The organism is Paenibacillus roseus (assembly GCF_016424485.1).
GTDB classification, from domain to species: domain Bacteria; phylum Bacillota; class Bacilli; order Paenibacillales; family Paenibacillaceae; genus Paenibacillus_D; species Paenibacillus_D roseus.
Genome location: NZ_JAELUP010000089.1, coordinates 86,957 through 144,627 on the forward strand (window position 1 = coordinate 86,957; position 57,671 = coordinate 144,627).

The 57,671-nt window shown below is 49.0% G+C and carries 38 protein-coding genes and 1 pseudogene (1 of these 39 cut by a window edge); 30 read left to right on the top strand and 9 right to left on the bottom strand.

The window, feature by feature from the left end; translation table 11 throughout:
* A partial coding sequence (locus JFN88_RS24625; protein WP_233167930.1) for a BclA C-terminal domain-containing protein occupies positions 1-940 on the top strand: 940 nt, incomplete at its 5' end.
* Between the two features lie 144 nt (positions 941-1,084).
* Here the strand turns inward: JFN88_RS24625 and JFN88_RS15955 are convergent.
* Positions 1,085-2,233 carry a glycosyltransferase gene (locus JFN88_RS15955; protein ID WP_233167932.1) on the bottom strand — a complete coding sequence of 383 codons (1,149 nt, stop codon included), beginning with the start codon at positions 2,231-2,233 and terminating at the stop codon, positions 1,085-1,087.
* Positions 2,234-2,463: 230 nt separating this feature from the next.
* On the opposite strand from JFN88_RS15955, the gene JFN88_RS15960 reads away from it, so the two are divergent.
* The 5 genes from JFN88_RS15960 (at position 2,464) to JFN88_RS15980 (ending at position 6,264) form a co-directional block, all read left to right on the top strand.
* The gene (locus JFN88_RS15960) at positions 2,464-3,732 is read left to right on the top strand and encodes an exosporium glycoprotein BclB-related protein (protein ID WP_199020254.1); all 1,269 of its coding nucleotides are present in this window, start codon (positions 2,464-2,466) and stop codon (positions 3,730-3,732) included.
* Positions 3,733-4,017: 285 nt separating this feature from the next.
* Positions 4,018-4,326, top strand: a complete 309-nt coding sequence (locus JFN88_RS15965) for an alpha-helical endospore appendage domain-containing protein (protein WP_199020255.1) — start codon at positions 4,018-4,020, stop codon at positions 4,324-4,326.
* A 420-nt stretch (positions 4,327-4,746) separates the two neighbouring features.
* Positions 4,747-5,061: an alpha-helical endospore appendage domain-containing protein gene (locus tag JFN88_RS15970; RefSeq protein WP_199020256.1), complete on the top strand. Its 315-nt coding sequence runs from the start codon at positions 4,747-4,749 to the stop codon at positions 5,059-5,061.
* Positions 5,062-5,079: 18 nt separating this feature from the next.
* Positions 5,080-5,493: an alpha-helical endospore appendage domain-containing protein gene (locus JFN88_RS15975; RefSeq protein ID WP_199020257.1), complete on the top strand. Its 414-nt coding sequence runs from the start codon at positions 5,080-5,082 to the stop codon at positions 5,491-5,493.
* 15 nt (positions 5,494-5,508) lie between these two features.
* Entirely contained in the window at positions 5,509-6,264 is a 756-nt protein-coding gene (locus JFN88_RS15980; RefSeq protein WP_199020258.1) for a hypothetical protein, read from the top strand.
* Between the two features lie 111 nt (positions 6,265-6,375).
* Here JFN88_RS15980 and JFN88_RS15985 read toward each other — a convergent pair whose 3' ends face one another.
* Positions 6,376-7,857, bottom strand: coding sequence for a glycosyltransferase (locus tag JFN88_RS15985; RefSeq protein WP_199020259.1), 1,482 nt, complete (start codon positions 7,855-7,857; stop codon positions 6,376-6,378).
* Positions 7,858-7,993: 136 nt separating this feature from the next.
* On the opposite strand from JFN88_RS15985, the gene rfbH reads away from it, so the two are divergent.
* The 7 genes from rfbH to JFN88_RS16020 are packed head-to-tail and all read left to right on the top strand — an operon-like array spanning position 7,994 to position 16,150.
* The gene (rfbH, locus tag JFN88_RS15990; protein ID WP_199020260.1) at positions 7,994-9,316 is read left to right on the top strand and encodes a lipopolysaccharide biosynthesis protein RfbH; all 1,323 of its coding nucleotides are present in this window, start codon (positions 7,994-7,996) and stop codon (positions 9,314-9,316) included.
* The gene (rfbF, locus tag JFN88_RS15995; RefSeq protein WP_199020261.1) at positions 9,313-10,080 is read left to right on the top strand and encodes a glucose-1-phosphate cytidylyltransferase; all 768 of its coding nucleotides are present in this window, start codon (positions 9,313-9,315) and stop codon (positions 10,078-10,080) included. Before rfbH ends, rfbF begins: the two co-directional genes overlap by 4 nt.
* A 20-nt stretch (positions 10,081-10,100) precedes the next feature.
* The gene (gene rfbG, locus JFN88_RS16000; RefSeq protein WP_199020262.1) at positions 10,101-11,180 is read left to right on the top strand and encodes a CDP-glucose 4,6-dehydratase; all 1,080 of its coding nucleotides are present in this window, start codon (positions 10,101-10,103) and stop codon (positions 11,178-11,180) included.
* A gap of 39 nt (positions 11,181-11,219) precedes the next feature.
* Entirely contained in the window at positions 11,220-13,004 is a 1,785-nt protein-coding gene (locus JFN88_RS16005; protein ID WP_199020263.1) for a thiamine pyrophosphate-binding protein, read from the top strand.
* On the top strand, positions 13,001-14,137 hold the full coding sequence (locus JFN88_RS16010; RefSeq protein WP_199020264.1) for a tetratricopeptide repeat-containing glycosyltransferase family 2 protein: 1,137 nt from the start codon (positions 13,001-13,003) through the stop codon (positions 14,135-14,137). The genes JFN88_RS16005 and JFN88_RS16010 overlap by 4 nt, the downstream gene beginning before the upstream one ends.
* Positions 14,121-14,933, top strand: a complete 813-nt coding sequence (locus JFN88_RS16015) for a class I SAM-dependent methyltransferase (RefSeq protein ID WP_199020265.1) — start codon at positions 14,121-14,123, stop codon at positions 14,931-14,933. Before JFN88_RS16010 ends, JFN88_RS16015 begins: the two co-directional genes overlap by 17 nt.
* Before the next feature lie 8 nt (positions 14,934-14,941).
* A complete protein-coding gene (locus JFN88_RS16020) occupies positions 14,942-16,150 on the top strand; it encodes a glycosyltransferase family 2 protein (RefSeq protein ID WP_199020266.1) in 1,209 nt (402 codons plus the stop codon).
* 182 nt (positions 16,151-16,332) lie between these two features.
* On the opposite strand, the gene JFN88_RS16025 is transcribed toward JFN88_RS16020, so the two are convergent.
* Positions 16,333-16,950, bottom strand: a complete 618-nt coding sequence (locus JFN88_RS16025) for a TetR/AcrR family transcriptional regulator (RefSeq protein ID WP_199020267.1) — start codon at positions 16,948-16,950, stop codon at positions 16,333-16,335.
* Between the two features lie 126 nt (positions 16,951-17,076).
* On the opposite strand from JFN88_RS16025, the gene JFN88_RS16030 reads away from it, so the two are divergent.
* The 4 genes from JFN88_RS16030 to JFN88_RS16045 all read left to right on the top strand — a co-directional run bounded on the left by JFN88_RS16030 (position 17,077) and on the right by JFN88_RS16045 (position 23,965).
* Entirely contained in the window at positions 17,077-19,293 is a 2,217-nt protein-coding gene (locus JFN88_RS16030) for an MMPL family transporter (protein ID WP_233167934.1), read from the top strand.
* A 196-nt stretch (positions 19,294-19,489) separates the two neighbouring features.
* Positions 19,490-20,728: a DUF445 domain-containing protein gene (locus JFN88_RS16035; RefSeq protein WP_199020269.1), complete on the top strand. Its 1,239-nt coding sequence runs from the start codon at positions 19,490-19,492 to the stop codon at positions 20,726-20,728.
* A gap of 109 nt (positions 20,729-20,837) precedes the next feature.
* Complete coding sequence (locus JFN88_RS16040) at positions 20,838-23,264, top strand: bifunctional diguanylate cyclase/phosphodiesterase (protein ID WP_199020270.1); 2,427 nt, start codon at positions 20,838-20,840, stop codon at positions 23,262-23,264.
* 65 nt (positions 23,265-23,329) lie between these two features.
* Positions 23,330-23,965 (top strand): TVP38/TMEM64 family protein, encoded by a 636-nt coding sequence (locus JFN88_RS16045; RefSeq protein ID WP_199020271.1) that lies wholly within the window; start codon positions 23,330-23,332, stop codon positions 23,963-23,965.
* Positions 23,966-24,130: 165 nt separating this feature from the next.
* Here the strand turns inward: JFN88_RS16045 and JFN88_RS16050 are convergent, their stop codons facing one another.
* From JFN88_RS16050 to JFN88_RS16065, 4 genes are all read right to left on the bottom strand, one after another.
* Positions 24,131-24,973, bottom strand: a complete 843-nt coding sequence (locus JFN88_RS16050; RefSeq protein ID WP_199020313.1) for a 1,4-dihydroxy-6-naphtoate synthase — start codon at positions 24,971-24,973, stop codon at positions 24,131-24,133.
* Entirely contained in the window at positions 24,973-25,617 is a 645-nt protein-coding gene (locus JFN88_RS16055) for a futalosine hydrolase (protein WP_199020272.1), read from the bottom strand. Before JFN88_RS16055 ends, JFN88_RS16050 begins: the two co-directional genes overlap by 1 nt.
* Positions 25,618-26,014: 397 nt before the next feature.
* Complete coding sequence (locus JFN88_RS16060; protein WP_199020273.1) at positions 26,015-27,652, bottom strand: MDR family MFS transporter; 1,638 nt, start codon at positions 27,650-27,652, stop codon at positions 26,015-26,017.
* A gap of 3 nt (positions 27,653-27,655) precedes the next feature.
* On the bottom strand, positions 27,656-28,102 hold the full coding sequence (locus tag JFN88_RS16065) for a MarR family winged helix-turn-helix transcriptional regulator (protein ID WP_199020274.1): 447 nt from the start codon (positions 28,100-28,102) through the stop codon (positions 27,656-27,658).
* Between the two features lie 989 nt (positions 28,103-29,091).
* On the opposite strand from JFN88_RS16065, the gene JFN88_RS16070 reads away from it, so the two are divergent.
* The 13 genes and pseudogenes from JFN88_RS16070 (at position 29,092) to JFN88_RS16125 (ending at position 56,482) form a co-directional block, all read left to right on the top strand.
* On the top strand, positions 29,092-31,446 hold the full coding sequence (locus JFN88_RS16070) for a S8 family serine peptidase (RefSeq protein ID WP_199020275.1): 2,355 nt from the start codon (positions 29,092-29,094) through the stop codon (positions 31,444-31,446).
* 32 nt (positions 31,447-31,478) lie between these two features.
* Positions 31,479-36,917 (top strand): RHS repeat domain-containing protein, encoded by a 5,439-nt coding sequence (locus tag JFN88_RS16075; protein ID WP_199020276.1) that lies wholly within the window; start codon positions 31,479-31,481, stop codon positions 36,915-36,917.
* 1,124 nt (positions 36,918-38,041) lie between these two features.
* A pseudogene (locus tag JFN88_RS25955) lies at positions 38,042-38,284 on the top strand (IS256 family transposase); the annotation flags it as partial.
* 243 nt (positions 38,285-38,527) lie between these two features.
* Positions 38,528-41,740: an RCC1 domain-containing protein gene (locus JFN88_RS16080; RefSeq protein ID WP_332908492.1), complete on the top strand. Its 3,213-nt coding sequence runs from the start codon at positions 38,528-38,530 to the stop codon at positions 41,738-41,740.
* A 932-nt stretch (positions 41,741-42,672) separates the two neighbouring features.
* A complete protein-coding gene (locus JFN88_RS16085; protein ID WP_199020278.1) occupies positions 42,673-44,427 on the top strand; it encodes an ABC transporter ATP-binding protein in 1,755 nt (584 codons plus the stop codon).
* Between the two features lie 58 nt (positions 44,428-44,485).
* Positions 44,486-46,510 (top strand): ABC transporter ATP-binding protein, encoded by a 2,025-nt coding sequence (locus JFN88_RS16090; protein ID WP_199020314.1) that lies wholly within the window; start codon positions 44,486-44,488, stop codon positions 46,508-46,510.
* A gap of 225 nt (positions 46,511-46,735) precedes the next feature.
* Complete coding sequence (locus JFN88_RS16095) at positions 46,736-47,185, top strand: LysM peptidoglycan-binding domain-containing protein (RefSeq protein ID WP_199020279.1); 450 nt, start codon at positions 46,736-46,738, stop codon at positions 47,183-47,185.
* Positions 47,186-47,371: 186 nt separating this feature from the next.
* Complete coding sequence (locus tag JFN88_RS16100; protein WP_199020280.1) at positions 47,372-47,797, top strand: GntR family transcriptional regulator; 426 nt, start codon at positions 47,372-47,374, stop codon at positions 47,795-47,797.
* Entirely contained in the window at positions 47,790-48,479 is a 690-nt protein-coding gene (locus tag JFN88_RS16105) for an ATP-binding cassette domain-containing protein (RefSeq protein ID WP_199020281.1), read from the top strand. Before JFN88_RS16100 ends, JFN88_RS16105 begins: the two co-directional genes overlap by 8 nt.
* Positions 48,476-49,312 (top strand): hypothetical protein, encoded by an 837-nt coding sequence (locus JFN88_RS16110; RefSeq protein WP_199020282.1) that lies wholly within the window; start codon positions 48,476-48,478, stop codon positions 49,310-49,312. The genes JFN88_RS16105 and JFN88_RS16110 overlap by 4 nt, the downstream gene beginning before the upstream one ends.
* Before the next feature lie 11 nt (positions 49,313-49,323).
* On the top strand, positions 49,324-50,571 hold the full coding sequence (locus JFN88_RS16115; protein WP_199020283.1) for a hypothetical protein: 1,248 nt from the start codon (positions 49,324-49,326) through the stop codon (positions 50,569-50,571).
* A gap of 367 nt (positions 50,572-50,938) precedes the next feature.
* Positions 50,939-52,702, top strand: coding sequence for a methyl-accepting chemotaxis protein (locus tag JFN88_RS16120; protein WP_199020284.1), 1,764 nt, complete (start codon positions 50,939-50,941; stop codon positions 52,700-52,702).
* Between the two features lie 96 nt (positions 52,703-52,798).
* A complete protein-coding gene (locus tag JFN88_RS16125; RefSeq protein WP_199020285.1) occupies positions 52,799-56,482 on the top strand; it encodes a non-ribosomal peptide synthetase family protein in 3,684 nt (1,227 codons plus the stop codon).
* A gap of 121 nt (positions 56,483-56,603) precedes the next feature.
* Here the strand turns inward: JFN88_RS16125 and JFN88_RS16130 are convergent, their stop codons facing one another.
* Positions 56,604-57,050: a hypothetical protein gene (locus tag JFN88_RS16130; RefSeq protein ID WP_199020286.1), complete on the bottom strand. Its 447-nt coding sequence runs from the start codon at positions 57,048-57,050 to the stop codon at positions 56,604-56,606.
* Positions 57,051-57,242: 192 nt separating this feature from the next.
* Positions 57,243-57,671: the 3' end of a LysR family transcriptional regulator gene (locus tag JFN88_RS16135; protein WP_199020287.1), read on the bottom strand. The gene runs 453 nt beyond the window's last position; 429 of the gene's 882 nt are visible here — the last part of the coding sequence; the start codon falls outside the window, past its right edge — the gene reads right to left on this strand; it ends in the stop codon at positions 57,243-57,245.

A 57,671-nucleotide genomic window follows, 5' to 3' on the forward strand; every position in this document is an offset into this window, starting at 1 on the left:
CGGGGTAACCGGAGTGACGGGAGCTACCTGGGTAACCGGAGTGACGGGAGCTACTGGGGTAACCGGAGTGACAGGAGTCACCGGGGTAACCGGGGTAACGGGAGTGACAGGAGTCACCGGGGTAACCGGAGTGACGGGAGTCACCGGGGTAACCGGAGTAACCGGAGTGACGGGGGTAACCGGAGTGACGGGAGCTACCGGGGTAACGGGAGTGACGGGAGCTACCGGGGTAACCGGAGTGACGGGAGTAACCGGAGTGACGGGAGCTACCGGGGTAACGGGAGTGACGGGAGCTACCGGGGTAACGGGAGTGACGGGAGCTACCGGGGTAACCGGAGTGACGGGAGCTACCGGGGTAACGGGAGTGACGGGAGCTACCGGGGTAACCGGAGTGACAGGAGTCACCGGGGTAACCGGGGCCACAGGAGTAACGGGAGTAACGGGAGTCACCGGGGTAACCGGAGTGACGGGAGTAACCGGAGTGACGGGAGCTACTGGGGTAACCGGAGTGACGGGGGTAACGGGCACAAGTCTGACAGCGAACTCTGCCTTCGGCAGTAATACCTCTGGAACATTAATTCTCGTAGCCCTCGGCGGTACGGACGTCACTGTACCGAACAATCAGGTTATTGGGGCAGGCGTTACCATCAATGGAGGCAATACCGTATTTACGCTTGCAAATGCGGGGAACTACTTTATTTCGTACTCGATAAACTTGACGGCAGGGCTTCTTGTAAGTTCAAGGGTTTTATTGAACGGGACAGCTGTTCCACAGTCTGTTATTTCGCCGGTCGTAAGTTTAACAGCGTTCAATGCCAGCTTCATAGTTAACGTTCCTTCGCCAAGCTCTACAATTGAGCTTCAATTGTTCGGCTTGGTGGGTACTGCAACGCTGGCTTCGTCAGCGCCTACAGGAATATCGATCATTAGACTGAGCTAGACCGGTTAAAAAAACTGTCGTTGTCAGGAGACTGTGAGCTGTGACCACAAGATGGCTATTGTCTTCAAAGCGTCCTTCTTGCGGGTCGCAGTTCCACTGGTTTCGACAGTTTATTCAAGCTATGAGGTGAAGTATCCAAGCGGATCATAAAAGCAGGTCTGAGAACAGCCGGTTAGTTGCGCTATCGGAATGACGCTTCTTTAATGCGTTTATGGCAGGCTCATAGCCGCAAGATAGATCTGCAGCTTTCTGATAAGCATCGGCGGCCTTGTCTGGACAACCCAATTGCTCATAACACAGACCCTTATAGTACCATGCCTGAAAGCTTCCGGTCCCTTTCAGCGACAAGTGGGACGTAATTTGATCGCCGATCGCCAGGCAATGTTCGAATTGCTCCAACGCTTCGTCAAATTGGTTCATCAAATACAAAATGAGTGCTTTATAAAAATGCAAATCGATATAGTCCGGGTAGAGGAGAAGCGCTTTTTCAATCCCTTCCTGTGCAGGCTGCAGATTCCCTGAAGCAATTAACACGGAATATTTGAGTCGGTAGAGAAGAGAAGGAGGCATTAGCTGGCTCTCGACAAAACGGGCTATAGAAAGGTTCACAAATTTGAATGATTCTTCATAATATTGTAAGCGGGCATATTCAACTGCCAAATGGTATTCCATCCAAGGTGAGTGGGTCTGATCACTGATTTCGCGTTGGAGCAAGGCGATATTTCGATGCACTTTGTTTTTTGCGTAAATCACATCATCCATATATCCATAATGATGAAATACTGCAGAAATAACAGGTATGTTTTGGTTCAGCAGATAAGGAGCCGCATTCGTCAAGTCAAAGGTTTCATGAATGCGGTTGATGAATTTGAAGCCGCGATGGTTGCGAATCAGCCGAGGCTGTGTAATGTGGAAGGCGTGATCGGGGTTTGTATCTTTCCCGATGTAATTGACCAAGTGGACTGCATATATCAGTTCAGTCTCTTGTTTTAACTGCTCACTAAATGCTTTCAAATCAGAGATTGTGCACTGTTCGTCTGCATCCAGCCACATAATCCAGTCGCCACGGGCATGATTCAGGCCAAAATTGCGTGCTTCAGCAAAGCTGTCGTTCCATGGAAAGCTGAATACCTGTGCATCAAATGTTTTACAGATTTCTAAGGTATTGTCGCTGGAGCCCGTATCTACGATCACAATCTCATTCACAATATTTTTGACACTGTCCAGACAACGGCCAATAGAGGCCGCTTCGTTCTTGACAATCATGCACAGCGATAGTGAAGGCCCCCCCATAGCTCCAACTCCTTATAATCATTTACTACATTATATTCCCATTGTTATACGTATAAGAACAGCAAATTAAAAGGACGGCAGGGCGTCTTTGACCATTCCAGCACGATTTGAACAGTGGACGATGTTACGGATACAGCTAGGGGAAAGAAAAGTTTGGGGAAGGTGTTTCCTTCACGCAGGGGAAGGAATAAATTGTAATGTATTAAATTGAAGAAGGAGTTGGATGAAACATGTCTCAACCGAATATTCCTAATATTAGTCCTAACATTACGATTACCAGGGATGATGCCATAAACTTAATTCTTTCCTCTATCGCTCTTGAGGAAATCGGTCTAAGCCATATTATTAATGCAGAGGGCGAAAAGATTCAATTCGTGTTAGGAACACTTCCAGGCATTAGCGGTCCTGGTGCTACAATCAGCGACGTACTTGCTGTAAACCAAAGTGTTAGAGCTACATTGGACAGCACTATCAAGAAGGAACTGCTTCTTCAATCTAAATTGGATAGTGCTTTAGGAGCTGCAACCTTGCAGGGTCCTACTGGTGTAACTGGACCTACAGGACCTGCGGGAGGACCCACGGGGCCTGCAGGCCCAACCGGAGCTGGAGCGACAGGGGCTGCAGGAGCGACAGGAGCAACAGGAGCGACCGGAGCCACGGGAACGACAGGAGCAACAGGTGACCCGGGAGCCACGGGAACGACAGGAGCAACAGGTGACCCGGGAGTCACTGGAGCAACAGGAGTAACTGGAGCGACCGGAACGACAGGAGCGACAGGAGTCACTGGAGCAACAGGAGTAACCGGAGCAACGGGAACGACAGGAGTCACTGGAGCAACAGGAGTAACCGGAGCAACAGGAACGACCGGAGCCACGGGAGCCACGGGAGTCACTGGAGAAACAGGAGCCACGGGAGCCACGGGAGCGACAGGGGTTACAGGAGCAACAGGAACGACCGGAACGACAGGAGTTACGGGAGTCGCCGGATCGGGTGCTATTATCCCATATGCTTCTGGAGTTCCAGCTATTCTCACGACGTTGGCAGGCGGTCTGGCTGGTACGACAAGTCTGGTAGGTTTCGGCAACTCGGTAGCTGGCGTTACACTTGTTGGAACGACAATCGACCTGACAGGGGCTGCGGGCACACTGCTTAACTTTGCGTTCTCGGCGCCGCGCGCGGGGACAATTACGTCGATTGCAGCATTTTTCAGTGTGACAGCAGGTATTACTCTGGCTGGCGCGGCATCAGTTACAGCCCAACTTTACAGCTCCACCACACCGAATAATACCTTCAGTCCGATTCCGGGCGCCAGTGTTACACTTCCTCCATTAGCCGGGTTGGTTACTATCGGCACAACAATCAACAACATCGCTACGGGACTCGCAATTCCTGTAACTGCACAGACTCGTTTGTTGCTGGTATTCTCGGTTACAACTACAGGTATTGCTCTGGCGACTACTTTGGCTGGATATGCAAGCGCGGGAGTAGCAATCAACTAACAACAATCATAAGCAAGCCATACTGCATCCAGGTATGGTTTGCTTTTTTTAAAATATATACATTTATAAAGTTCCCTTTCTAAATGAGCTGAAACGGCTTCTATCGCCAGAACCGGCATGTTTGCATCTTCTGAATTTTTTTAGTTCAGAAAGATAAGCAGTGTGTCATATACATAAAAAAACAAAGAAAGGAAGGCGAACGGCAGAGCGATTTCAGAGGTTCATTTGTTTACAGTGTGCTCTACGGGTGTTTATCACTCAATATTTCAAAAGAGGTGATTGGCTTTGTCTCAAGCGTCTATACCTAATATTACCCCTACGATTTCGATTACGATTGGCCAGACAATATCATTGCTCTTGGCTTCCATTGCTTTGGAGGAGCTGGCTTTGGCTCACGTAATAAATGCGGAGGCCGAGAAAATTCAATTTGTCGTCGGCACATTAGGCCCGGGGTTAACGCCGCCGGCAACTTTGTCGAACTTGCTGACCATTGATGAAAGTGTGAGGCGGACTTTGCAGGAGGTCGTAAGAAAGGAGATTTTGCTGCAGCAGAAGCTGGATTCGGTTCTAGCCCATGTGTCGGTGACGGTTTGAATTCATTCACAGTTTGTAAGGGCGTGTGCGAGGGCGACGATCATTGCGGATCTGTCCTTGACACGTCTTTTTTTATAATTTCTTTGGGTAACGCTCATGGAATAAACAAACTGTTCATATATATAGTTGCAGAATTATATATAAGTTGAACGAAAGAAAGTCAGGCAAGGCCTGCTCCCGTTTCTTTCGTTCAACTTATATAGATCGGTTGCTTCAAAAAAGAGGTTTGTAAATTATGATCGTCCCATGCAGGACGTCTTGTTACATTTTCGGTCTCGGGTTACATACCTGAGAGCCTCCACTGCCGCTTGTTTTCTTGCCGAATGAGCGCCATGTTGGACTAACGGTTCAAGCAGGCACTTATGATCAATAGCGCGGATGGCACGAGACGCATTACATAATGAAAGGAAGATGAAAGCGATGAGTATGCCGAATGTCCCGGATATTACGCCTGAAATTATTTTGAAAAGGCCCGAGGTTGTCAATCTTCTTCTTACTTCTATCGCTCTGGAAGAAATCGGTCTGTCCCATATTATTAATGCCGAAGCGGAAAAGTTGCAAAAGGTTATTCATGAGCATTGCTTCAGCCTGGGCGACGCCATACGGATCAATGACAGTGTGGACCGGTTGCTTCGAAATGTAATCAAGAATCAGATGCTGCTCCATTTTAAGCTGGAGGACGTCCTGAAACTGGAAGGGCATTGTGAATTTATAGAGGAGTGTATCGAAGAGTAGGAGCAAAGGAGGATCAAGATGGAGATCAAAGGAAAGGTACCCTCCCAGCCCATCCCAACAATGAACGAAGCAGTATCTCATCTGATCGAATCCATTGCATCGGAGGAAAAAGCACTATCTAGACTATTGGATACGGAAGCGGAGCACATCCGTACCTTTTCAGAAGAGAATCTTGGCCGCGGCGTCTCTTCAATTGAAGACATTATTAAATTTAACCATTCTGTCATTCAGTTCATGGATTCTGTCGTCATGGCGGAATGGATGCTGCTCAAAAAGCTTGATACGGTACTTCAACTGGAGTTGCAGGGAGCGGACGGCCATTATATTGCGGAGAGCAGAGATCGGGGCGAGCACAACGGGGGGCGGCGCCAGGTGCCGGATGATCTGGAGGACATGAGGTATGCGGAATGGGAGGAATACGATGAATGGTGATAAGAGGTGGAGACTGTGGAGAGCATAACAGCCCTCGATTATAAGCCTTCTCTCAAGCGGTTGACCGCCTCTGTTATCTGTATTTGCACAGGACTGGCAGAACGGGCCGTTGAAGGGTCGAATAGGGAAAACCGGCTCCTTGAATTTCAAATGATGGATATGCTGCATACGCTCGTCCAACTTCATATTCAAAGTCAGAGAAAGCAAAATTCGATGGCCTATGTGGATGCCGAAATGGGTAGACATGCTGTCGATACCGACCATGGCAGCGGGCATGCATACCTGCATTATGAAATGCTGCCGGAACTGGATCGGTTCAAGACTCTACTATCGCAAAAGCCGCTTCAAAACCGGTATTGCTCAAACCGTATCCTGGACAGCCTGAATGATTTGAGTTCCTGTTACATACAGCCGCAAATGAAGGAAGAAACCTGTATGCTGCCGGAAGACCCGCATGATTTCGCACGACGGGATCAAGAGCGAAGTGAAGACTTTGAAGACTTTGAAGACTTTGAAGATTTTGAAATAATTGCAGACTATGAAGAACAACAGCCGAACAGGGAAGTGGATAATCAGGACTGGCAAGAGTTGAAGGACATAGCAGGAGAACTTGCAGGCAGACCGCGAATCGAAATTACGGAGGAGGTGTTGCGGGAGAATGCGCCTGTCCGGCAAAAGCGCTCCCCCGCAACACAGCCGCCAGTATTTTTCAATAAAGTAAGCGTTACAATCGGTCAAGCCAAGTATACCCGATTTTTGAAATCTCCTTGACTTTGAAAGGATAGAAGAACCCTCTGAGACGCGAGCGTTTCGGAGAGTTCTTCTATGCCATGAGCGTCGGATCGGAAGGTACAGGCCAGTCGCCGATCTATGAATAATAGCTTATGAAGAGGCGTGCCTGGAGGTTATGCGATGAATCTGTTCCAGAGCCTCCAGGTAATAGGGCTCGCTCCCATAATGCTCGTTGAAATAGGACTCGAAACCTTCCAGCTTCCCGGAGCCGCTGGCTGCAAAGCGCTGGAACCATGGCAATATGAAGGAATAGAAGACCCGCTGTTTGTCGGCCCGGATGCCGTCTTCTGATAAACCCCGCCCCGCAAAATGCTGCAATATCCGCTGGTAGCTGTCAATGAACACCTTGCCGAAGTTGTAGCTGGCGGTATCGTTGCCGGCATAGGTGAACATGCTGCGGTGTACGACGCAAAATTTGGGATTTCGCTCCAGCATGGCATACTGCCAATAGATTTGGTTAAAGGAGGAGTCGAGGTACAGGCTTTTATCCTCAATTTGCTCCCAATCTTCGCGGCGCAGAATAGTTGCGGATATGAAGGAGGAATAGATGGAGGATTTGTGCAAAAATGCTTCAAGCCCTTCATCTGCTTCGACGAGACCGGTAGGCTGAAGCAAGTCAATATGAATGACAGAGCAGTTCTTGTACGTATGCAGCACATGAAGCAGAGGGATGAGCGTTCCTTGTACATAGAAATCGTCATCGCCTTGGATTTTAAGAAATTTCCCCTTGCCCTGCCCCACAACGTGCAAAATATTCGGATCGGCGCCGATGTTCTCTGCATTGCGCTCATAATGAAGGCCGGGATATTGCTCGGCATAGCGTTTGAGCACTTCGGGGGTCTCGTCGTCGGATGCATTGTCGCTCACCCGCACCTCAACGAGGTCGGTGTCACCGATCTGCGAATAGATCGATGCCAGACACTGCTCAAGATCGCGCGCCCGGTTATACGTCGGAATACAAATTGAAAGCAGCGGTTGTTCTTTTCTCCGTTCCAGTATACGGCCAGCCTCCCGCTTGGAGCGGGTGCGCAGCCATTGTCCGGAACCAGGGTCGTATACTCTTAATATTTTGGCGGGAGAACCTCCGACAACGCAGTAGTCCGGCACATCTCCCGTTACGACACTGTTGGCTGAAATTACGCTGCCCTTGCCGATCTTTACATGACCCACAATGACCGCATTAGCTCCAATCCAGGCGCCTTCCCCGATTTCGACGCGGTTGGAATACGAGGTAATTCCCTGGGAATGAATCGGGATGCCGACCTCGCGATATTGATGATCGGTGTCGGAAATATAAACATTGGGACCAGTCAAAACATTAGCTTTGAATTCTACTTGATTTACTGCGGATATGACCAGTCCCAGATTGCATTGTGTGCCGTCCCCAATAATGATTTTCGGGCTTGCCCCGAGTCCCGGACTAATGACATTAAACCAGTAATGCGCCCGGATAAATACATTGCTGCCAATGGACACATCTTCGGGATATACGAATTGCCCGCCTTCCTGAACAAAAGTATTCGATCCGAAACGGTGAAACCGCGCGGCCAGTTCCTCGCTGATAAAGGTCATGTGCACCCTCCTTTGGAAATCAGTAAACTATTTTTTACTGATTACATATACATAAAGGAAGCTGTTTATTCCATATTCGCAGAAAAGGGCTGCGAAGCTGCAAGTCATCAATGCCCGCTAGGAGGAACTGCATTTCATGAAGGATTCTGGACAACAACTGCGCGAGCAAATTTTGCGGCTTACTGCGGATTATTATGCCGACCAGTGGCCGCGGCGCGCCTTTCAGCCAGGCAAGGAATATATCCCTGTCAGCGGCAAAGTATTCGATGCAGAGGAACTGTCGGTTCTCGTCGATTCCTCGCTTGATTTTTGGCTGACAGAGGGAAGATACGCCCGCCAGTTCGAACGGGAATTCGCTGCGTACATGAAGCAGCGCTATGCGCTGCTGACCAATTCCGGCTCAAGCGCGAACCTGCTTGCCTTCTCGGCGCTTACCTCTCCGCAGCTTGGCAGCAGGCAACTGCAGCCGGGAGACGAGGTCATTACGGTTGCTGCGGGCTTCCCTACAACTGTAAATCCGATGATTCAGCATGGCATGGTTCCGGTATTTATTGATGTCGATATCCCGACCTACAACATCGACACGAAGCTCCTGGAAGCAGCTATAAGCAGCAAGACGAAGGCCATTATGGTGGCTCATACGCTAGGCAATCCGTTCAATCTGAACGAGGTCAAACGAATTGCCGACAAGTATGGACTATGGCTGATTGAAGACTGCTGCGACGCGGTTGGCTCGCTCTATGAAGGCCAGCAGGTCGGCACATTCGGAGATTTGGCAACGGTCAGCTTCTATCCGGCACACCATATTACGATGGGTGAAGGAGGGGCAGTTCTTACCTCTAATGCGAGGCTGAAGAAGATTACCGAATCTTTCAGGGACTGGGGCAGAGATTGCTGGTGCAAGCCCGGCAAGGACAATACTTGCGGTCGCCGCTTCGGCTGGGAACTGGGGACACTGCCGTGCGGGTATGACCACAAATATACGTACAGCCATATCGGCTACAACCTCAAGGTGACAGATATGCAAGCGGCAGTGGGAACGGCACAGCTCAAGAAACTGCCCCAGTTTGTAGAACAGCGCAAGGTCAATTTCAATTATTTGAAGACGGCATTAGAGCCGCTGGAGCATGTGCTCATTCTGCCGGAGGCGACGAAAGGCAGTGATCCGAGCTGGTTTGGCTTCCCTATTACAGTCAGGGAGGGAGCGCCGCTATCCCGCAATGAACTTGTAGAGGCGCTGGAGAGTCACAAGATTGGAACCCGGCTGCTGTTTGCCGGCAACTTGCTGCGTCAACCGGCCTATAAGGATATTGTGCATCGGGTAGCCGGTCCGCTGACGAATACGGATGTCATTATGAACCGGACCTTCTGGATTGGCGTGTACCCGGGGCTGACCGAGCCAATGCTCCGGTATATGGCGGATGTGCTTCACAAGCTTCTCGAAGGGAGGACCCTATGAAGGTTGTACTGCTGGCAGGAGGGTACGGTACACGCATCAGCGAGGAGACGCATCTGAAGCCCAAGCCGATGATCGAGATCGGAGATAAGCCGATTTTATGGCATATCATGAATATTTTTTCCAAACATGGCTTTCGGGAGTTCGTGATTTGTCTCGGCTACAAGGGCCATGTCATTAAGGAATACTTTGCCCATTATTATTTGCACGGGACCGATGTCACCTTTGACTTCGGCAATCATAATCAGCGGATTGTCCATGATCGTTATCTGGAGCCGTGGAAAGTGACGCTGGTGGAGACCGGACGGGACACGATGACAGGCGGGCGGCTGAAGCGGGTTCAGAAATATGTGGGACAAGAGCCATTCCTGATGACTTACGGAGACGGGCTTGCGGATATTGATATCGGGGCGCTGGTAGAGTTCCATAAGTCTCACGGGAAGCTGGCCACGGTTACGGCGGTGCAGCCACTGGGGCGCTTCGGCGCGTTGCAACTGGAGGATACGTTGTCGGTCAAGGGGTTTATGGAGAAGCCGCGCGGGGACGGGGGTTGGATGAACGGAGGCTTTTTTGTACTGGAGCCTCAGGTGCTGAACTACATTGACGAGGACAGCGAAGTGTGGGAGCAGCGTCCGCTCAGGCAACTGGCCGAGGAAGGACAACTGATGGCATATAAGCATAGCGGCTTCTGGCAGCCGATGGACACGCTGCGGGACAAAAACTACCTGGAGGAGTTATGGGCTTCAGGGCGTGCCAGTTGGAAATAAGCGAAGTGAAAGGTGAGAACATGTCAAATTTCTGGAAGGGACGCAAGGTGCTGGTGACCGGTCATACCGGCTTCAAGGGAAGCTGGCTGTCCGTGTGGCTTCATTCACTGGGCGCAGAGGTAACCGGGTATGCACTGGCGCCTGCTCATGAGGCCAGCCTGTTTGCGCGATGTGAAGGCGAATCGTGGATGAAATCCGTCATCAGTGATATACGCGATTATCCGGCGCTTGCCAGAACGGTGCGGGAGGCACAGCCCGAGGTCGTGATCCATATGGCGGCTCAGCCGTTGGTACGGCATTCATATCGCGCTCCTGTCCATACGTATGAGGTCAATGTCATGGGAACGGTGCATGTGCTGGAAGCGGTTCGGGAAGCGGCCCTGGACGGCGCTTCTATTCGGGCTGTTCTGAATGTGACGACGGACAAATGCTACGAGAATCGAGAATGGCCCTGGGGCTACAGGGAGAATGACGCGCTTGGCGGGTACGATCCTTATTCCAACAGCAAAGCATGTTCGGAACTGGTTACGTCCGCTTACCGCAGCAGTTACTTTAATCCCGCGCACTATGAGCGGCATGGGGTAGGGGTGGCCACGGCGAGGGCGGGCAATGTGATCGGCGGCGGCGACCTGTCGGAGGACCGTCTTCTTCCCGATTGCGTTCGCGCGTTGCAGGGCAATCAGAAGCTCCGTATCCGCAGTCCTTATGCCACGCGCCCTTGGCAGCACGTGCTGGAGCCGCTGCACGGCTACATTCTGCTGGCGCAGAAACTCGTCGAGCGGGGGCCTGCAGGGGCTGGAGCCTGGAACTTCGGTCCGGATGAGGAGAGCGTTCGCAATGTCGAATGGGTGGCCGCCAAGGTTGGGGAACTGTGGGGCAATCCGTCTTTCCATGAGCGGGACGATCAAGCTCATCCGCATGAAGCTGCCGATTTGAAGCTGGACAGTTCCAAAGCGAGACGGGAGCTTGGCTGGCGTCCGCGGTGGAAGGTAGAACGGGCGCTGGAGAAGACGATCGAATGGTTTCAGGAACTGGCGAAGGGTACGCCTGCGAAAGCATTGTGTCTGAGGCAGATTGATGAGTACGGGAGAGACGGGTAACAGTCAGACAGCCAGACACCAGGAGAGGAGGGTACCCACATGAAGCTTTCCGACTATGTGATTGATTTTATAGGCAAGCAGGGGGTGAGCCACATCTTCGAGATGATCGGCGGAGCAATCGCCCATCTGCTTGACGCAACCTATGACCGGGAGGACATGGATTGCATATCGGTTCATCATGAGCAATCGGCGGCATTTGCCGCAGAGGGGTATGCGCGGGTAAACGGAAAGCTTGGCGTTGCCATGGCGACGAGCGGACCGGGCGCGCTCAATTTGCTTACCGGAATCGGAAGCTGCTACTTCGATTCGGTGCCTTCTTTGTTCATAACCGGACAGGTAAATACTTACGAATACAAGGGAGATCGTCCGGTCAGACAGATCGGATTTCAGGAGACGGATATTGTCAGCATTGTACGGCCAATCGTCAAGTATGCGGAGATGGTCACCGATCCCGCACAGATTCGCTATCAGTTGGAGAAGGCTGTTTTTCTGGCAGGACACGGCAGACCCGGACCGGTACTGCTTGATCTGCCGATGAATGTACAGCGGGCGGAGATTGAGCCGGATCAGCTGGAAAGCTTCTACGGCAGCAGCGAGCACCATGCGCTGCGTGTAACGCCCAAGCCGGTCAGCAGCCGTGACATCGCAAGGACACTGGAGCTGCTGGGGCAGGCCAGCCGTCCGGTTATTCTTGCCGGCGGGGGGATCCGGTCCGCTGATGCGACAGCTGAGCTTCGTGAGCTGGTGGAGCGCACCGGCATACCGGTCGTGCATTCCCTGCTTGGACTTGACGCGCTCCCCGGAACTCATCCTGCAAGCGCAGGGCTAATCGGCTCTTACGGGAATCGATACAGCAATCTGACAGTGGCCAACAGTGATTTTCTGCTTATTCTCGGCTCGCGCCTGGATACCAGGCAAACAGGGACGCTGCCGGAATCATTTGCCCGTGAAGCGGTAAAGGTGCATGTAGATATCGATGCCGCAGAGCTGAACGAGAAGGTGCGTGTTGATCTGGCCGTCCATGCGGATGTGAAGAGCTTTCTGACCCGACTGCTTAAAGCGCTGCACGACAGGCAGCCGAAAGATTACAAGCCATGGCACGGCGTCATCAGCAATTATAAGACCAGGTATCCGAGCGGGACGCCGGAGCTGGCATCCGGGGCTATCGAACCGAATCGCTTCATGGAACTGCTGTCGGACCGCAGCGCCGCCGGCGACTTGATCGTACTGGATGTGGGGCAGCACCAGATGTGGGCGAGCCAGTCGTTCCGCTTGCGGGAAGGACAACGGCTGCTCAATGCAGGCGGCATGGGAGCAATGGGCTTTGCGCTTCCGGCAGCGATCGGCGCAGCGAAGGCGGCTCCCGGCAGACGAGTCATTGTCATTGCCGGAGACGGTGGCATTCAGGTAAACATTCAGGAACTGAATACGGTCGCCAGACACGGGCTGCCGATCAAAATTTTCGTTATGAACAACAACAACCTGGGAATGGTGCGGCAATTTCAGGATATGTATTTCTCCGGACGCCGTCAGTCTACTGTAAACAGTTACAGTTGTCCGAATTTGCCAGCGATTGCACATGCCTATGGACTGAAAGCCTTTACGATTGATGATGTCAGTAAGGCCCCAGAGCAAATTGAAGCTGCCCTTCGAGCCGAAGGCAGTGTACTTGTTGAGGTAAAGCTGGCGCTTGATACAACGGTAACACCGAAGCTTGCCGTCCATCATCCGGTCGAGAATATGTCTCCTGAGCTTGCGCCGGGTGAGCTGGAATCGGTCATGATCATTGAGGCATGGAAGAAGCCGGACAGGGGGGGCGTATGATTGCGATCAGCTTGTGCATGATTGTCCGCAATGAGGAGAACAGCCTGGCTAAATGCCTGGCAGGCGTAGCAGGCATTGCCGATGAAATCATTATTGTGGACACGGGCTCAACGGATAAAACAAAGGAAATCGCCAAGAGCTTCGGCGCGAAAATATACGATTTTAAGTGGATTGATGATTTCGCCGCCGCTCGCAATTACTCCTTCAGCAAAGCCACCAAGGAATATATTTTATGGCTGGATGCCGACGACACCATTGAAGAGAAGGACCAGAAGCTGCTGCGCGAACTGAAGACGACGCTCGCCCCGGAGTACAACAGTGTAAGCATGCCGTACAATCTGGCCTTTGACGGGGAAGGCAATGTAGTCTCCTCGCTGCGGCGCAACCGCGTGGTCAGGCGGGACCGTCAGTTTCAATGGATAGGGCCGGTGCATGAATATCTGGCCGTGTTCGGCCCCATTTTCCCCAGCGATGCCTGCATCACGCATAAAAAGGATAAGGAGCATACGGACCGCAATTTGCGCATTTACCGCAAGCGGGCCGAACAGGGAGAAGAATTCTCTCCTCGGGATTTATACTATTATGCCAATGAGCTTAGGGACCATGGCCTCAATGAAGAGGCGGTCGATTATTACGGGCGGTTTCTGAATACAGGCCAGGGCTGGATCGAGGACAATTTTCAAGCCTGCCTGAAAGGAGCGGAATGTTGGGCAAAGCAGGGCAACAAAGAGCAGGAGTTTCAGTGGCTATGCAAGACGCTGCTGTACGACAAGCCGCGTTCGGAGTTCAGCTGCCGACTTGGCGCCTACCTGTTCGAACGCGGAGATTACAATCAGGCGGTGTACTGGTATGATCTTGCTTTGCGCCTGCCGGAGAACAAAGACAATATGGGCATGACCAACAAAGCGGCGTCGACATGGCTGCCCCACCTGCAGCTTTGTCTTTGCTACGATCGGCTCGGACAGCATAAGAAAGCCAGCTACCATAACGAATTGGCGCTTACTTTCTATCCTTCACATCCGAGCATGCTCTACAACCGGGATTATTTCAAGGAACTGTTGGGCAATCAGTACGTGGAAATCAAGGCCGTAGGCAAAGGTAAAACGGAGGGTAAACATGAGTCCAGACGTTAATTTCGAGTATCCGCTTCAGCCCGCATCGCGATTTGGCTGGAGCAAGCCGGTGCATCCCCGTCTATATGAAATTATTAATGAAGGCAGGGACCGTTACGCGGAACTGCTGCGGCATTTACTTGTTTATACGGATCAGTTGACGGCCATTGATCTGTATGCAAGCGACCCGCCATGGCGTCCGGTCTGGCTGAACTCCTGGTTCCCCGGACTAGACGCCGTTGCACTGTATGGAATTATTGGCCGCTACCGCCCCAAACGATACATTGAGATTGGCTCTGGCAACTCCACCAAATTCGCCAAGCAGGCTATTGCAGATCAGCAATTGGATACACAGATCACTTCAATTGATCCCGCGCCAAGAGCTGAAATCGACGAACTGTGCGATGTGCTGATTCGCAGCGGCGCAGAGAGTGTGGACTTGAGCCTGTTCGAGACGCTGGAAGCGGGCGATATTCTGTTTGTGGACAGCAGCCACCGTTCCTTCATGAACTCGGATGTTACAGTCATTATGCTGGAGGTGCTGCCGTATTTGAAGCCGGGCGTGCTGGTTCAGTTCCATGATATTTATTTGCCGCATGATTACCCGGAAGCCTGGACGAAGCGTTATTATAACGAGCAGTATTTGCTGGCTTCCTTCTTGCTTGGCGGGCAAGGCGGCTTCGAGATTGTATTTCCGAGCGCCTTTGTCGAGCATGACGCGGACTTGAGCGCTATTCTAAATCCATTATGGACTGCTGAACGAAGCATGAAGGTTGTCCCGCGCAACGGCGCTTCATTCTGGCTCCGAAAACAGTGAGGTGAACGATGAAAACGAGCATTGTCATTTTGACACATAACCAGCTCGCCATGACGATAGGCTGTCTGGAGAGCATACGTCGGCATACGCCGGAGGAACATGAAATCATCATTATTGATAACGGGTCTACCGACGGGACACCCGGCTATGCCCGGCTGCAGCCGGATGTGATCTTGCATGAGAATAAAGAAAATCTCGGCTTCGCCAAAGGCTGCAATCAGGGGGTTGAGCTGGCGACCGGCGACAATGTGCTGTTTCTTAACAATGATACGATTATGACGAAGGACTGGCTGAAAAATATGCTGCAGGCGCTGTACAGCTCTGAACATATCGGCATGGTCGGACCAGTGACGAATTATTCCAGCGGCCATCAGCGAATTCCGGTTACTTACACCGATCTGGCGGGGCTTGACGCCTTCTCCAAGTCTCATATCGAGGCCCATGCAGGGAGCAAGCTGTCGGTGCGCCGGCTCGTAGGTTTTTGCCTGCTTGTCAAGCGCACTGTGCTGGATGAGATCGGCGGGTTCGACGAACGGTTTGGCCTGGGCAACTACGAGGATGATGACCTGTGCCTGCGGGCAATTCGTCAAGGTTATGGCTTGTATGTAGCGATGGATTCCTTCATCCACCATTACGGGCACGCTACGATGAATCAGTTGCCAAGCGACAATTTGAATACACTGCTGCAGCAGAATAGCAAGAAGGCGACGGAGAAGTGGGGCAATAATATTCATGAATTGATCTATCGGCCGGAGATATCGGTCAGCCTGTGTGTGGTGGCGCAGCAGGATGCGCAGCGGCTCCGTCATACACTTGCGACATGGATAGATGCAGTGGAGGAGACCATTGTCATCGTACCGGATGCAGATGGAGAGGCGGCGGAGATTGCGGGACAGTATACGGACCGTGTGTTTGCTTTCTATGGGGAGGGAGATGGCGAGGAGGCATATCAGTTCGCGTTTGATCTGGCGACCAAGGATTTCGTGCTGTTTCTGGAACCGGGCGATGAGCTGGAAAAGAACGAACGCCGGAAGTTTTCCGGTCTGAAAATTTCGGTTGAGGATGCGGATATAGTCGTACTGCCAAGCGGAGAGAATGAGCAGCGCTTTATGGTACGCAAGGACAGTGGCTTTGCATCCCCTGACAGGCTGGAGGAGGACGCTGCATACGGAGGGTTAAGGTTGAATGCGGGCGTGACCGTCAGGAACAGATTTTAAGAGAGTACGCATTATAAACATGATCCTCCAAATAAATACAAGCGAGGGCGCTTTCTATCGGGGAGCTTAAGCAACAGCTTCGCCAGACAGAGCGCCTTCATCCATAATCAGGTGGGACAAGCCGCCGGTTTTGGATATGGGTTTTGGATGTGATCCATTCGTTATGACTGTGATTAATTTTCTTAGGGTCGGGGCAGCATGCCTAGCCAAAGGAGATCAACAACTTCGGCTGCGGCCTCCCGGGTGGTCGCGCGCTGTTCCATGACAGGCTGGCGATTGCGGATCGTCAACGCCCCGGTGAAGACATGTGCGAGCAGCACTGGATCGCAGGGAGCGATCTGTCCGCTCAGGATTGCGTCATGGAACGCCTCGCCGAGCAGATGGTGAATGGCTGCTTCGCCGTCGCGGATTTTATGAATCTGCTCGTCGGTCAGACCAGCGGAAGCTTCGCGCATCATGGTCTCAAAATCCACATGGGCATTGCGCATATGGCCTTCAGCAATAGCAATCAGACGCTCGCGCAGAGGCTGGTCCGAGAGGATCAGCCTCTCAGTCTGCATGTAGGCAATTTGAAGTACGAATAGCAGCGCCTCCGTGAACAGCTCGGATTTGTTGTTGAAGTAATAGTAAATGCTCGCCTTGGTTACTCCGCATGCTTGCGCTACCGTCTCCAGTGATACTTTCTCAAAGCCCTGATCCATGAACAGGCGTGAAGCCGTGTGCAGAATTTGCGGCATCGTCTGGACATTGCCGGAGCTCTTGGGCCGTCCAGGCTTTCTCTTGGGTTGATATTCCGTCATCGGCTTCCCCTTCCCTATATATAAAATTCAGGATTGATTAATTAACCTTCTGGTATATATAATTAATCTTAGTAACAAGTTTATTTTAAACCAAAATGCCATGGAAGTGAAATGGAGGACTGGATTATGCCGGAAAAATGGAGCAGCCTGGTGATTGGCACCCGCTCGCGCTGGATAACGCTGATTGTCTGGACTGTACTGGCTGTATTGCTTACTGTGCTGCTGCCGCCTGTCAAGGAACAAGAGCGGAATAACGCTCCCAACCTGGAGACGAATAGCCCGTCGGTACTGGCAGAGCGGTTGATTAAAGAGCAATTTCCCGATTCTTCAGGGGTTCCGGCACTGGTCGTCTGGCATCGTGAAAGCGGGCTGACCGCTGATGACTATGCCTTGATTCAAAAACTGTCCGCCTCGCTTGAGAAAGCCCCGCTTGAGGCACAAGGGACGGTTGTCCCGCTGCATAAATTTCCACCGCAGGCGCTGCGGCAAATGTCGTCGGCAGATGCCTCTACTTTCGTGCAGCCGATTTTGTTTCAAGAGAATACGGCTACGGAAATGTTGAAGGAAAGTCTAGTTGATTTTCAGGAGCGTACTCGAAACGAGGATGGTTCTGATCCGTTCTCAGCGGATATCCGGGACGGGAACTCGCTAAACGCGAGAATCAGCGGACCGGTCGGCATCTCGATTGACGCCACAGAATTGTTCCGCGGGGCAGACGTCTCCTTGCTGATTGCAACTGTGCTGCTTGTGCTCGTTTTGCTGTTGCTCATTTACCGCTCCCCGATTCTTGCCATTATCCCGCTCATTGGAGTAGGCTTTGCCTATCTGGTTACAAGCCCGCTGCTCGGCTGGATGGCTCGCGAAGGCTGGATTACAGTAGACGGGCAGGCGATATCCATTATGACGGTGCTGCTGTTCGGGGCCGGGACGGATTATTGCCTGTTCTTCATCTCGCATTTCCGGCAGGAACTGCGAAGAGAAGCGGATAAGCGTGTTGCGCTTCGCAGGGCTTTCAAGGATGCATCGGGCGCCATCGCGATGAGCGGATTTACCGTTGTATTGTCGCTGTTTGCACTGCTTGCCGCCAAATACGGCGCTTTTCACAGGTTTGCAGTGCCATTCAGCTTGTCGATTTTTATTATGGGTCTTGCCAGCCTGACACTGGTGCCGGCGTTGCTTGCTATTATCGGCAGAGGGGCATTCTTCCCGTTCATCCCGCGCACGGAAGCGATGGAACTGGAACATGCCCGCAAGAAGGGGAAAATCTATAAGCCGCATAAGCAGCAAGGAAGAATCGGAGCGGCTACCGGCCGTCTCGTCGTATCGCGTCCCTGGACGGTTGTCATCGTCTGTGTGGCGCTGCTTGGCGGACTTGCCGGGTTTGCTCCGCAAATCAAATTCACCTACGATTTGTTGTCGTCTTTTCCCAAGGATATGCCGTCACGGGAAGGCTTTGCCCTTATCAGTGAAGCGTATGAGCCCGGGGATCTTGCTCCAGTCACTGTCGTTGTGCAGACAGATAACAAACCGGTTGAAATCGGCAACCTGCTTGGCGGTCAGTCTTTCATCGGCCATGTGCCGGAACCCGTCGCCAGCCGTTCGGACCCGAACTTGCTGGCCTACAAGCTGTCTTTGAGCATCAATCCTTACTCTCAGGAGGCGATGGACTATATTCCTGAGCTGAGAAGCGTTGTGGAGAAAGGGCTGACTGATGCGGGAATAGCTGATGCGGCGCAGAAGGTGTGGATTGGCGGACAGACAGCGGCTCAATATGATACCGAGCAGTTGACCATTCGGGATATGAGCGTCATTATGCCGCTTGTCATTGTGCTTATCATGCTGCTCCTGTTGGCTTATCTCCGCTCGATTACAGCGATGCTGTACCTGATCGGAACAGTGGTGCTTTCCTACGGATCGGCGCTTGGACTGGGCTGGATTATCCTTCACTATGTGATGGGTGCGGACGCGATCCAGGGAGCGATCCCACTGTATGCCTTTGCCTTCCTTGTAGCCTTGGGCGAGGATTACAACATCTTTATGATTTCAAGCATCTGGAGCAAGCGCAAAACAATGCCGCTTGCGCAGGCCATCCGCGAGGGCGTAGCCGAGACAGGCGGGGTAATCACATCGGCCGGGTTGATTCTGGCGGCGACTTTCGCTGTACTGGCGACATTGCCGATTCAGGTGCTGGTGCAATTCGGATTGATTACCGCAATCGGCGTGCTGCTGGATACCTTTGTCGTGCGGCCGTTCCTTGTCCCGGCGATTACTGCATTGCTTGGCAAGGCGGCATTTTGGCCGGGTAAAGCAGAACTTGTCGAAGAGCCTTCCGCTCAGACCTGATCACTGGACCCGGTGGCGGTCATATGCTGGTTGGTTGATCGCAAGCAAGGCAGATTTCCCTTGGGAAATCTGCTTTTTTTACACTTCATAATCGTTTATAATGGTAAAGTCAAGCCGGAATTTGTCGAACTGACGGCTTCGCTGTCTATGGAAGCATGGTCAGCTCGTCAGGCTATGGAAGTGTGGAGGCGAAACTATGAAATCCAGATATTTGGCGGGAATGTCGCTGGCGGTGATGGCAGCTGGGTTTGCCGTTACGCTGGCACTGCCGGGCAACACCTTTGTTTTTCTGTTAAAGGGCGGATTTGAGGCGGGACTAGTAGGCGCTATTGCCGACTGGTTTGCGGTAACCGCGCTCTTTAGACACCCATTCGGCATCCCGATTCCCCATACCTCGCTAATTCTCAGAAACAAGGAGAAAATCGTGCAGTCGCTGATCTCCGCAATGGAGAATGAACTGCTGAACAAGCAAAGCATCGAAGCGAAGCTGCAAAAAATGAATTTGCTGCGTCTGCTCGGAATTTACCTCACGCAAATGATGGCAAAGAAAGCGACGCGGGTTGCGGTTGCAAACGGCTTGATCAAAGCTGTTCAGGAACTGCCGTTAGAAAAAGCGGTGCCGCTGCTGCAGTCCGGAGCAGCCTCCTACATCCGTCGCATGAATGCCCAGGATGCGGTGGAGCAGATGATCGGCGCGATGGTGATGGGCCGACATGACCAGAAAGCGCTCGACTTTGTGCTGAAGGAGACGCGGAGCTGGGCCAGCAAGCGGGATACGAGACAGATGCTCGGCAAGCTGGCGGCAGAGAAATTGTCCGAGATCAAGCTGGGCGGATTAATGGGCTTTGCTGTTCAAGCCTTCGGGGGCATGATGAGCGAAGAGAAGATGGGCGGCATGCTGCAAGATATGCTCCTGTCCGGAATTGATGATGTCATGAAGGAAGACAGTGCTGTCCGCGAGAAAATCCTGTACGAAATCCGAATTCGCCTGTTTGAATGGTCGGCAGATGAGGAACGCTTACAGGCGCTTCAGCAGCAATTGGCAGACCGGATCGAAGGCGAGGCGGTAACGAATTTCCTGCTTGGCAGGCTGGAAGGTCTGCGCGCGCAACTTGTGCAAACGCTCGAAGAAGACCGGGACCGCGGCGGCAGAATGATCTTTCATCTGTATCGCTCCGTTATGCGAAGCCTCGGCAAGTCTCCTGAGATGGTTGACAGGCTGGAAGCTCGACTGCTGGCAAGTCTTATTGAACTGGTCGAGAAAAATCACCATCGGATTGGTCAACTGGTAAAGGAAAATGTGGATCAGATGGATGATGCCGCACTGGTCAAAATGCTTGAGGACAAGGTAGGTCAGGATTTGCAGTGGATCAGAGTAAACGGAGCCATCTGCGGCTTTGTCGTCGGTATCGTACTGTCCCTGATTCAGTTGTAGTCTATTCGTCCTTTTTTTCAAAACGGCCGGACTAAGAAAAGGTTCAGATTTGAAAGGCATGTAATGAAGCTCGGCTTAGGATCAACCTGATATTGAAAGGGCGAAGACTATGAATCATACTGAACATTTGCAGGGCACCTATAATTCAATGTTGATTTTTATTTCTTACCTGATTGCGGTTGCTGCTTCGTATTCGGCACTGGACTTAGCCGGTCGGGTCAGAAAGACAAAGGGAAAGGCCAGGCAGATATGGCTCATATGTGGGGCAATATCGATGGGACTTGGCATCTGGTCAATGCATTTTGTGGGGATGCTGGCCTTCTCTTTGCCTGTGCAGGTGCTTTACAATCTAACGCTCGTACTGATCTCCGTTCTGCTGGCGGGAGTTGCTTCATACATTGCTTTGTATATTGTCGGCCGCGGTGATCTGGGACCCCGCAAGCTTCTCACAGGCGGCCTTCTTATGGCGACTGCCATTTCGGGCATGCATTATACGGGGATGGCCGCAATGATGATCGGCATTGCATACAATGTGATACTGGTGGGCGCGTCTATTCTTGTGGCGCTTACAGCTTCTTTAGCGGCGCTGTATCTCATCTTCAAGGTCGGGCAGAACGAGACCTCTTCGGCAGTATGGTACAAGCTGGGAAGCGGTCTGTTGATGGGGGCTGCGATTGCCGGCATGCATTATATCGGAATGGAAGCTGCCAATTTTTATGAGAATGAACTGTCCGGCATGGGGAATGAGATGAGGCTTGAACAGGGAGTGTTGGCTTATCTGATTGCTGCAGGCACGCTCATTATGCTTAGCCTGACCTTGCTCGGTACATTCGTGAACCGAAGGTTGTCGCAGAAGGACTGGGCCATTCAGGAAAATGAAGTCTGGTACCGCTCGCTTTATGACAATAATACGGATGGTATTATCGCTGTGGATCTGGATGGAAGAATGATCAATTTCAATCCGGCAGTGACGCAAATTACCGGATTGAAATTCGCAGACTACCAGTTCCGTCCCGTATCCTCTCTTCAGTTCCTGATGGCGGAAGGCAACTCATGGGAGCAGCGCAGCCCACAGCGATACGATGCTACCTTCCAGCGCGCTGATGGGGAGCAGCTCGAGTTGAAGGCAATTCATGTCCCGATCGTGATTGAAGAGAAGGCGGTCGGCCATTATATCATTATGAAGGATGTCACGGAGGAAAAGCGGTCGCAGGAGAGGATTGAGCATCTCGCATACCATGATGAGTTGACCGGACTGCCGAACCGCCGCAAGTTCAATCAGATGCTATCGCAAATGATTGAACAGAGCAGGGAGGACGGCAAGGGGTTTGCGGTCATGGTGCTTGACCTTGACCGGTTCAAGCTGATCAATGATTCGCTGGGCCACACGTACGGGGATATTCTCCTTCAGGAAATGAGCAGCCGGATGGTTGCCAGCATCGCTGGCAAGGCGGTGATGCTCTCCAGGCTCGGAGGCGACGAGTTTACGCTCCTTTGTCCAGGTTTCATGGACGAACAGGAAGCTGCATGTTTGGCGGAGCAGATTATCAAAGCCTTGTCCGTTCCTTACCGGCTGAAGGATAATGATTTTTATGTTACGGCAAGCATCGGCATAGCCATATACCCGCATCACGGCGATGATGGCGTCAAGCTGTTGAAGTATGCGGACGCTGCAATGTACGAGGTGAAGAAACAGGGGAAAAACGGTTATCACTTCTTTTCGCGGCAGCTCAATGATGAAATGATAGAGAAGATACGGCTGGAAGGGGACCTCAGAAAGGCAATTGAACGCAATGAGTTGACGCTTTACTATCAGCCGCAATTCTGGAGTCAGGACAACCGGATCATCGGCGTAGAGGCGCTGATCCGCTGGCATCATCCTGATAAAGGCGTTATATCTCCCAGCCTGCTGATTCACATTGCAGAAGAATCAGGCATGATCTACGAGATTGGCAATTGGGTGCTTCGTACCGCGTGCAGCCAGATGGTACAGTGGCATAAGGAAGGCGGCCCGCTTATTCCGGTTTCTGTCAATCTCTCATCGCAACAGTTCCATCATGCCAATTTGGTAGAGAACATCCAGCAGATTTTGCGGGAGACAGGACTTGAGCCGCGTTATCTGGAACTTGAAATTACAGAAAGCATGATGATGGATGCGGATTTGTCGACAGGGGTTCTGAATGAGCTGAATAACCTTGGCATTCGCATCAGTCTTGACGACTTTGGGACAGGGTACAGCTCACTGAGCTATCTAAAGCTGTTTCCGATTCATAAGCTTAAGATTGACCGCTCTTTTATTGCAGATATTACACATAATGAGAACGACAAAGCGCTTGTAGCCACAATCATTGCAATGGCGCAAAATCTGAAAATGGATGTTATTGCGGAGGGGATTGAAACGAAAGATCAGCTGGATATTCTGACAGCGAACGAATGCCATGAAATTCAAGGTTATTATTTCAGCAAGCCGCTCCCTGCAAATGAAGTTGAGAAGGTATTTTTCGAACCGGCCAGAATTGCCGCTCCCAGTACATAGTTCATACAGGACGAAGTCATGCAAAGCCGTGTACGCTTGTTGGGTTAAAGAGGAAGGGGGACAGTGTGAGAAAGCTGGGCATATTGATCGTCTACCTGCTTCTGGTGGCCGTCATAATCGTATACAAGGACGAATTGTTGAGTTGGGCGGGGAGCAGAGATACGCTATCGTGGTGGCCGCTGCTCTGGGTCATTGCTGTGTTGCTTACCCTTGTCCCTTTTATACCTTACGGAGCGGTTGCTTCGCTGATGGGTATTAAATTTGGTTTTCTAACGGGTTTGGCGCTCAGTTTCTCAGCGTCCGTCGCCGGTTCGGTACTTATGTTTGTCTTTTTTCGAATGCTGATGGGGGATGCGGTCAGACCGTATTTATCACGTTACCGTTATCTGGACCACTTCACAGTTTGGTTTGAGCGCCAGCCTTTTATCAGTTTGCTGATGGTGAGGCTGATTCCTGTCATTCCGGCGCAGGCAGTCAATCTCTATTGCTCCGCCTCTAATATTCCGCTGCTGCCCTTTGCGCTTGCGACTGCAATCGGCAAGATTCCGATGATCGCTGTGTTTGTGCTGGCAGGGGATCAACTGCTGGATAAACCGGTTCATGCGCTGCTGATTTTTTCTGTATATGTGGTACTGCTGATTGGCTTGATGGCGGGATACCGATATTGCAGGCGGGCAGGGATGGAGAAGCCGAAGCTTTAATTTCGGAGCTTATCTTGCTTTCAAATTGCCTGGAGAATATAAGTTGAATAAAAAGGAACATACCAGGGCCTGCGTGTGAAAGGATTAGAAACTTTCACACGCAGGCCCTGCTCGACATTCATTCGTTCAACGTTATTATAGAAATGGAACTTTCGCTTGGGCTGATCAAGGCTTTAGCGCGGCAAGATCAATTGTCGGCACAAGTCCTTCTTCTGCTGCACGATCGAGCAAGGAGAATACAGCGGCATAGCCATCTGTACCCAGATTGGCCGTGAAGTTGTTCACGTATAGTCCAATATGCTGTTGTGCAACTTCATGCGATAGCTCCTGAGCATGGGTCATAACATAATCGTGCGATGCTTCCGGATTAGCCCAGGCATATTCGACAGATGCGCGTATCCAGCGTGTTAAGTCGTCCAGCGGCAGGGATCGTTTCGCGATAATAGCCCCCAGCGGAATTGGCAAGCCGGTATCGGCTTCCCACCAGTTGCCAAGATCCGTCAACATCGACAATCCATAGGCAGGATAGGTGAAACGAGCTTCATGAATGACGAGACCGGCATCAACGACGCCATCGCGCACGGCAGGCATAATTTCATGGAATGGCATCACGACAATGCCGCCGACCCCGCCTGGCACTTGCCTGGCCGCCCACAGCCGGAACAGCAGATAGGCTGTAGAGCGTTCGCTAGGAACCGCGACGGTCTTGCCGCTAATCAAGGAAGGATCGCTGCTGTTTGCGGCCCTCCCTCTAGTCAGCACGAGGGGGCCGCAGCCTCGCCCGAGCGCGCCGCCGCAAGGCAGCAAAGCATAGTCGGACAATACCCAGGGAAGAGCGGCATAGGATACTTTCATCACTTCCGGTCCGCTTGACGTGGTCGCCAGCGTGTTTGTAATATCAATATCCGCATAAGTTACGTTTAACTTCGGAGCGCCCGGAATCAAACCGTGCACCCAGGCATGGAAGACGAAAGTATCATTCGGGCAAGGGGAGAAAGCAATATTCATCATAGAACCTCCCTTAATATGGAGCTTGCTGCTGACAGCGCGTCCAGGGCATCCTTGATTCTCCAGGCCTCCCGGTTGCGTGGGCCGACCTGATTGGATATGGCCCTAAGCTCCAGCACGGGAAGCCCCGCATTCTTAGCTGCCACTGCAATTCCATAACCCTCCATGGCTTCTGCTGCGGCGTTCGGTACACGGCGTTTCAGTTCTGCCGCTCCTTCAGCCGTACCGGTGGCAGTGGATACGGTCAGAACCGGACCAAGCGCGCAAGTCAATCCCGCTTCACCAATTGCTGAAGCCAACTGCGGGCTGAGGACAATATCTGTCTTCGCGCTGCTTGAGCCAAATCCCAGTTCATCAAGGCTTAGAAATCCGTCCATAGATGCAGCCCCGAGATCGGCGGCAACAATGTGATCGGCAACAACCAGCGTCCCAACCGCAGCGCGGTCCGTGAAGCCTCCTGCAATCCCTGCAGCTACGACCAATTCATAGTGATGGGGAACGGCCAATCTGGCGGCTGCTGAGGCGGCCGCGGCCGCGGCGCCAACCCCTGCCGCCGCAACTTCAAAGCGGGAGTCTTCGCCGAGCCCGCGCATAACCGCTTCCCGTTCGGCTTCTACGGCAGTTAAGACTAGTATTGTTTTCATCGCTGCTGGCTCCTTTGTTATAGTGGTGCAGAGCCTCCGTGTGAAAGTTTCTTCCGATCGCTGTTATTCCCGGATTTCTGCCTTGAATGATAATGAAAGAAGAAATCGGGGAACAAACGCGAGCTTCGCTTCTTCAGAATTCTTTCACACTCCGGCTGCACCTTCTATTCCTTTAGTTCAACTTCTATATAATCGATTGCAGATTACGGGTGGGTGAAGTATTTATTCATTATAGTACGGTTTATATGGAATGGAAAGGCTGTCATTATCCAGGCAATAGATGATCCGTACTCGCATGATTTGACATCGCACATAGCAATAGATAGATAGCAAATGCCCCGACTCGACAAACCGGGTCGGGGCAAGAGATATATACATCTGTTCTGACAAGCTACGATCAGCCTTTGCTCAAGGAAGGATTCGTTGTTGTGTTCGCTTCCGATTGGCCGTCCTCAGGCTTGCTGCTCTGAGGGCTGCTTTGCGCACTGCGAAGCGGAATCTCCTTCAAGAACACAACCAGTACAAAGGCAACAACCAGCAATGCTGTACCGGAGAGGAACACTGTCGTCAAGGCGCTGCTAAGGGCATCCCTGAGAACATCGACCAGCTTAGTGACAACAGCTTGCAATTGTTCAGGCAAGCCTGCCTGCAATTGCTCAAGCTGCGGCTTGTTCAGCAGGATCTGCGGACTCAAGAACGGTTTGAGCTGCTCTGCAACAGCCGGATCAAGTTTGCTGACGTCCATATTTCCGGCATCGGCGAAGGACTTCTTCATATTGCTCGTCAGACTGGAAGAGAGAATCGAACCCATAACTGTAATGCCAATTGTTCCGCCAAGATTCCGGAACAGCTGGGATGAAGCTGTCGCTACGCCCAGTTGATTTGGTTTGACGGAGTTCTGGACAGCCAGCGTGAATACCGGCATGCCAAGTCCAAGACCGAACCCGAATACAATCATGCTGATTACTGCTACCGGAATACTGTTCATAAATGCCATCATCAGCATGCCAATGACCATAATTACCATACCGGCCAGCGCATAGCGCTTGTACTTGCCGGTTTTGGACATCGCGCGTCCCGTAACGGTACTGAGAATGATCATGCTGATAGACATCGGCATGGCCACATAGCCGGAGTAGGTTGGTGCAATTCCTTTTACCCCCTGGATAAAGAACGGCAAGTAAATCAATGCGCCCATCATGCCCGCGCTCATCAGAAAACCGGCCAGATTGGATATGGTTACAATGCTGTTGCGGAACAGGGACAGTGGAAGCACAGGGCTTTTGACTACACGTTCAACCAGTCCGAAAATGATAAAAGATACGACCGCAGCTGCGAACAAACTTATAATTTGCCAGGAACCCCATGGATAAGTTGTACCTGCCCAAGTGAATCCTAACAGCAAAGCAACGATGGCAATTGTCAGGAACAAAGATCCCCAAATGTCTAAAGTTTCGTTGGCATTGCGAGACGTCTTAGGGAACATTTTCAAGATCAAAGCAAAGGCTAAGACACCAAATGGGAGGAAAATCCAGAAAATCCATTCCCAATTCAAGTGGTCAACCATCCATCCTCCCAATGTAGGTCCAAGAACGCTGGAAAATCCAAAAATGGCCATCAGCATGCCGGTCCACTTTGCCCGTTCCTTCGGCGCGAACAAGTCACCTACAGCGGTAATGGATGTTGACAAAATAATCCCGCCGCCTACGCCTTGAATACCGCGATAAATGATCATCTGATAAATATCTGTCGACGTTCCGCACAGGAAAGCGCCAATTAGGAAGGTAACAATACCGACGAGCAAGAAAGGTTTCCGACCATAAATATCAGATAGTTTCCCGACCAAAACGGTAGAAATCGTCGAAGTCAGCATATAAATGGTGACGACCCATGTATAATGGTCCAGCCCATCCAGCAGCGCTGCAATGCGCGGCATTGCGGTACTGACGATCGTCTGGTTGATGGCTGCGAAAAACATGGCAGACATGATGGCAACCATAATCGTTAGCTTTTGTTTGTGTGTTAAGTGTTCCAAGTGTTACCCCTGCTTTCTGTTAGTAGAATCAACCAATTCAATCATTGTGCTGAAAATGCGCTTGAGATGCTCAATATCCTGCATATCCAAACGGGCGAGGATATCTGCGTAAAGCTGCTGTTGAATAGAGTCCAGCCCCTTGACAGCAGATTGGCCTTCTTCGGTGAGCTGGAGGTAGACAACACGCCTGTCTGTTTCATCCCGGCGGCGCTCAACATAGCCCCGCTGAATGAGCTTGTCGGCAATCCCTGTAATGGCGCCGGGAGTGACATGGAGACAATCAGCCAGCTCAGCGACTTTCTCTTTCTCTCTCCGTTGCAAGACGGTTAACATGCGAATGTGAGAGAGGGGCAAATTGTCGCCGCTGCGTGACTTCCATTCCTCGCCGATTTTCTTTAGGAAGATTTTAAATAGTGCATAAAGCTCATTCGTTTGATCGTTGAGCTCCATCTCGACCCCCTCCTTAGCTTTGCAGCCCGACTATTTTGAAACCTGGCTATGCCATTACGCTTGTTCTAAAACATTTAGTAAAAAAATATTCACTAAAAAATATTTTAGAGATAAACTATTTAGCTTTAAACTGATTTCCATGATATCCGATTCCGCAGGTCAAAGCAAAGGGAAAATGGCTCAATTTTAGCGGTTAAAACACGATTTTTATGCAAGTAAGCGCATATAGCCTTATATTTCTCATGTTTGCTCGTATTATTCACGGATTTGGACTGGGGTTTACACTTTCTACAAAGCGATGCAATCGAATAAAGCATCATCTTCAAGCTGGATATTGGGGGTGATGCTTTTTTGTTTTTGCCGACGAGATTTATATAAAAAATAGAAGTTACACCTTTCAATAAGGTGAATGGGGTCAAATGGATTCGATTGCAATACCCGGTTTGTATGCCCAATCTCGGATTTAAGTCCATAATCTCCTAAAAAAAGTAGTGATTTAATTCAAATGATGATATATAATTCTTGAGTCTGGGTATTTTTTCTTGTTTTTATGACAAAAAGAGGGAGTCTTTATACCTAATTTAGCTGCAATTAAACACGTATATGATTTTAACGGTAGGTTTGTTTTTCTCTCTTTTTTTCATAGTTATACGATGGGGAAAGGATGGTTTAATAACAATGGTTTCCTAAAGTGAGATTTGCCTTTCATAAAGACACTTGGAAGAACAGAAGGGATTTTACAAATTAGTATGAAAGGTGGAGTTTGCTCATATAGAATCAATTTAGAAGTTCACAAATCAAAGCTCCTTGGAATGCAGTAGAAATAAATGCTTTTTACTATACATCGGAAGAATTAGATTATTTGTTTTCCACCCGAGAAGAAAACGAAATATGTATACGATTTTTATGACCATCCAAGTAAGCGAGTCAATATGAATGAACTAAAAATCAGAGCTGTTGGCGAATTATATTAGGAGGAAACTAAGCCGATGTCACCCAAGATCATTAAGATTTACGTATCACTGCTATCCATTCTATTCATTTTCAACATCTTGCAGCCTGTGTCTGCTACCGTCAATTCAGAAGCTGAGACCGAAGAATACCTGGTGGTTTACAAGCAACCAGCAACTTCAGCCGTTCTTCAGTCCCGAACAACAGGCATTAAGCAAAAATCAAGCTTGAACAAGCAAAATACAACGGTTTTGATGAAACTGACCCCATCGCAAGCTGCTAATTTTCAACAAGATTCTACAGTAGCGTGGGTGGAGCCTAATGGTAAAGTTTCCATCCAAAGCGAGACGAATCCGGACCGGATCAATCAGGAGCATTTGGCGTGGGGAAATCTCGCCATTGGTTCGCAGTTTCAATCTACCCAGGATCCAAGGGGAGAGCAAATTAAAGTGGCTGTCCTGGATACGGGAATTGCGCAGCATCCCGCTTTAATCGTTAAAGGCGGAGTATCCTTTGTGCCTGGTAATACGTCCTTCGAAGATGATCACGGGCATGGAACTCATGTAGCGGGAATTATAGCTGCACAGGAGAGCGAGCACATGACGGGGGTAGCGCCAAATGTGGACCTCTATGCGGTGAAAGTGCTGGATGCTCAAGGGGACGGTACACATGCTCAACTGATCCAAGCGATAGAGTGGTCCATTGAACAGCATATGAATATCATTTCCATGAGTTTTGCAGGCTCGCAGTATAGCGAAGCCGTCAAGCAAGCCATTGAGCGAGCGCAGGCGGCAGGAATTCTGATTGTTGCATCAGCCGGCAACTGGGGAGAAGGGGAGGATACCATTATGTATCCCGCCAAGTATGACGGAGTAGTGTCGGTTGGAGCATCCACAGCGGCCAATAAACGCGCAAACTTGTCCAGTACAGGGACACGGCTGGATCTGGTTGCCCCTGGGGTTAGTATTTATAGCACCAATAAACAAGGTGGTTATGAGCTTCAATCTGGAACTTCGATGTCGGCGGCGTTTGTAACCGGGGCGGCAGCTGTCGTCTGGTCCCAGAATGTGCAAAAAACTGGCGATGAAGTGAAACAAAGCTTGGTTCAGCATGCGACTTCTTTAGGGGCTTCTAGAGAATTCGGTTATGGTCTGGTTAACTTGGCTAAATCGCTAGGCCTTATTGATGATCCTCTTCCACCGTATCAGGCGGATTTTATTGATGTCTCGACACCGGTTCTGACAGAAAGCAAGAGCGACTACTCGGTTTCAGCGACTGTCAGAGGAGATATTGTATCGGTCACGGCTACTGCACCGGCTCTAACGAGCGGGACAGCCTGGACCAAAGTCTATCTGGGTGTTAATGGGCCTCTCCCAGATGACAAAACAAGGGTGTATACAATCTCTAAAACGGGCTCATTTGCGAAGGAAACTAAAGTTACTTTTAACTTCCGAGCTGATCGAAGCTGGTTACTTGGCGTCTATAACGTCATCATCACGTTCGAGGCGAGTGGCAATGCGTCTAAAAGTTTTACCTTCAAGGAAACGATTACACCGGAGTCTCCAGAGAATATCAGGTTGACTCCTAGCCGGTATAAGGCTTCCGTTGCATGGGGTGAGGTCAAGGGGGTTGCGGATTATGAGGTCATCGTCGATGGGAGCGTCAAATCGCGAACCTCAAACAAATCAGCTGAAATTACGGGTCTTAACCCGAATAAATCCTATCAGGTGCAAGTGCGGGCAGTGGACCCGTCTAATGCGGGGAAGCATGCCACCTCTTCCACATATACGTTAACGACGTTGAATCCCTTGCCGGTCCCGGGCAATCTAAGTGCTTCCAATATTAAAGACACATCGATGACGATAAGCTGGAACGGTGTAACCGGGGCATCCGGATATATTATCTATAGGACCGGGGAGAAAGTCGGAGAAGTGAGCTCGCCCGCAACCAGCATCCAGCTTACCGGTTTGAGTCCGGCAGTCGAGTATAGAATCTCTGCTCGAACCATTGATCCCGAAAATACAACCGCAACCGGAGAGCTCTCTTCTTATCTGTTTGTGACAACGGCGAATGCACCTGCACCTGCAAACTTTGTCGCCACCTTGGTGACCACAGAAACCATTACGATGAAGTGGGATGCTGTTCCCGGGGCAAAAACGTATACGTTTACGATCTCTGCCGACGGCAAACTTATCGAGACGAAAGCGATCACGGCTCCATTAACTACGTATACGTATTCCGGTCTCAAGCCGGGGAAGCTTTATACCCTGCGAGTATCAGCGAATAACTCCAACGTCGCCGAGATGATTGTGAGTACAGATGGATTGGGTTCGCTCCCTTCTACGCTCAAAATTGTAATGGATGGAAAAACATATACGGCCACACCTTACTAAGAACTTGCACAGGTGCAATTGGAGGATCCATAATGAGACAGGCTATTCAAAAATGTTTGCTGATATTCTTTTCGATTATGTTGTTGTTTACAAGTCTTCCCGTTGGCGTATTGTCTGCTGAAGCCGTAGAACAATCCCCCGAGCCATACGAAATAGAACCTGAAATTGTGAATAAAAGTGAAGCGTTGGCGAAAGCCTACCAGATTGAACAAGCGACTATTCAAGGGCTGCTTGATGAGGGGTATACAGCTGAAGAAGTGAACCTGGCTTTGCAACTCAAAGATGCGGAATCACTGACCTTCGAGGATGCTTTGGGATCAGCGAAGAGAGTCCCCTTGAATCGCTCCGAAGAAAGCAGTGATTCTATAGTCGGAGAAGCCCCCCGGCTTCATCAACCACTAGGGGAAGCGTATGTTGCGAATAGCATGCGGGCTGCAGCAGCTGCAAATGGGCCTATAAACCCTGTAAATGAAGAAACGATAAAAAATGTCAACACCAAGGTTGACCAGGCCCCTTATAAACTGGATGCTTCCAGCGAGTCGGTATCGACGTTTGATGGAAGTCTCAACGTTTCGGCTACCGATCTGATGCTTCCGGGAAGGAATGGACTTTCATTTGCATTAACGCGTACCTACAGTTCATCGGATGCCAATTATTTCGATATCAGTACAGAGTATGTTTTCAGTTCAGCTTCCTATCAGGTTGTCATCGAAGCCATCGTTGAAAAATATGAAATGATGTACTCCACCGTTTTTAATATGAATCAAGTCCGGGAGTATGCAAGCTGTGCTTCAGGAGCGTTAGAGACCAGCCGTCCGATTGGAGTCAGTACGTGGGTGCTCAATAACCAAAACCGTAGTCAAACGGAAGTTTCCAAGCAAACGGACGCGATGAACCGGGTAAAACCGCAAGATTCCACCCCATGGTCTAGTTGTGTATCCGGGTATAAAAAAAGAGACGTCTTTAATTATTATGCCAACAGCCCTGCTCAGACGGTAGCACTAGCAAAGCATGCTGTCAAAATTGGAGAAGGCAAGAAAGAGACTGTCGTGTATGAGGTCTATGCCACAGAAGCGGAGGCTATACAGAGCAAACAGAAACTGGAACAGTATTTTGCTGATTACGGGTACTTGGTTGCCTATGACTGGGATCAGAATATGGAATATCGCTATAAAAAAGAAACGCCGAACGCGGTTCAAATCAAGGTGATTCCTTTCTACACGCCTAAAAATCGAAGTGATAAAACGATTCATGACAAACTGTTTCCCATCGGAAAAGGATGGAGCTGGAATATCCCCTATATCAAAGAGGGGAAATATATCAGTTTGGGTTCCGAGGGCACGTATGAAATTAACGGTAGTAAATTAAAGGGTTACCAATGGGACGATCTTACCTTTAAAACGCAGACGGGCTCCATACTGGTGAATGGTACCAATCAGAGCTATGCCTATTCACTGAGCGCTATGGACGGCAAACAATATTATTTCGATGCAGCGGGGAAATTGCTCAAAATTACCGATGCCTACAACAATTTTATTGATTTTGGCTATACCTTTGTGAGTGCCTATAATACCAACTTGCTTAGCAGCATCACGGATCCGATAGGCAATCAAATTCAAATTTCCTACTCGTCTACCGCCGTGACGCTTACTTACGGGGATCGGACCGTAAGCTACCAGAAAACAGCGATAACGGAACAAGGAAAAACAATTGAAATCCTGGATCGTGTCCTTGACCCTCAAAACCGGACAACACGTTATCGCTATAAAGAGAAGAATGATGTTCGTTACAATATGATCGGGAGTAGTTTACAGTCCGGGGTCGGGAACGGTTATGCCCTCCTAACCACGGTTATTCATCCAACGGGTGCAGAAACCGTGTATGAATATGGGGAAACACCGGTTACACGATTCGTAGGCCCCGATGCGGTCATGCAAACCTACCGAATGCAATGGCGGGAAGACCGCGTATTATACCAGAACCCATTGACCCAGCAAACGACATATGAGGCGAGTAATCGCATGAATATCACGTATACCGGGGACTATGCGAGTTCCTATGGGAGCAATGCGACCTTCTCTTCCACAGTAGATAACGTGCTATCGAAGACCACCTATCAATTTGATAAAGTCTATGTCAGTGCAACGTTGCCAACAGAATACTATTTGACCCGAACCGAACAGATTCAATCTGGATTAGAGATCACTCAGCAAATGACGTATGACCGGACACGACGGTTAACCGTTCCATTGTCGACTACAATGACGTATAAAGATACCCAAAGTGGCGCGAGTCAAACGGTCAGTACGAGTCAACAATTTGATTCATTAGGGAATCGGCTTTCTTCGACAAATGAGTTAGGGGTAACCATTACGTACACGTATCACCCCAACACGCATCTGATCCAAACGATTACGCAGCCAACTTCGGCAACGGAGACGATTTTTACGGAGGTGACCAAGACTGCGCAAGGTGATCCTGATGTCGTGAAGGTTACGGGTACCAACAGCAGCGGTCCCCTATGGGCCAGGTATGACTATGATTATGATAGCTACGGCAATTTAATTAGAAAGACAACCAATATAGATCCGGCAGATCTAAGCAAGGTTGTGGTGCAAAATTACGAATACGGTTATCAATCTGCTTTTCTGACTCGCCAGTACGCCAGCGGTCTGGATGCGAACAATCAAGCCTTTACCGTTGAAGTAAAAGCCGAGTATAATCCGTTAACTGGAGAAATGAACGCCTATACGGATGGCATGCAAAATAAGACGATGTACCAGTATGATAAAATTGGGCGATTAACAAAAGTCACGAACCCGGACTCCACCACGTCAAGCATCGCCTATCAGGATGCGAGCAATGTGATGACGCAAGTGAACGAAGCCGGGGCAAAGACGGAATTGCGGTATAATCCGCTCGGTCTACCGGATCAGATTGGCCTGTATGTCCATGGCAGTTATGTGGCTAAAAACAAATATGTTTATGATGCCTATGGGCGGAAAGTGGTCGAGGAAGATGCGCTCGGCAACCAGACCAAAACCGACTATCAGCCTCAATCCTGGGGACTCCGAATCGTGACCACCCCGCCAAGCGGGAGCCCGTCTATTGTAGAAGATAACCTGATCACACGGACATCTACAGCGATGGATGGACTCGGGAATCAAGTAGCGACCACACGGGATATCATACAGCGCCCGATACAAACGAGTGAAACGAAAGTCCATTCAGCAACGCCTTCGCAGACGAAAGTGATCCAGACGGAGAAGCTGACGTATGATTACTTGGGAAATGTCAAGACACAAGAGAATGGCGCCAACCAAGTCACACACTTCAGCTATGACGGGCTAGGCAGGCTGAGTACGGTTACTACGCCACTGGCGGAGACAACAAGCTATACCTATGACTTGACGGGAAATCTGCTTACGCTAACAGCCCCTGATGGTTCCATTACGAAAAAGTCGTACGATAGTCTGGGACGGGTCATCCGAAGCCAGAAGCCAGCCAGTGTGGAAGAAACCTATTTCTATGACGGCAATGGAAACGTTTCGAAGCGTCAGGATGCCAACGGCCATACCTTGCACTATACGTATGGTGCTAGAAATCAATTGCTGGCTCGTTCGGATGGCTCCCAAACAGACCGGTTTACCTACACAGCGGACGGCTTGCGCCAATCGATGCAAGACAGTACAGGTACGACCAGCTACGTGTACGATGATGCAACCCGAAAACTCGTGACCGTCGGATTCCCGGATGCCAAAACCGTCCAGTACACGTATGATGAAAGAGGAAATACGAAGTCGCTAACCGGGCCGTTCAATGACGCCGCGACGTATGCATACGATGCCCAGAACCGTTTGACTTCGATCAATAACGGTACAGAAGCGGCTTATGGTTATTATACAAATGGGATGCTAAAAACCATTACGCAAGGCAACGGTGTCGTTGCGGCTTATCAGTATACCGGGCTGGAGCTTACGCAATTATCGTATAGCGGTTCAGGGATGTCGCCGGTTACGTATTCGTATGTCTATGATGATGCGAAAAATATATCGGAGCGCTCGAAAAATGAAGGGAAGGATCGGTTTACGTATGATGCTGTCAACCGGATTAAAACGTCCACCCTCAATAACGAAGTGTATACGTATGATGCCCGTGGAAATCGCGAAAGTTTAGAAGGAGACCGGCTGGCGGAGTTGACGGATGCCGCGTATACGTATGACAACTACAATCGTCTAACGAAAGTAAAGCGCGGGACGCAAGGAGAAGTAGCGTACAAATATAATGGCGATGGTTTCATGGTTGAACGCACTGAAGGCGGAGTGACGACCCGTTACTACTACAGTGGAAATGAAATCATTGCCGAGGGTCGTGTCGATGCGAACGGGACCGTCACGAAAATCGCCAGCTATGTGCGTGGCATTCAATTAAATAGCCGCACGGATCATGCAGGTGTTAAAGCGTACTATATGCAAAATGGACACGGTGACGTCGAATATGTGGTCGACAGCAGCCGCAAAATCGTGAATCAGTATACGTACGACATCTGGGGAAATCTCACGGACAAAACAGAAACGACAGGCAATCCATTTTTGTATGCCGGGGAATATTGGGATTCGTCCACGCAGTTGCAATATTTGCGGGCACGCTGGTATGATCCAGGTACAGGACGGTTTATATCTAGGGATACGTATGAGGGGGAATTGAATAGTCCGCTGAGTCAGAACCTGTATACGTATGTTATAAATAATCCGTTACGGTATATTGATCCGAGTGGGAATTATTGTGTATCAAAAGATGGAGATTATGCACATTCTGGTGCGTGTGGCGATTTACGAACATCGTACTGGTTCTCTGATGAAGCCGGTCAGATGATAGTCAAGAACGGTATTCTTGTAGGCATGTCGCAAAATGGGGGGGCTACTCGTTCGTACCAGAATGCAATAAAAAAAGGGCAAGCGATAAAGTGGAATGCTTGGTATAGTACATCTAAACCTACCGAAAGAAATCCTGGCCCCGTCACTGAACAGAACAGACATACTAATCAGACTAAGATAATAGAATTAAAAAATTTAGGAGAAAGTTGGAATAATTTTAATACAAAATTTCAATTTAATACCTCTGAACTTGGGGTGTACACTTCCTACTCAGTTTATGGAAATGGTATAGACTTAAATTTTAAAAACGGGAACAAATTAAGAGTAGAGTTTTCGATCGGTAATGCAGAGATGGGAATTTATTTTGATGATAAAGGCTCTTTTTTCTTAGGGGCTAATTTTACTGCGGGAATTGCTGATTTTACTTATTTTAATAAAATCAATAATAGTTCTTATTATTTATCTTTCAACATATCAGTTTCTGTACTAACATATGGGGCGTATGTGAAAAATAGTGGAGGAACTTACAAATTTCATGTCGCTTTAGGAGAAGGAGGGATTGGTGCAGGTATCGGTATGACACAGATAAAATAATATTAAACTAATTGGGGCGTTCCAAACGTCAAATAATTAACAGAGGACGCTCCATTCTCAAAATTATAATTTAACTCTGGTGAAATTCAAAGTAATTGAATAAATTACGAATTAATTTTTTACCTGTCCCGTGATGTTTGTTCGATTACTTACAATTTTCGTTTAAAAAAATGAATATTTATACGGCTCAAAACAGTAATCAATGCTTGACAGCCGTATTGGCGAGATTCAGCTTACCAGTGTCCCGAAAACTCAGTGTTTCATTGAAAGCATTGTATTGTCCGAACGGTAAATCAAGTCAAGTACTGATTTCGATTTTGAGCCAATTATAATTATCATTTTTTTAAGGCCAAATTAGCTTAAAAGAGAGTTTTGGAGTGAATTTTATAAAGGGAGTAAAATTATGGATTTCATAAAAAAAACTATCTGTTTTTTATTTGGAATAAAAAACAGAATATTAATTGAAGATTGGATCACTTTTTTACTTGTCATGTTAGCATCAATGCTATTAGTTTGTCACTTGATTGTTTATTTAAACGGAATTTTATTTTTAAAGGGAATTGCTGTTTTAATAACGTTTATTTTCATTTATAGAATCCGAAGATTTTTTAGAGAAAGAAGATGATATTATTACAGCGGCGGCAATTCTTTCTATCATTTTTGTTGTTTTTATGTGGTATTGGATATATTATCAAAATCCTGTGGTAATAATAAATTGTTTAGTCATTGAAAAGCATTCGGAAGAAATCTATTCGATGGGAAATAATTTTGTTTCAAGAAAGCTAATTTTACTAACAGATAATATGGAGAAGATCGAACTTGTCGTAAAAAGGAAAAAATTATATGACGAAATTATTTGCAGACAACGTGCAACTATTCAATACAGAGGTAATTTTCTGGAGAAGTATACAGTATTAACTGCTAATTGCGATGATATTTAAAATACATGAAAAATCACTAGCGTTGCATTAATATTCTCAGAATCTTCATAAAATCTGTGTAATTTGGTTTTGTGCAAAAAAATCCTTTATATATGGAATGGAGAGGTAGACCTGTCCATAAATCCAGAGTCTGTAAATAGTTTGTGTAAACTCCAAAAATCAATAAAAAGGTTGGGAGAACACATGGAACTGTGGACGAAAGAGCAACTGAGAGCCTTTATAAAAAGAAAATAAGCTGGTAACCGCACAGGATGCACAAAACGGTTTAAAGAATTATTTGCCGAAACCATCCAGGAAATAATGGAGGCGTAGACGGACACCCATCTCGGCTACGCCAAGCATGACATGACCGAAAAAACAACAGCAAATTCTATAAATGGTAATATATGTAACAAGAAGAATGCTAGCGAGTATAGAGAGCAGGATAAGTTGGACAATTTATTTTACCAGAAGAGTTTTTAGTTTAAGACGGGTTGTCAAGCTAAGTGCGACAGTTCTTTCATGCAGGCTTCGTAAGCGGATTTCCAGTTTAGGCATTTACGGAGATATGTTATTAAGCAAGGAAAAAGTAAGATGATGTCGTATTGATATATTCTTTAGTATTAATATAGAAATTATGGAGGCGGAGAATTCATGCATTTGAGCAGGGGATTAAAGTTTTTGGCAGTAGTGCTTTCTTTTTTTATGTTGTTTTCACTAACGAATGCAAGCGTTTTTGCTAATTCGAATGGAACTGCTGAAAAAAAACAATCAATACAAAGTGTGAAAGAGCTTGTCGATCAACGTACTCGCTACAGCAAAACCTTTCTAAACAAAGATGGGTCAACGAGAGTCGATTCTTCTGAGGAGTCTATTAACTACTTTGACGGTCGAGTCTGGCGGGAGATTGATACGACGATTCGCAAGTCGGAACCCAACTCCGAATATTCGCATCACATGCTAACAAACAATTTTAATGTGAAGTTAAACAATAAAAATAATAAACAGAAAATCCAGTTTTCTCTGGAGAATAGATCTGTTACATACCACGCACTGGGAATGAACAATGTCGATGGGGTAGTAAAGGGCAATAAGCTAACCTTCTCTCAGGCATGGAGAAGTACCGATATGGAATACGAGATTCAGAACGATGAACTTAAGATGGAGCTACATCTGGCAGATAAGAAGGCGCCAAAGAAATTCTCGTTTGAATTCACGACGGAGAACGTAGAACACCGGATAAACCCGGACGGTTCAATCGACTTTTTCGAACCTAATGGGAGAATCTCCTTTCAAATTCCTCGCATGTGGGTGATCGATGCTTCAAGCGATGAGAAGCGATACGATAAGCTGGATGTCATTGTAACCAAACGTGGGAGTCAAACGGTTCTGGAGCTGACGTTGGACAATAAGGGGTTGCAATATCCCATTGTTATTGACCCGACAACGTCGTTGGCGGTTGATGCTGGCGGCGGTCATTCGTTAGAGTTGAAAAGTGACGGAACGGTATGGGCATGGGGAGCAAATGGTGATGGTCAATTAGGGGATGGAACGACTACACAGCGTACTACCCCCGTGCAAGTGAGCGGTTTAACCAATGTTATCGCTGTAGCAGGGGGCTCCAATCACTCCTTAGCCGTCAAACAAGATGGAACGGTATGGGCGTGGGGATACAATCGATATGGTCAATTAGGAGATGGAACGACTATACAGCGTACTACCCCCGTGCAAGTGAGTGGTTTAACCAATGTCATTTCTGTCGTAGCAGGAGATCATCACTCCTTGGCTATCAAACAGGATGGAACGGTATGGGTGTGGGGATACAATAGCTTTGGTCAATTAGGAGATGGAACGAAATCGGATCGGACTACCCCCGTGCAAGTGAGCGGATTGAACAATGTCATTTCTGTATCTGCAGCAAGAGAACATTCCCTGGCGCTCAAACAGGATGGAACAATATGGACCTGGGGGAATAACAATCGAGGTCAATTAGGAGATGGAACGAGATCAGAACGTACTACACCCGTGCAAGTGAGTGGTTTAACCAGTGTCATTTCTGTCGTAGCAGGAGCATATCACTCCCTGGCTATCAAACAGGATGGAACGATATGGGCGTGGGGATACAATGCCATGGGTCAATTAGGTAATGGAACAGGTATAGATCATAGTATTATACCCATGCAAGTAATAAACCTAAACAACGTTAGGGCGGTAGCAGCAGGAGGGCATCATTCCCTCGCTATCAAACAGGATGGGACGGTATGGGCGTGGGGAAGCAACCTTAACGGTGAACTGGGAGATGGAACAAATACAAACCGTTATACTCCTGTACAGGTGACTGGATTGTCGGATGTTATCGCAGTAGAAGCAGGGAATGCCCATTCCATAGCATTCCAACAAGATGGAACGGTATGGACGTGGGGTTTGAACTTTAACGGTCAATTAGGAGATGGAACGACTGCATACCGTGCTGCCCCTGTGCAAGTGATCGGCTTAACAAATACTAGGGCTGCTGCGGCAGGAAGTACGCATTCAATAGCTGTTAAACAGGATGGAACGGTATGGGAGTGGGGGGAGCGAACGGACTCTTATAAAATAAAACAACTGACCAGCCTAAGCAATGTTGAGGCTGTGGTTGCGAGAGGCGGTTCTTCCTTAGCTGTGAAACAGGACGGAACGCTGTGGGCGTGGGGCGATAATAGTAACGGTCAATTGGGGAATGGGACGACTGCATATCGTGTTACTACCCCCGTGCAAGTGAGCGGCTTAACCAATGTCATGGCTGCTGCGGCAGGAGATACATACTCCCTAGCTGTCAAACAGGATGGAACAGTATGGGCGTGGGGTGCAAATAATTACGGTCAATTGGGGGATGGAACGACTATAGGTCGTACTACCCCCGTGCAAGTGAGTGGATTAACCGACGTTATTGCTGTTGCAGGAGGCAATTCTCATTCCCTGGCCGTCAAGCAGGATGGAACGGTATGGGCGTGGGGAAATAACGGCTCTGGTCGATTAGGAGATGGAACGCAATCGAATCGCATTACTCCTGTGCAAGTGAGTGGATTGAACAATGTCGTTTCTGTCTCAGCAGGATCGTCTTACTCTTTGGCGGTTAAACAGGATGGAACAGTATGGGCATGGGGAAGTAACGGAGCAGGTCAACTAGGAGATGGAACGTTTAATAATCGAGCTACACCTGTTCAAGTGAGTGGTCTAAATAATGTTAGAATTGCTTCTGGAGGAGGTTCACACTCGGTAGCTGTCAAAAATGACGGAACAGTATGGGTGTGGGGTACAAATAATTACGGTGAATTGGGGTTTGGAACGACAACGCCTGCATATCGTAATACCGCCGTGCAAGTGAGTGGTTTAGTCAATATCATTTCTGTCTCAGCAGGATCGTCTTACTCTTTGGCAGTTAAACAGGATGGGACGGTATGGGCGTGGGGAAATAACAGCTATGGTCAATTAGGAGATGAGACGAGGTTTACCGTTAAAAGGGTCGGAGCTATAGGCGCTCCAACAGAACTTAAAATTAACCGGCAATGGGGAACTAACGTGGACTTGACTTGGCTTGCTCCGGGCGGAGAAATAATTTCTTATGATATCTACAATGGGAACACGTTAATCGGGACTGTACCCGGCAATATAACGTCGTATACCTTCTCAAATTTGATTGCAAACACAACCTATACGTTTACGATTAAAGCCAGAAATGCATATGGAGCTTCAGCAGCGAGCAATGCTGTCACCGTCACGCTTCGTATGGCTGGCAAAATTCGATACAACTATGATCAAGCAGGACGCTTAATATCTTTAACAAATAAGGACACCGGCGAAATCATTCAAACGTATGATTATGATGCGAATGGAAATTTAATTAAGACCATTTCTCAATGATGGTTCTTGGTTGAATGTTGCATCACCTGACGAATATGGGCCAAAACTGGCTTGAAAAAATACAGCGGCAGTCGATGCTGCAAGATATAGTTGGGAATTGACGCATGATCGGTACGATGGCGGTATGAAATATAGCGAGTTCTTTTTGGTGTAAGATTGTCCAAATTCTTTTTTTTACAGTTTACTGGAAGTGAATTTGCTCATTTATAGTTTTGAAGACTAATTATTCAAAAACGTATTAAATAACGAATAAGACTTCGGAGGTTCCCTTCAAAGTCTTATTCGTTATTCCCTCCTGATGCTTATTGAAAAGGATACTATGCTGTAAGGAAACAACAGCAATAATTTTATTTTCCCTTCCAGAATAATGCCATTGACATCTTAAAAAAATGTCAATCATCCCGTAGGACAAGTCTCACGCTTGAATCGCTTAATTTGATGTCTTCATGTTCTTGAAGCAGATCTGCGAAGTGACAGCAGTTACTGCCAGGGCACTTCGATTCATATAGCAAAACGACCTGTTCTTTGAGTGACATTATCACAAACGAACAACAATCTATCCAAAAAAAGGTTGACATTGATGAACACTCGTGATAACTTACTATTTGTATCTCAAACACGCATTTTACAGGAAGGAGCGAACAGGTATGTCTACCATTAATCTCAGCTTTCATCGTAATCCCCGTTTTACACAAGCTGTTCGCAATTTCATAGCCATCGCGGCCTTCCTTAATATGCAGGGGACTCGAAGATTAGTCTGAGCCATGACCAGACTGAACTTTACACCTTTCAGAATCCATGACACAGGTTGCGAATAACGCGTGACGTGTGTTTTTTTGTGCAGTGAGGCACATCGCGCCAGCGGTGTGCTTTTTTTGTTTTTCGTCCCCGGATTCGTCTTGGCATATAAGACCGTCGAAAGGAGTACATGCATGTTCGCCATTTTCACGAAATTAAGCTGGTATTTTAAGTTGGAGAAGAAACGCTATATCATTGCGATCACGTTGCTCGCTATCTCCGGCTTTATTGAGATTATTCCTCCAATGATGGTCGGATGGTTTATTGATGATTTGAAGACTGGAGCATTGACATGGGATAGCATAACGATGACGCTGCTTCAATTGGCGGGAATTACCGTAGCTGCTTATGTGCTTAATTATATTTGGATTAACAAATTATTCGGAGGCTCGTTCGTTGTAGAAAGAATGCTTCGCTCGCGCCTGATGCGCCAGTTTCTCAAGATGACTCCCACCTTCTATGAGCGTAATCGGACGGGTGATCTGATGGCCCGTTCGACGAATGATCTGCACGCGGTATCGGCTGCAGCGGGGTTCGGTATATTAACGCTCAGCGACTCTACGATATGGATGTTCACGCTGCTTATTATTATGAGCGTAGGGATTTCCTGGAAGCTGACATTGGCAGCCCTCCTTCCGTTGCCGATTATGGCGATCCTGTTCAGTGTGTATGGGAACTGGATACATACGCGCTATATGAGCGCTCAGGATGCTTTTGGCAAAATGAATGACGGAGTGCTGGAAACCATTTCAGGTGTGCGCGTAACTCGTGCATATGTTCAGGAACGTGCGTCTGAGAGAGAGTTCGCTGAGGTCACACAGGATGTATTGAACAAGAATCTGGATGTTGTTCGCGTCGATGCATTGTTCGGAGCAACGTCTAAAATATTCGTAGGGGCCAGCTATCTGATCGGTCTTGGCTACGGAGCTTATCTGGTCTTCAACAGTGAGCTTAGCGTCGGTATGCTGGTAACCTTCAATGTGTATCTGGGGATGCTCATATGGCCGATGATTGCCATTGGCGAGCTGATTAACGTGATGCAACGGGGGAGCGCCTCGCTTGATCGGGTCAATGAGACGCTTGGCTATAAGCCGGATGTTCCGGAGGTTGAAGCGTCGGTTCAGACGGGATTGCCGAAGACGCTCCGCTTCGATGACGTTACCTTTCGTTACCCGTCCTCATCCTTTAATAACCTGGAGGAAGTATCCTTCGAGCTGAAGCAGGGGCAGACGCTTGGCATTGTCGGTCGCACGGGGAGCGGCAAGACAACGCTGGTGAGGCAACTGCTGCGGGAATATCCGGCGGGACAGGGCGAGATTACGATATCCGATGCGCCCCTCAATCAAATCTCCATGGATGATTTGAAAGGCTGGCTCGGTTATGTGCCGCAAGAGCAGTTCCTGTTCTCCCGCACCGTTCAGAGCAATATCAAATTCGGCAAGCCGAATGCAACGGATCAGCAGATCGCAGCTTCCCTTGCGGCTTCCGCATTCCAGAAGGACATCGCACAGTTGCCGCGAGGCTTGAAGACACTGGTCGGGGAGAAAGGCGTATCCCTCTCCGGCGGCCAGAAGCAGCGGGTATCGATTGCCCGAGCGCTCATTACGGAGCCTGAAATTCTCATTCTGGACGATGCGCTGTCTGCCGTTGATGCTAGAACGGAAGCCGAAATTATTCGCAACATCCGGGAGGAGCGCGCCGGCAAGACGACATTGATTACAACGCACCGGCTGTCTGCGGTACAACATGCGGACCTGATTCTGGTGCTGGATGAAGGCCGGGTTATCGAAAGAGGGACACATGAAGAACTGCTGAGACGCGGCGGCTGGTATTCGGAGCAATATGAACGCCAGCAGGTTGAGACTGCAGAGGAAGATGAGGTGAAGTAAGATGGGCGAGGACAAGGAATTGTTCAGCATGGACCTGGTTAGACTGCAAGGGGGCAGGATGGAGGCCGTCAAGCGGCTCCTTCGCTATGCGATGCGGTTCAAGCGCATTTTGCTTCTGGCGCTCGTGATTTTGGCAGTTGCAGTGGCTGCCGATCTTGCCGGTCCATTCGTCGCCAAGCGGCTTATCGACGAGCATATTTCCGGTATTGAACGGGTATGGTATCAAACACAGGACACAGGTTCCTTCGCGGTAAGTTATGACGGCAAGCGATATAAACGGGAGGATCACTTTGCTGCGGATGAACAGCGAGGGGAGCCGGCACGGGTTTTGCAGGTTGAACGCAGTTATTACTTGATAGACGGCCCCGCCCTGATTGAAGGGAAACGAAGCTTGACAGCTGAAGAGCAAATCCGGATTGAGCAAGGGGAGAAGTCCGAGCTTTATGAAGGGAAAAAGTTGAGCGTCGGACAATTATTCGCGTTCTTCAAGCCGGAAATTGGCGGCATCTGGCTGCTGTGCGGCATTTATTTTGGACTCATGCTTTTATCGGCTTTATTTACGTATTTGCAGCGCTATTACTTGCAGTCCTCCGCCAACCAGATTATCCGCCGGATGAGGATGGACGTATTCGGGCAATTGAATCGCCTCCCGATCCGCTACTTCGACAATTTGCCGGCAGGCAAGGTTGTATCGCGGATTACGAACGATACCGAGGCGATTCGGGAGTTGTACGTAACCGTACTGGCGAACTTCTTTACTGGAACAATCTACATGATCGGGATTTTTGGAGCGCTGTTCCTGCTGAACGCGAAGCTGGCGGCAATTTGCCTGTTCATAGTACCTGTGCTGGTGCTGTGGATTTATCTGTACGGCAAAATATCAAGCCGCTATAACCGAACAATTCGCGCTACTGTCAGTGAAATTAACGGTACGCTTAATGAATCGATTCAGGGGATGCCGATCATCAAGGCTTTCCGCCAGGAGAAGAAGATCGAGCAAGAATTTGAGACGCATAATAAAAAGCTGTTTGATTACAACAACAAGCTGTTGAATTTAAATTCCTTGACGGAGCACAACCTGGTTGGGGTAATCCGCAACGCGGCGTTGGTCGCGATGATTTGGTACTTTGGCGGAATCTCGCTGACCGGACCGTCCGATGCGATTACCCTTGGGGTATTGTATGCTTTCGTGGACTATGTGAACCGGTTGTTCAATCCGATTGTCAGCATCGTCAATCAGCTTCCGAATCTGGAGACGGCGCTCGTATCGGCTGAGCGGGTGTTTGTATTGCTGGATGAGGAAGGCGAGGATGTTTCCGACCGCACAATGGACCGATACAAAGGCAACGTACAGTTCGATCATGTAACCTTTGCCTACCGCGAAGGCGAAGATGTGCTGAAGGGCATTTCCTTTGAAGCCAGACAGGGGCAAACGGTTGCGCTGGTCGGACATACCGGATCAGGCAAAAGCTCCATTCTTAATCTGCTGTTTCGCTTCTATGATGTCAGCAAAGGGAAGATTACAATTGACGGGAAGGATATCCGCAACCTCCCGCGTCAGATGATGCGGCGCCACATGGGAATCGTGCTGCAGGACCCGTTTCTGTTCACGGGGACGATTGCCTCCAATGTGTCGCTCAATGATCCGTCGATCAGCAGAGAACGTGTGGAGAAGGCACTGACTGACGTAGGCGCTGACAGACTGCTCAGGAATCTGCCGAAGGGAATTGACGAACCGGTAATTGAAAAGGGAAGTACGCTATCCGCCGGGCAGCGGCAGCTTATTTCGTTTGCCAGGGCCATTGCGTTTGATCCGGCGATTCTGATTTTGGATGAAGCGACCTCCAACATTGATACGGAGACGGAAGCGCTCATCCAGCATGCGCTGGAGGTCGTAAAGAAAGGCCGTACGACCTTTGTCATTGCACACCGGCTGTCGACGATCAAGAGCGCGGATTTGATTTTGGTGCTGGACAAAGGACAAATTGCCGAGCAAGGCAATCATGATGAACTGATGCGACTGAAAGGGAAGTATTATCAGATGTACCAGATTCAGCAGGGGCACAGCCGCGCTGTGGTGTAAGCATGAATAGCGGTCCGCAAAGCTGCAATGGCTTTGCGGACCGCTGTTTTGCGAGTAGAGTATGGTATTCGCTGTGTAATCGCGGTGTGCACGTCAAGAATGAGATGGACCATCACTATCGGAGTTATGCGGATCAGTTCGTTGAAGGTTAAGTTTCGCGGCACCCGTTAAGGACTTCGCACATATGGTATGGGTAAGTACCTAACCCAAGGAGGCCATTAACAGATGCAAAATCCTCATTTCGCAAGCAGAGCTTTTGTCCCGGGAGCGGGACCATTCTTCCATCCATCCTTCTTTCCCCGTCCTCGTTTCTTCCCTTTTTTCTTTCTTTCTCCGTTCTTTTTTCCGTTCTTTAGAGACGGGCAGCATCAACATGATTTGTACGCGCAGCATTCATCCAAAGAAGGAGAAAATCTGGCAAGCCTTGCCCGCCAGTATAATTGTCCACTCCCGATTCTGGAAGCAATGAACCCGCATATTCAAAACCCTGCCGCACTGCAAGGAGCGGTCGTCAATATTCCCCGTCTGGACAATATGTATTGTCATAAAATGTATTTGGAAGAGAGAGTGGAAGATGGCAGCCAGACTGCTCCGGCAAGCGTATCTCCGGCCAATGTCGCTCCGGCAGCCGCTTCGAACAATTGGGCGCCTCACTCCCCGTATACGGGATACTAGACCATCCATATGAATTCGGGTATTCGAATAGACACCATGCGTCCCTTGGAAACATGGTGTCTATTTTTTTGCATGGAACTATAAAACTTTGAATTGACAGCCAAGTGTATTATATGGATAATACACTTGTAAGGTGTATGAACTACCTAGTACACACACTTGGTTTTAAAAGAGGTGAAGTCGAGCATGGAGAATGAATGGGATTCAGTCGCCTTTAACAGCAGGGACCCTGTCTATCTGCAGGTCGTCCGGTATTTTAAGGAGCAAATTGCAACAGGAAAACTTCAGGCCGGACAGGTCATCCCTTCACGCAGGGAATTGGGTGCCATGATGAAAATTAATCCGAATACAGCCCAGAAGGCATATAAAGAAATGGAGGAACAGCAGTTGATCGTAACAGAGGGAAATTCACCGAGTCGGATTACGGGGGATGGCGCGGTGCTGCGTACGATCCGCTCGGAATTAATCGGGGAAGCTGTGGATGCTTTTGTCGGTTCGGTACGAAAAGTCAAGGTGCCCATTGATGAACTGCTCGATTTGGTGCGGACAAAATATATGGAAGAGATGAACAGGCAGTCCGGGTCTGATGAAGGGGGGACAAATCATGATTAAGGTCGAGAATGTACATAAGCGATATGGCCTTCGCAAAATATTAAACGGCGTATCGTTCACAGCCGAGAAGGGGCAGATTACCTGTCTGATCGGCATCAACGGAGCGGGCAAATCGTCGCTGCTTCATGCGATTATGGGGCTGACGCCGATTCATGGCGGGCATATTGCGATAGACGGCCAGCCGCTAGGCACAGCAGGCTATGAGCGGATTGCCTTTGTTCCTGACCACCTTACTATGCCTCCGGGGATGAGAATCAATGAGGCGATGCGCTTTATGGAGGATTTTTATAAGGGCTGGAATATGGCGCGCGCCAACGATCTGCTTCGTTTTTTCGGGCTTGAAAGTACGGAGCGGCTCGGCAATATGTCCAAGGGAACGGCCGCAAAATTCAGCTTGATGCTGGGGCTGGGTCAGGATACGGACTACATCTTGATGGATGAACCGTTCTCGGGAATCGACTTGTTCAGCCGGGAGAAAATTACGGAAGTATTCTCAAGCGAACTAATTGAAGGCCGCGGTGTACTTTTCACTACACATGAGATCGCTGAGATGGAGCGACTGATGGATAAAGCTGTGCTGATTCAAGATGGGAAAATCATTCGCTCCTTCGACTGTGAAGCCGTGCGTTATCAGGAAGGCAAGTCGGTACTTGATGTGATGAGGGAGGTGTATCAGTCTTGAAGCGCTATTTGAAGCTGGTTCATATGGAAGTGCATCGATTCCGTTATCTGATGCTCTTCCTGATGGGTGTGATTCTGATTTTTCAGGTTGGCGCAATCATTTCCGTGCTGTCGAGAGAACTGTCTCAGCGATGGGATGATCCGACGTATAACGGCGTCAGGTCACCGTTTGTGCCGGAAGGGATGCTCTCTTTTACATGGGTCATTTCCAATACTAATTTTTGGTTCGCTGTCCCTATGCTCATCAGTGTTGCTGTCATCGGACTTTATGTTTTTTTCGTCTGGTACAGAGAGTGGCTGGGCAGGTCGACCTTTATCTATCGTTTGTTGATGCTGCCGGGGGCGAGATGCCAGATTTACCTGGCGAAGCTGACTGCCATCCTTATTTTTGTATTCAGTCTTGTCTCCTATCAGCTGCTCCTGCTGCCTTTGCAAAAGCTGTTATTTCAAATGATGGTTCCTGCCGAGTGGAGGGTAGACTCTTACTGGCCTGAGGTCATCCATGCCAATCGGGCCCTGGATCTGCTTATTCCGCGCAATATAGAACAGTTTCTCTCTATCTATGGTCTGGGCATTATGGCTGTACTCATTATTTTTACGGGGATTTTGCTGGAACGAAGCTACCGGAGAATTGGAATACTGTACGGTCTCCTTTATGTTGTCGGGAATGCAATAGTGGCGTTATATTTGCCGGATTTGCTTGGTCTGGGACTACCGGGGACTTATCTATATCCCGATGAAATTGTAGGGTTGGTTGTTGGGGTATGTCTGTTGCTGCTTGTCTTGTCGGTGGTATTCGGCTTCCGGCTGCTCGCCAACAAGATTACAGTGTAAGGGGGGAAACCATGAGACGTTATTGGTTGACGATCATGCTTGGCTTGCTGGCGGTTAGCGGGATTTCTACATATTATTTTTTTGGCTCAAAGGATCATCTCCCTGAATTCAAGCTTGTAACGCTGCAAGGCGAACCCCATGAAGGGGAGTCTCTGACTCTGTCCGGCACCTATGGCGGCAGAAAGCAATCCGAATTTCTGGAGATTACGAAAGAGGGGAGCCGTTACAACGGGAGGGAAAGGAATTTGCGCCGCGGCCTGATTTCGAAGGTCGGGTGGTTCTACAGAGATGGCATACTTGAATCATTTATCGGGGAACATCGCAACATAGCCCGCGGGAAAAATTACGGACCTCAAGCGTTAATTAATGAAGACGAGTTCATTTATGCAAAATGGGTAGACAGGCGCAGCGCTTCAACGGACCAGGGCGGAACGCTGCAAATTACCGTTTTTGACCGGGGTTCGGGTGAGGAAAGGGAGTTTGAGGCGGATATTCCTGTCCACCCCGGTACAATCGCTGATGTGCGTAGATTAGGCGAGGAGCTGCATATTGTGATGTTCAAGCATTTGCTGCTTGATACTTCGGCAGAAATCTATGATGTGGTTATTAATTTGTCTACGGAACAGTGGGCTCGCACGGATAAGCTGGCGGAAGGGAAGAAAATGTCAGGAGAAGTTTTTAACAGCAATGATATCTATAGAAATGAAGCTTTTTCCGAGCCTTTGTCTGAGTTTATTCTAATCAGGGAAGACAAACAAGCTGTTGTTTCAGGCTCAATAGGCGGTAACTTTGTATCTAGAGAACTTTCCAGACAATTCTACGCTTATTCATTTTTAACAGGGGAAAAGGAAGCACTTCCGGCGTTTTATGGATCAAGCAACTCTTTTGTTTCTGATAGCGACTATTATATGACAAGTTTGTACGGCAATCTTTTTTCACTGGTACAATTCAATAAGAAGGAAGCTGTTGTGTCCCAATATAATTTGTCCAGCAAAGAGGAGCGAAGGGAGTATGTGACGCTTACTCCTGAACAATTTGGAGCTTCTGAGATTATAGATGCAATCATCAAAAGTAACAAAATCTATCTTTTGCTGGCAACCACTGGCGCGCCTGTTGCAGCCGTCGTTCATTTACAGGGCGAAAAGCTGCTGTACCTTGGACAAGTTACCTATGAGACTCCTGAGGCAGCGAAAACAGAAAAAATAGAGTACTTGCGTTTGAGAAGCATAAATATCAAAGGAATTCGAATATGGGGATAGCATGAGCAAAAGCAGCCGCGGCTGCTTTTTTTGTCTAATTAGAGGACGGCGAAGCCGTTTATGCGTGAATTTAAAAACTTTTGGCATAGGCAAAAATGACTAAATGAATTGAAAAAATGAATTGAAATTCAAAAAGGATAGTAGATTTTACCTTGGTTTTTCTGAAAAACTATTCAAAATGGCATATAAATTTACGATAATAGTATTAGTCATATGTCGAATTATGGTAGCGTAGCGAACCGAATCGTAAGAAGAATTTTTTAAATCTTTTCCGCAGCTATGCTTTGCCTACTACAAAGGAGTGGATATAGAGAACCAAGCGAAGGACCAGCTTTCACAATATAGATGAACAAGGAGCGCTAACAAGATGCAGTTATTCAAACGAATGTCCTTTTTTACGAAAACTTTACTTCTTTCATTTATTAACATTTTGCTAATCGGTGGGATTTTGATCACGTCAAGCTATATCATTCAGAAGAATATTCTGGTCGATCAACTACATGGCCAAATTACAGTCGTTACCCAGGAGTGGTTCAAAGAGATCGACCCGAAACTAGTTGCCCAGGCGGTAGTTCAAAATAGCTATGATGGCGAGGCTCAAGCTGTTCTTCAGCAAAAGTTTGATCTAATACACAAATATAATCCTAATATTGCGCAAGCTTATATTTTTGGTGTAGAGTTGGGAGGAGATGCCCGTAATCAGACCTCACTGATCGCGATGCCGACCAATCTTGTTGAAGCTTTTTCGGCCGAAAATGTAGGTATTGGAGATATGTACGACCAGCCTATAGCCATGGCTAATGGTCTGGCCGAAATGTTGAAAACCGGCAAGCCGACCTTTACATCGTTCTACAGTGACAGCTTCGGGACCTGGACTTCCATTCTGTACCCCATCCTGGATGAACAGGGCAAAATATTCGCCTTCTTCTCTGCGGACGTAGACGCCAGCGCCGTACCGGAGGGTCTGCACAGACTGCTAATCAACGGTACTTTGATTTTGGTGATCTTTTTGCTGATCATTTTCGTTATCCAATACTTCTTTACCCGTCTTACGCTTAATCCTATCAAGGAACTGGTCCGGGGTATCGGGGAGGTTAACGGAGGTAATCTCAATGTGCAGTTGAAGACCGGCAGCGATGATCTCGGTATCGTTAATCAGCGGTTTAACGAAATGGTGGAACGCATCAACGATGCAATGGTGCAGGTACAACGCACTTCCCATTCTGTTAATAATTCCGCCCGGAATTTGCATGAAATTTCCGAGCAGAACAGCAAAAATACTAATCTGATTACGGCAAGTATTCAGGAGATTACGAATGGCATCGCCGATCAGGAGCAGGCATCCACAGACAGCGCGAGAGCGATGGCAGAGCTTTCTATTGTTATTCAAACGATTGCGGATAATTCCTCCAAAGTGGCGGAAGAAGCCTTTGATATGGAACAAAAGTCGATGGAAGGAAACACCATCGTCAAGCAGGTCATCAGCCAGATGGAGCAAATCAAGCAGATCGTCACGGAATCTGCTGGAGCGATGAAATCGCTCGACAGCCGTTCTCAGGAGATTGAGGATATTGTATCCATTATTAAGGGGATTTCCAGCCAGACGAATTTGCTTGCTCTTAATGCCGCAATCGAAGCAGCTAGAGTAGGAGAGCACGGCAAAGGCTTTGCTGTTGTAGCTGATGAAGTCCGCAAACTGGCTGAGCAGTCTGAACGCTCTGTAAGCCAAATCTCTGAGCTGGTCAAAGAAATCCAGGGAGAAATTCAAATTGCCGTTCGTGCGCTGGAGCAGGGAACAACTGAAGTCCAGCAGGGGATGGCCATTTCGGATGCAACTGGCCAACTGCTCAATGAGATTTTGCAGGCGACTCAGAACGTTACCAACCAGATTCAGGAAGTTTCAAGTTCGACAGAGGAGCTGTCGGCCGGTACTGAAGAGCTGACCGCCACGTCGGAGAATTTGTCCCAATCGGTAGGCATTACAGCTGTAAACAGCACCAAAATTTCAGAAAGCGTCCAGGAACAGAAAGAAACGGTGAATGTGATTTTGAATTCGTCGACAGATCTTGCTTCTTTGTCTGAAGAGCTGCAAAAGCTGCTCAATCAGTTCCAGGTGCGCTCTAAAAAGTAAGATCGGCTCCCGAAGGAGCCAATGTTGTTCGTTTTTTCACGAATCTTCGCATCTGTTGATGCGGGGGAAATTCCTGCGAGGAGGATGTATCTAAACATGACGGAAATGATTTCAAGCGTTACTGCTTTAACAGCGGAAAGCTCCTTATTGTTCATACCGCTCGATTTTTCACGTCACAATCGCACTTATTCTTTCTCGTCAGCCGAACTGTCGCTAAGTCAAGACCTCAATGAGCGTTTGGAAGCAGCGCTCCGCGATCAGGGGGAAGCGACAGCTGTATTTGGAGCCGTCTATTTTGCATTGCTTTATCGTCTTTCTGGAGAAAAAGAGATTATGGCAGGATGGACTTCTAATGAAGACAGGGGATTTCCTGTGCTGCTCAACTTTGACGAAGAAAATCGGACTTTCGATCGTCTGGTGCACAACTTGAAGCAACATTTGGCTTCGGCCAGACCGGCTGGCGAACCGGAATTTGACACACGCTTTTCCGTCAACTTCCCGATTCAGGCAGACCGGGAGCTGCTGAACTGGCAGCTAATTGAACATGAGGGAAGTTGGCAAATCAAGGCGGACTATGACCGCTCTATTTTGACGGAAACGACTATTCGCCGTTACATGCAATATTATTTGACTTTGTTGGATGCTGCTTTGGCTGATCAAGCCGGGCTGATTGCAGCCGTCGACATTTTGACTGATGAGGACAAAGCGGTCTACGGGCGGATGAATGATACGGTGTGGCCATATGACAAAAGCCAGACGATTCATGGCATGTTCGAGAAGGCGGCGGCGCAATTTCCGGACCATATCGCTTTGTCTTCTATCCATGGCAAGCTAACTTACCGAGAGCTGAATGAGAGAGCGAACCGTATGGCCAGACTGTTGCTGGACAAGGGTCTGACGAAGGGCGGCTTTGTCACGCTATTTATGGAGCGCAGTCTCGAGCTTGTCATCAGCTTGCTGGGCATCCTAAAGGCGGGCGGCGTCTATGTTCCGGTCGATCCGGAACATCCGGAGGACCGCAACCGGTACATATTGTCCGATACGGAATCGGCTTTTGTATTGACTAAAACCCAATATTTGAGCGAAGCGAAGCATTTGTGCGCGGAAATTAGCACTGTGAAGGAAATTTTGGCGGTTGATGCAGGCATTATGAATGCGATCGATGGCAGTGAGAATACGGGCGTCCATGTAGCTCCCGATGATTTGGCCTATGTCATTTATACGTCCGGTTCAACCGGACGGCCAAAGGGAGCGCTCATTGCACACGAAGGCGTCGTCAATCTGGGAGAGACGGTACGTACAGATTGCCAAATCGAGCCGGAAGATGTGCTAACGCAATTTGCAACGTACAGCTTCGACGCTTCGGTATGGGATACGATCGGGGCATTGTTCTACGGCGCTCATCTGTATTTGCTTGCTCCTGAGGAGCGGGTATCGGTCGAGGAATTTGCTTCGGCGATTGAGCGGACCGGAACGACCATTATTACAATCCTGCCGACCGTCTTCTTCAATCAGCTATCGACCTATCTGTCCGATGAAGGATATCGCAAACTTTCCAGGGTTAAGCTTATTACGGTAGCCGGCGAGGCGCTTTACGGAGAGCAGGTTCGGGCGTTCCAGAGGAAATTCCGCGACGGCATCGATATCGTCAACGTATACGGACCGACAGAATGCACCGTATGTACGACAACGCATAAAATTACCGGTTACATCCCGGATAGTCTGACAAATGTCCCAATCGGGCGTCCTATTCATAATTATAAAGTATATATTGTCAATGAAGAAAACCAGCTTTGCCCGCTACATGTTCACGGAGAAGTCTATATTGCGACCGTCGGGCTGGCAAAGGGGTATCTGAATCAACCGGAGAAAACAGCAGCAGCTTTCATTCCGAACCCGTTCGGAGAAGGCCAAATTTACAAGTCTGGGGATATTGCCAAGCTTCTTCCTGACGGCACTGTGGAATATGTAGGCCGAAGGGATTCTCAGATCAAAATTCGCGGACACCGCATTGAGATCGGAGAAATTGAAGACAGCTTTGCGAAAATTCCGAATGTGCAACATGCTGCGGTTGTCTGCAAGAAGGATGCGGATGGTCAAAATATGCTGGCAGGCTACTTCGCGTCCAAAGACGGCGGCCTGTTGTCGACAACCGAGATCAAGCGCATGCTGGGGGACAAGCTGCCTTCGTATTTCGTCCCGAAATGGATTGTGCAGCTAACTGAGATGCCGACATCTCCTACCGGCAAGATCGACCGGAAGCGTCTGCTGGCCATGGAGCATCAAGGCCAGACGGGGGATGAAGAATTTGTCCCGCCTGTATCGGAAGTCGAGCGCAGGGTGGCCCATTCATGGGAGCAAGCGCTGAAGCTTGGACGGGTATCCCGCCATGATGATTTCTTTGCGATTGGCGGCGACTCCCTCGCCATCATTCAAGTGCTCGTAATTTTGAAGCCGCATTATCCGAACCTGAAAATCAATGATTTCTTTCAATACCGTACAGTTGATGCGATTGCAGCGCGCATTGAAGAGCTGCTAACCGGGGAGCAGGAGACGCTTGGTTTCTCCGCATATTCGGGTCCAGCCATCAAGCTTGATGAGCACCCTGCTATTCCAGGGGGAGACGTCGGGGAGTTGGCTTCTGCGCCTATGTCTGCTGTGCTGCTCACAGGCTCAACGGGGTACCTTGGCAGCTACTTGCTACACGAATTGCTGGTTAAAAGCGAGGCAGTTGTGTATTGCCTGGTTCGTCCGGGGCTGGAGGCGGGGATCAAGCGAATCCGCAGCAACATGGAATTTTTCTTCGGTTCGGGCATCGCAGAGCAGTTGGAAGGCCGGGTCGTTGCTGTAGAGGGTGATCTGGAGAAGCTGCAACTCGGCCTGCGTGACGAAGATCGGCAAAAGCTGATCGTTGCGCTGGATGCGATCATCCATAGCGCAGCAGATGTTCGGCACTTTGGAGATGAGGAGCAGTTCGCAAAAACAAATATCGCGGGAACCTTGTCTCTAATTGAGTTGGCGCGGGCTTGCACCCGCAAGGTTCATTTTCATCATATTTCCACGCTTGGCATACCGGAAGATTTGGCTTTAAGCGGGCAATGGGATACGGTCGTGGAGCAGCAAAAGCTCGATTCTGATCTTCGTGTTGACAACCTGTATACACAGAGCAAAATGGCAGCGGAGAAAGCCGTCATTTCCGCTGGGGAAGCAGGACTTAATATCAGTGTATACCGAGCGGGAAACCTGTCTTGTCACTCGGAGACCGGATTGTTCCAAAAAAATATCGACAGCAATTCTTTCTATCGGATGATAAAAGCGATGCTGCTGCTTGGCAAAGCGCCGGAAGTAAGCTGGGAGATGGATTTTACGCCAATCAATTATGCAGCCGAGGCGATTGTTCAGTTGGCTCTTCAGCAGGGGAGCGTCAGCCGTATGTTCCATATCTGCAATCCGAAAACGATCGCCTATGCGCAATGGATTGACATGATCCGCGGTTGCGGGTATGAAATTCAAGCCCTTGCCCCGTCGGCTTACACAGCCTGGCTATTCGATGAACACGTTCCGAAAAACCTGGAAGGCGTGCAGCTTGCTATTGCACAGTTGGAGGGCGATGGAGCGAAGGATTCGCCGTTCCGCTACGGCTGCGACTTGACGAGCGAGACACTGGAGAAATTCGGTGTTCGGTGCGCCGAGCCGGATCGGCAGCTGATGACCAAAATGATTGATTACGCCGTCAAAATCGGCTACTTCCCGAGACCGAAGGTATTGCAACAGGGCTAACTTATTCCACAGGGAACTGCGAGTTGTACAAACGAGCTATACATTGGACAGCATACAGCAAGTGTAACCAGAACACAGCCGGGTCCGGCTGTGTTCTTTTTTGAAAATACAAGAATTGAAATTAACTGATTTTGAAGCGATAGTCATAACCTCTGGGGCCTGTTGGAGGTACCTGCAGCTGGTATTGGTGGCCTGGAATCAGGGTCACGGTGAAGACTTGCCCACCCGGCTGAATGTTGTGGAAGGTCATAAATGGGCTAAGGTTTGTCGTACCTGTCGTTTTATCCTGGAGATAGAATGTGCCAATCGCACCCGGCGTATCGACCCAGAATGTGATAGTATGCGTATCATTGCTGTCATTGGTAAAATTCCAAAAATCGACGATGACATTGTTTGCTGTCGTACCGTAATTCACATTGTAAGGGCTGATGAACGTATTTGTTGTGCTGTAACCGTTCACATTTGGACTCTCATAGATGTCTGCAAATGCGGATGTTGCGCCAGCAAGCAGGAAAACCATAGTCGCTGCTGTCAAGACAGATTTTTTCAACCATTTGTTCTGTGTCATCCACGTACACGCTCCTAATGTTATAAATTTATCACTGTTCTTGTTCGCGAATTTCGCGGGGGATAATTATTTGCTGCATCTTTCATTTTATAGGATTTTCCAAGCCAGCCAATGTATGATTCTACGATAATAATGCTCAAAATTACGTTCGATATAGTCTTCGCACCATTTTGGCGGACATGACCGCTACTGTCATCCGATGCGCCCAAGAAACTCGCTCGCGGCCCGGGTGAGCGGAATATTGCGGAGTGTCATAATGCCCACCTGAGCAGGGGGCATCTTCACATCCAGCTTGACTTCAAACAGCGAGCCTTCCTCAAGCTCCCTTGAGACGAACTCCCGCGTAATAAACGAGATGCCAAGGCCCTTGCGCGCCAGTTCAATGAGCAGGTCGACGCTGCCAACCTCGATTCCCGGTTTTAGATTAAATCCGTAATTGTGAAACAGATCGGTCACCGCTTTCCGGGCTCTGCTGTTCCGCGAGAACAGAATAATTGGATATTCAAGGAGCTGTTCCATCGACAGCAATTCCCCCTTCAACTCGGCATAACGGGAGCCGGCAACGAAGCAGTCCTGCAATTGAATACTTTCACGCACTTCAAGCTGGGGATCGACAATCGG

Coding starts and splice junctions, on each gene's coding strand:
- JFN88_RS16015 (WP_199020265.1), top strand. CDS start 14,121: ATGAGTCCAGACGTTAATTTCGAGTATCCGCTTCAGCCCGCATCGCGA.
- JFN88_RS16130 (WP_199020286.1), bottom strand. CDS start 57,050: ATGACACAGAACAAATGGTTGAAAAAATCTGTCTTGACAGCAGCGACT.
- JFN88_RS15975 (WP_199020257.1), top strand. CDS start 5,080: ATGGAGATCAAAGGAAAGGTACCCTCCCAGCCCATCCCAACAATGAAC.
- rfbF (WP_199020261.1), top strand. CDS start 9,313: ATGAAGGTTGTACTGCTGGCAGGAGGGTACGGTACACGCATCAGCGAG.
- JFN88_RS16105 (WP_199020281.1), top strand. CDS start 47,790: ATGATTAAGGTCGAGAATGTACATAAGCGATATGGCCTTCGCAAAATA.
- JFN88_RS16035 (WP_199020269.1), top strand. CDS start 19,490: ATGAAATCCAGATATTTGGCGGGAATGTCGCTGGCGGTGATGGCAGCT.
- JFN88_RS16100 (WP_199020280.1), top strand. CDS start 47,372: ATGGAGAATGAATGGGATTCAGTCGCCTTTAACAGCAGGGACCCTGTC.
- JFN88_RS16025 (WP_199020267.1), bottom strand. CDS start 16,950: ATGACGGAATATCAACCCAAGAGAAAGCCTGGACGGCCCAAGAGCTCC.
- JFN88_RS15955 (WP_233167932.1), bottom strand. CDS start 2,233: ATGGGGGGGCCTTCACTATCGCTGTGCATGATTGTCAAGAACGAAGCG.
- JFN88_RS16120 (WP_199020284.1), top strand. CDS start 50,939: ATGCAGTTATTCAAACGAATGTCCTTTTTTACGAAAACTTTACTTCTT.
- JFN88_RS16005 (WP_199020263.1), top strand. CDS start 11,220: ATGAAGCTTTCCGACTATGTGATTGATTTTATAGGCAAGCAGGGGGTG.
- JFN88_RS16115 (WP_199020283.1), top strand. CDS start 49,324: ATGAGACGTTATTGGTTGACGATCATGCTTGGCTTGCTGGCGGTTAGC.
- JFN88_RS15960 (WP_199020254.1), top strand. CDS start 2,464: ATGTCTCAACCGAATATTCCTAATATTAGTCCTAACATTACGATTACC.
- JFN88_RS16010 (WP_199020264.1), top strand. CDS start 13,001: ATGATTGCGATCAGCTTGTGCATGATTGTCCGCAATGAGGAGAACAGC.
- rfbG (WP_199020262.1), top strand. CDS start 10,101: ATGTCAAATTTCTGGAAGGGACGCAAGGTGCTGGTGACCGGTCATACC.
- JFN88_RS16040 (WP_199020270.1), top strand. CDS start 20,838: ATGAATCATACTGAACATTTGCAGGGCACCTATAATTCAATGTTGATT.
- JFN88_RS16090 (WP_199020314.1), top strand. CDS start 44,486: ATGGAGGCCGTCAAGCGGCTCCTTCGCTATGCGATGCGGTTCAAGCGC.
- rfbH (WP_199020260.1), top strand. CDS start 7,994: ATGAAGGATTCTGGACAACAACTGCGCGAGCAAATTTTGCGGCTTACT.
- JFN88_RS16095 (WP_199020279.1), top strand. CDS start 46,736: ATGCAAAATCCTCATTTCGCAAGCAGAGCTTTTGTCCCGGGAGCGGGA.
- JFN88_RS16070 (WP_199020275.1), top strand. CDS start 29,092: ATGTCACCCAAGATCATTAAGATTTACGTATCACTGCTATCCATTCTA.
- JFN88_RS16050 (WP_199020313.1), bottom strand. CDS start 24,973: ATGAATATTGCTTTCTCCCCTTGCCCGAATGATACTTTCGTCTTCCAT.
- JFN88_RS16055 (WP_199020272.1), bottom strand. CDS start 25,617: ATGAAAACAATACTAGTCTTAACTGCCGTAGAAGCCGAACGGGAAGCG.
- JFN88_RS16020 (WP_199020266.1), top strand. CDS start 14,942: ATGAAAACGAGCATTGTCATTTTGACACATAACCAGCTCGCCATGACG.
- JFN88_RS16075 (WP_199020276.1), top strand. CDS start 31,479: ATGAGACAGGCTATTCAAAAATGTTTGCTGATATTCTTTTCGATTATG.
- JFN88_RS16030 (WP_233167934.1), top strand. CDS start 17,077: ATGCCGGAAAAATGGAGCAGCCTGGTGATTGGCACCCGCTCGCGCTGG.
- JFN88_RS16065 (WP_199020274.1), bottom strand. CDS start 28,102: ATGGAGCTCAACGATCAAACGAATGAGCTTTATGCACTATTTAAAATC.
- JFN88_RS15970 (WP_199020256.1), top strand. CDS start 4,747: ATGAGTATGCCGAATGTCCCGGATATTACGCCTGAAATTATTTTGAAA.
- JFN88_RS16125 (WP_199020285.1), top strand. CDS start 52,799: ATGACGGAAATGATTTCAAGCGTTACTGCTTTAACAGCGGAAAGCTCC.
- JFN88_RS15985 (WP_199020259.1), bottom strand. CDS start 7,857: ATGACCTTTATCAGCGAGGAACTGGCCGCGCGGTTTCACCGTTTCGGA.
- JFN88_RS16085 (WP_199020278.1), top strand. CDS start 42,673: ATGTTCGCCATTTTCACGAAATTAAGCTGGTATTTTAAGTTGGAGAAG.